The following is a 57,326-nucleotide window of genomic DNA, read 5'->3' as shown; positions in this document are numbered from 1 at the left end:
GCGTGTATTTTCGCAGCGCTTTGTTATGCAGAATTCGCATCTATTATTCCAGTAGAAGGATCTGCTTATGCATACGCTTATGGTACGGTCGGAGAAATATTTGCTTGGGGACTTGGCTGGTGTTTGATACTAGAATATGCGATGGCGAGTATGGCTGTAGCCGTGAGTTGGTCGGGATATTTTACTAAATTTCTCAAAATGTTTGGTATTCATTTACCAGATTATTTAACATCAGATCCTGTAAGTTATGCAGGCGAAGGTTTTTCAATGAATTTACCAGCATTTATTATTGTTTTATTGGTAACAGGTTTACTTGTAAAAGGTACGAAAGAGGCTGCTAAAGCAAATAATTTAATTGTATTGTTAAAAACAACAGCAGTAATATTTGTTGTAATTGTAGGTGCATTTTACATTGTACCAGACAATTGGATTCCTTTTATCCCAGAACAAAGATTAATAGAACAACCAGACGGAAGTATGGCTTCGGCTTATGGTTTTCAAGGAGTAATTTCGGGTGCAGCGGCAATATTTTTTGCTTACATTGGTTTTGATGCCGTTTCTACACAAGCTGGAGAAGCGATTAATCCTAAAAAGGACGTTCCATTTGCAATCATCACTTCACTGTTAATTTGTACAGCTCTTTATATCGCCGTTTCGTTAGTTTTAACAGGAATGATGCATTATACAGATTTTAATCCTTTGGGTAAATATCCAGAAGCGATAAAAGCTCCTGTTGCTTACGCATTTGAGATTGCAGGGCAACATTGGGCAAGTAACGTTGTTACAATTGCTGCAACAGTTGGTTTAATTTCAGTTGTAATGGTTATGATGATGGGACAATCTCGTATTTTTATCGGAATGTCTAAAGATGGTTTAATTCCAAAATTTTTCGGAGAATTACATCCAAAAACTAAAACACCTTATAAAGGAATCATTTTGTTAGGAATAGTTGTAGCAACAGTTTCTGCATTAACGCCAATCTCTACTTTGGCACACATGACAAGTTTTGGTACATTATTCGCCTTTACAATGGTTTGTATTGCAGTATGGATTATGCGTAAAAAACAACCAGATATTGATCGTCCATTTAAAGTACCAGCTTATAAAATTATTGTAATTTTAGGAGTAACAATTAATGTTTGTTTAATTGCAACTTTAGATAAATTAGCTTTATTACTTTCGGGTGTTTGGGTTGTTTTCGGTATTATAGTTTATTTCATTTACGGTAAAAAACACAGTAAATTAAATAATGGAGAAGAATAAAAAGATCTAATTATAAGTTATAAAAGAAATCCTTTTTCAAGTTTTTTGAGAAAGGATTTTTTGTTTTTAAAAATAGTTAAGTTACAAATATCATTTACTCTGATATATATTCTTAATTTTGCAAACTATTATCTTAGTCACAATGAAAACATTAATACAATATTTAAAACCACATAAATGGTTGCTGATTGCATCATTAATTTTAGCAACAATCAACCAAGTATTTTCTCTTTTTGCACCAGCAGTTACAGGTAATATTTTAGATCAATTGGTTACTCATCCCCATTTTTTTGATAAAGAAGAAAAGTTACCCCGTAATTTGGATCAATTTTTTTATGGAAGCGATGATTATCATGGCGCATTTTTCTTTTTAGGATTATTGATAGGGACTGCTATGGTCAGTAGAATAGCTAAGGCTTTTCAAGATTATGTAGTTAGTGTGATTACTCAAAAATTTGGAGCAAATATTTTTACAGATGGTTTACAACATTCTATGGCGTTGCCGTATCAAGATTTTGAAGATCAAAGAAGTGGAGAAACGCTTTCTATTTTAACCAAAGTAAGAGAAGATTCCGTGAAGTTTATTACCAATTTCATCAATATCTTTTTCGGAATTTTAGTTAGTATTATTTTCGTTTCAGTATATGCCATTCGTCTACATTGGACTATTATGCCAGTTTATGTTGTGGGAATTTTTCTTATCGCTTTTATAACGAATTTATTAAGTAAAAGAATTAAAAAAATTCAGAAAAATATTGTCACAGAAACCACTCAATTAGCGGGAAGTACAACCGAAAGTTTACGAAATATCGAAATTGTAAAAAGTTTAGGTTTAACGAAACAAGAAGTAAATCGACTTAATAATAATACCTATAAAATCTTAGGATTAGAACTTAAAAAAGTGAAAAATATTCGTTCTTTAAGCTTTATTCAAGGAACGATGGTTAATTTTCTGCAACAGTTAATCACGTTAACTTTATTATTTTTAATCTTCAAGGATATTGTTACGCCAGGTCAATATTTATCTTTAATGTTTTATGGATTTTTTATTTTCGGACCAATGCAAGAAATCGGAAATATTATTATTTCTTACCGAGAAGCACAAGCATCTTTGCAGAATTTTGATAATTTGATGAAAAAACCTGTCGAAGAAAAACCTAAAAACCCTAAACAGATTGGTGCTATAAATCAATTAGCTTTCGATAAAGTTTCTTTTAAACATCAATCTGCTAGTTATAAAGCTTTGAATGAAATTACATTTGAAGTAAAAAATGGAGAAACCATCGCATTTGTTGGACCAAGTGGTTCTGGTAAAAGTACATTGGTTAAATTATTAGTTGGATTATATCGTGCGCAAGAAGGAGAAATCTATTATAATAACATCAATGGAAATGAATTTGATTTTGACGAATTAAGAAATCAAATTGGTTTTGTAACCCAAGATACGCAGCTTTTTGCAGGAACAATAAAAGAGAATTTATTGTTTGTTAATCCTAATGCAACGGAAGAAGAATTGCAATTAGCGTTAAAAAAATCTAGTGCCACAACATTAATAAAACGAGCAGAAAACGGAATAAATACAATAATTGGTGAAGGTGGATTAAAATTAAGCGGTGGTGAAAAACAAAGAATTGCTATTGCGAGAGCCTTGTTGAGACAACCTAATTTATTGATTTTTGATGAAGCAACTTCAGCATTAGACAGTATTACAGAGGAAGAAATAACAACGACAATAAAAGAAATTTCGGCAGATAAAGAACAAATCACAGTTCTTATTGCGCACCGATTGAGTACGATAATGCACGCAGATAGAATTTATGTTTTAGAAAAAGGTCAAGTGATAGAGCAAGGTTCTCATGATAATTTACTTGAGGAAAAAGGACTTTATTATGCGATGTGGAGACAACAAATTGGTGAAAGAAAATGATAAGCTGATTTAGTAAGTAAGGTTGTGAGAAATATAAAAGGGGAGTGATTCTATTTGAATTACTCCCTTTTTTTATTATAATTAATTATTAATCCTAAAAATATAAACCTAATATTCGAGTACCGAAAACTTGTAGTTACTTCAAATATTATTATAAACTACGCTATTTTTGCGACAAATCTATACGATACTTGATTCGTCTGTTTCAATTTCTTTTACAATATTCAGCTTAAATGTTAGTGTTTAGTCCCGCTGCGTGTGTTTTACATAAATACCCCCTTATTTCATAATGATTATTTTTTTTGTGTATCATTATTTCAGGACGAGACAATAAAAAAAGTCGCTAATTAGCGACTTTTTATTATTATTAAAATTAGTTTTTAAGTAATTGTTTTCTGAAACGTAAAGCAACTAATCCTGCTCCAATTACCAATAAAGGTAAATAATCGTCGATTGGCGAAGCCGGATCTGGATCATCTGTTCCACCTCCTCCAGTTCCTGGACCAACAGCGTTTGTACTTTGATTATTTGTTTCAAAAAAGGTAATTTCTTTTTCCTCTGCAGATACATTTATCGTACATAATAAAGCCGCTGCAACTAATAAGATTTGTTTGATATTTTTCATAGTGTATATTTTAAAGAAAGTAAATTATTTGTTTACAATTTTTTGTGTTTTAACTTTTCCATCTTCAGTTAAAACTTTTATTACTAAAACTCCTTTTGCTGAAGATTGAATTTGGAAAGAATTAGAATTGATTTTGTTTTTCTCAACTACTCTTCTTCCTTGAATATCATATAATTCTACCGAAACAATTTTGCTTTGTTTAGAATCTACAACAATTGTATTATTTGTATTATAAACAACAATATTATTTTTTGTTAAATCATCTGTAGCTAAAGTTTTATCTGCATATACAAGCTCAAAACGATTATTAAATTCTCCTGCTTTAGAAGCAAATTTATAAGCAGATTCTGATAAATTATATACTTGATTTAATTCTTTATCTTTTAAATAAACAGTTTGATTTTCATTAAATAAACCATCTACTTGCTCAATATTAATTGTATAATTTCCTTGCTCTAAAGCCTCGAAACCTAATTTTACAACATCGTCAGTTTTGAAAGGTAAGCTACGACCTTGAATTGCGTATGCTTCATCATTAATCAATGTGTAAATGGCAGATGATCCTCTTTGCATAACTTTAGCATCAATTTGATTATCGATTCCGTTTGTTGCACCATCCATGTAAGCTAATAAAATTTGACTAACTGGTTTATCTTCTTTTGATAAACTTAACCAAATTCTATTTTTCTCTATAGTTGAGTTTTTATAGAATTTAGCATCTTGTGCCGTTCTCATTGCGTTATTAAAACTAACAGTTGGTGTTGCTTGAGAAAGTCCTACGATAAATCCTTGTCCTAAAGAAATATTTGTTAAACCAGGAATAACACTACCTGCAACACTAAATGCAGCATAATTATTTGCATACTCTGTAGAACCTACAGCAAATTGATGTGTCCAGAAATACAGTGAATTAACACTAGTATTCGCAGCTAAAAATTTCTCTACATTGATATTAGACGCATAAGGATTACCTACAAGATTATATCCACCTGCCGTAAATTGAACTGGAACAGTTATATCTCCATTAAAAGGAACTCCTGTAAATACTCCGTTATGAATTGCGTTCGCTCCTGTTGCTAATGTATTTTTAACACGGATTGAAACTCCTTTACCAGCTTCGAATAATTTTGAATCTGTATCTGAAGTTAAGATTTGACTAAACTCATTTGTTGCTTCATTATATGTCCAAAAACGATTGTATAACGTTTCAGGAGAAAAAGAACGAATTGTTTGTTGCCAAGCTTCTTGTTGAACTGGTGAAGACCAAAACGTCATGTCGTTACGAACCATAGATTGGCTATTACGATTTACAGTAATTGCACCTGAATTTACTACATTTTGATTTTGAATTAAGTTTCCTCCATTCTCAACAACTAATCCTGTTAAACCAGCTTGGTTATCAATTTTTCCATCAACTGTTAAACTACCTCCTGATTTTACAGAAACCGTTCCACCAGCATCAGAAACTGTTAATGTTTTTGCAGAAATAGCTGAATTTACCTCTAAATTTCCTTTTACAATTACATCTTTTGTTAAATCTGCTTCTCCATTTGACCAAGTACCATTTTGCCAAGTTGTAGATGTTCCCATCATACCAAATGATGAATTTCTTGGGTTTGGTGTTCCTGTTTCAAAATCATCAAAATTACTATTCGTATCTATTTTCCCGTTTTCTTTTCTAATTATTGATAATGTATTACTACCTGCAGGAGCTGCTTTTGTCCCTTCATGTGCATTTGCAGTACCGAAACCTACTAAATCTACAAATTGGGTTGAATTATTAGAAGTTGATATTCCATTTGATAGAGCAACTTTACCATTAGTTGCAGAAAGATTAATATCTACAGATAATAAATCTGATATAGGTAAATCTTTCCCATTTGATCCTCCAGCTAATTGAATCAAATAATATTGATTTGGTTGTATATTAAAATCTGGCAATGCTACAAAACCAGAATTGCCAAATGTTCCACTTGCTGAAGAATATTGCACATATAATCCTGATAAATTAACAGATGAAGAAGTTGGGTTATATAACTCTACAAAATCATTTTTGTATGTAGCTCCTGAATTCCCACCACCACCATACACTTGACTTATAACAAGGTGATTTCCATTTGAGTTATCTTCTGTAACAATAAGTTTTACATCTTTACTAAAAGAATTCCAATTACTATCTCCAATATTAGTCGCAGAAATTGTAGTTTCTCCAATTTTGTTTATTGTAATAGTAGATCCTGAAATCGTCGCAACATCTGTATTTGAGCTGACATAAGATAATGCTAAATTAGCATTTGTATTTGTAGGTAATTCAAATGTTTTTATAGTTATTGATTTAGTCATATCAACTAATTCGTTAACTATTTGGTTAGCTTTTGAAATATTAAAAGTAACGTCGGCAGGTGTAGAAATTCCGGTTGCGTTTGTAGCAGTAATTTGAGTTACGAAAGTACCTGTTTGTGTTGGAGTTCCTGAGAAAACACCTTTATCAAAAGAAATTCCAGTTGGTAAAACACCTGTTTGAGTCCAAGATGTAGGATTATTCGTAGCTGTTATTGTACCATCTGTTAATAAAACACCATAAGTTCCTGTAATTGTCTTTGAAGAAACAACAGGAGGAGTATTAGCTACAGTTTCATATGTTAAAGTCAATCCAGTTAATCTTATATGACCTGATGAACCTGTAATTGCATTTTGAAATTGTAACGATGTGATTGCATTTAAATTTTGGATCGTATAATTGTTATTTACCGCAGAGATGTTTGTAGAAGTGGTTCCGCCATCTACAAAATATTTTGCATTTCCAACATTACCGCTAACACCTTTAAAAATAACACTCGTAATTTTTACATTGTTCGTAGTATGTAGAGTTATAGAATTTCCATTAGTACTTCCTGTATATAACCTTAAAGCCCCACTAGTAAATGCTGGTATTGCTGTAGCATTATTTTTCTCAGTTGTGAAGCTTACATTTTCGTCTACATCTCCACTTGTATTTGCAAATGTATAATTTACAGTAGTCTGTCCGAAAACAGAAGAAGATACCAACCCAACTAAGAGTAGTATCCAATTAAAAAAATAAAATTTTTTCATAAATAAAATGTTTTTTTTAGTTTTTCAAAAATAATGTTAATTTTTATATATTACATTAATATAATATTAACAAATGTAATATTAATTCTTAATTTATCTGTTTTTAAACGAATATGTTACAAAAAAAAATCCGCTAACTAAAAAAAGCTAACGGATTAATTTTAAATAAAGGGAAAAAATACTATTTAATAGTATGTATATCTTCTTACACCTGCAATGTGTTTTGCTAAACGCATTACTTGGTGGCTATAACCATATTCATTATCATACCAAACGTACAATACTACATTTTTACCGTCTGCAGAAACAATTGTTGCATTACTATCAAAAATAGATGGAGCAGAAGTTCCTACAATATCAGAAGAAACTAATTCGTTGTTCAACGAATATTTAATTTGTTCTACTAATTCTCCATTTAATGCTGCATTTTTCATTATTTCATTCAGCATTTCTACTGATGTATTTTTATTTACTTCTAAATTCAATACAACCAAAGATCCATTCGGAACTGGAACACGAATTGCATTTGAAGTCAATTTACCTGCTAAATTTGGTAAAGCTTTTGCAACAGCACTACCAGCACCAGTTTCTGTAATTACCATGTTTAGTGCAGCAGCACGTCCACGACGGTATTTTTTGTGCATATTGTCAACCAAATTCTGATCGTTAGTATATGCATGTATTGTTTCTAAATGTCCTTTTACAACACCTAAATTATCTTCGATAACTTTTAGAATTGGTGTAATTGCATTTGTTGTACAAGATGCTGCAGAAAAAATATCAACCTCATTTGGGCTATATTCTTCGTGATTTACACCATAAACAATGTTCGGAACACCTTTTCCAGGCGCAGTTAATAATACTTTATCTGCTCCTTTCGCTGTTAAATGACGAGCTAAAGCTACATCATCTTTAAAAACTCCTGTATTATCAATAATCAATGCATTATTAATACCATAAGCTGTATAATCGATATCTTCTGGTTGAGCTGCAGAAATCATATTCACCGTAACACCATTAACTATTAAAGCGTTATTTTCATGATCTGCAATTACATTACCATCAAAATCTCCGTGAACAGAATCGTGACGTAATAAAGAAGCTCGTTTTTCTAATAAAACAGGATCATTTTTATCGCGTGTCACAACTGCACGTAATCTCATTTGTTGACCTTTCCCCATTTGAGATGCTAATTCGCGAGCTAACAAACGTCCAATACGTCCAAAACCATACAATACAACATCCTTAGGTTCTACATTTTTAGCCTCTCTACTTTCTCCTAATTTATCTTCTACAAATGCTGTTGCAGAATCATAATTACCTAAAGTAAATTCTTTTGCCAATTTACCTACGTCTAATCTAGATGCTGGTAAATTTGCTACAGAAATCGCCTTTGCAATTGCCAAGGTATCATCTATAGCTATTTTTTCACCTACAAATTCTTCAGCATATTGATGTAAATTAACGATGTCACTCACATTTCTATCGACTAACTGATTACGAAAAATTACTAATTCGATTGATTGGTCATACCATAAATCAGATACGATTTTAATGAATTCAACAACCTTTTTACTCATCTCATTAAAAGATGCAAGTTGCTGATCATACGAAGAGTTACTCATTTTAGAAATTGTTTTATTGTGTTTATAAATAATTATTGGCAAAAATAAACAATTATAACGATTTCGTATATTTTTTTTTCAAATACTAACCATTATCATTAATTTCATCAGATAAACATACAAAAATCAATTTATATTGTAATTATTTCTACTAAAGCAAATTTCATTAGAAATCTCAAAACTAAATTAAATTACTGAAATACAATTATTTAAATAAATATTATTTCTATAAAATATTTACTACAACGTTTTCGTTAAAAGTCATTCTAAAAAAAAGAATTTGTAGAAATGAAAAAAGATTCTATATTTGCACTCGCAATAACGCATTAAGTGTTGTTATTGGAGAGTTGGCAGAGTGGTCGAATGCGGCAGTCTTGAAAACTGTTGAGGGTCACACCTCCGGGGGTTCGAATCCCTCACTCTCCGCAAAATAGTCTTGAAACACTGACTGCATCAGTGTTTCAAGATTTTTATATAACTATTCGCACAAAACTGCACAAATTATCTTCGACTTGTTTAAGTATCATTAAAAATTTAATGATATGAGAAAAAATTCATGGACTTTACCAAAAATAAAATCATATCCGATTGAATCGGGCAAGGATTGGTATGTTTGGTTTAGATTTAATGGAGGTAATCCAAAACGATTTTCATCAGGAATAAACGATTCAGATTCATTTGATGAAAGAATGGAAAAAGTTCTTATTTTACAGGATACTATAAAAAAATCTTTAGAACAAGGCTGGAATCCCGACTTAGACAAAACCATTTCCAAAAAACCACAAAAAGTAAAATTTGAAGATGCAATTAATTTTGCATTGGAAAAATTAAAACTTCGCTTATCAGTAAAATCATTCAGGGACTATTCCGGAACATGTAGATTTATAATATCTGCTGCAGAAAAATTGAAATACAAAAACCTTTCTATTGATTCAATTGAGCGTTTCCACGTGAAAAATATTTTCGAAACAATAAAAGAGCAAAGGAAGTGGTCAAATCACGCCTACAATAAAAATTTAGGCTATTTCAAATCTATTTTATCCGAACTGGTTGAATATAATTTAATAAATAATAATCCAGCACACGGCATAAGAACTTTAAAATACGATACACCTCCGACAGATTTTCCAACCGATAAAGAGCAAACGATAATTATTAATCATTTACACGAACGCAATTTTTCATTTCTAAGATTTGTAAAAGCATTGTATCAAACTGGAATTAGACCAGCTGAATTACTGAGGTTGAAAGTTAGTGATGTGGACCTACAAAAGGATATTATTTTACTTCGTCCTGAAGATGGTAAAACAAATAAATATAGAATAGTTCCGATTAAATCTGATTTAAAGACTGATTTGGTTCAAATTTTATTCAGTGTTGATAATGCAGATTTATATTTATTTGGTACTCCACGTTTATGCGGAGGTCGACTTGAAAAATCAGATATGTTTTGTCCTAATTTGTATAAAATCAAACGCGATACTGTAACAAAATACTGGAAAAAGTATGTAAAGGATGAATTGGGTATTGACAAAAAAATGTATTCCTTGAAGCACAAGGCTGCAAATGATATGATGTACGATGGTGTTGATCTTGAAACTATTCAAACAATATTCGGGCATTCAAAATCTAAGACAACTGAAATTTACGCAAATCAAATTAATTTAGTTCGATTTGAGAAAGCAAAAAAAGCAGAAAGAAAGTTCGTTTAAATTATGTAACAAATTTGTTACTCATTTATTTGTAAGTAACAAATTTGTTACTATATTTGTAATGTTAATTAAGTTATTTGATTTATGAAAGTGTCCGAAATGGTGAAAATCCTAAAAAAGGACGGCTGGTACATTTTTAGAGAGGGTGGTAAACACACTCTTTATGTTCACCCTACAAAGGGTGGTACTGTAATTGTACCTCGACACCCGTCAGCTGAGTTGAAAAAGGGTACTGAACAATCAATTCTTAAGCAGGCAGGGTTAAAATAACCCTGCTTTATTTTATATGCTTCTGAAAATTAATAGCTTATTAATAAAAAAAATAAACAAACAACTAACTAAAGTAAGAATGAAAGTAACAATTGTATTAGAAAAAAGTACTACAGGATATAGTGCTTTTTCAAATGATTTACAAGGACTTGTTACTGTTGGGGATTCTATTGATGAGGTAAAAGAGAACTTCAAAGAAGTAATAGAATTACAAGCAGATTATTTAAACGAAATCGGGAACAAAGATGAAGCACAAGAATTATTGAATGCGGATCTATTCTACTATTTAGATTTAGAAACTTTTTTTGATTATTATTCAATGTTTAATAAAAGTAAATTAGCTGACTATCTAGGAATCAATCAAAGTTTATTAAGACGAATGTCTAAAGAAAAAAACGTAGAATTATCTGATAAAAAAGCTGAACAAATCGAAAATGGATTACATCGTTTAGCAGATGAATTAAAAGAAATTCATTTTGCGTAGTAATTACTCTACAAATCTTTTATATTTTTACAACAATAAAGGAATACTTTATAAAATCAAATAACAGAAAAAATTAACAAATTAATGCCTTACTAAATAGTAAGGCATTTTTCTTATTAAATATAAATCTGTCCTTTTTCATTTATTATTTTAATGAATTCAATTCCATTATCGTACATATTTTTTGCTTCTTCTTTTGTAAGATAAATACTATACAATGTTTTTCCTCCTACTACTGTTTTCAAATGGTATTTTCCAATTCTTTCTTCTATCTCTAATAATCTATCATTGATATAACTGTTTTCTTCATTTTCATACGTGATTATTTCGTAATTTACAGAACTTAGATTTTCAGCTATTCTAAGTGTATTTAATTGGTAATTATATAATATAACTGTTTTCTTATTATTATATATACACCAACCTAAAATTTCATATCCTAACTCTTTACCATCTGTAAGCGAAATTGAATAAGTCTGCTTTAATATTGTATTTGTAATTTTTGTCTTTTGAAGTTTTACTTCAGCTTTTTGTAATTCTATTTCCATATTAATTCTATTAAAAATTTATAAATTCTTTTTTTATCCATCCTGTTACAGGCTTGTTGTTTACATCTTTAGTCAGTATATAAATCCATTTATAATTACTTTTTATGATTGTAATTTCATTATCTCTAGTTAACAATTGCAATGTTTTTGAAGTGTTTTTAGGTTTAGATTTTAGATATATTGATTCAGGTTCAATATGAAAAACTAAATGTTTTTCATATTGAAGTTCATTTTTAGATTTGTCAGACTGATAATTAATAACAAGTCCAATAACACATTGTAATATTAATGAGTTGACTACAGTTTTAATATTTTGATCAGGATTTAAATGGATTGAAAAATAAAGAACATAAAACCAACTTAATATTTGAGGATTATGAATGAATTCGTTCAGTTTTACAGACACATTTTTTGATAAAATATCAATTTCATCATCATTGTACTCTAATTCTTCTGCATTAATCGTTTCTATAAATGTAATAGTAGCGAATCCCGAATCTATTCCAATATTTTTAAAATTATCCTGAATTAAATTAAATCTATTCTCATTCAAGTTTATCAAATAATCAATTTTAGAATCTTTAATTATTGAACTAACTTTACTCCATAATGAAGTTTCAAGGACAATATTATTGTTTTTTAAATTATTGATTACTTTTTCTAATTCAGGATTAAATAATCCTATTGATTGATATATTTTTTTATTATTTTTAAATAATTTTGCAAACGTATTTTCTTGATTAGGTATTGCAGTATTCAAGTTTTCCATTAATTTACGATAAGGAGAATACATATCTTTTAACCCATCTAGGTTTTGTAAATGTTCGTTTAATATTTTCTGTGCTGGTGAGATATAAGTCAAGCTTTCCGTCTTAAACTTATTCGATTCGAATAATTCTTTCATTTTTAATAGCGTTGAATGCAAGTATAGTGATTATTTAAGATATATTTTCTCAAGATAAGTTAAGAAAAATTGTTAACTTTAAGTAAATCAGCATTATGAAATACATCTACTTACTACCTATTTTATTGTTTTCTTGTAATAATCAAAAAGAAAAGGATAGACAGTTAATTAAACTAAATGAATATGTGCAAAATCAAAATACACTTCTAATAAAACAAAAAGAAATATCCGACTCTTTATAAATAGAACTTGATAATTGCAAATTAAATTACAAAGCATTAGATGACGCTACAAAATAAAAAAGTGATCAAATTTGACCACTTTTAAAAATAGAGGGTAAATACCCTTTTTATGTTATTTAACCTCTGTAAATAGGTTTAAAAGTAAAGGTAAATTTACCTTTTCCTTGTAAAGTATCGATAACCTAAATAAATTATAAAGAGTGCAGACGCAATCAAAACAATCATAACATTCCAAGTAGGTCCAGCTGATTCATTTTCTTTTGATTTATCAATTTTTGATTTTGATTGTTCTATTTTAGTTTTAACTTCTGAATTAGAATTCACATTAATTTGCTCGTTGATATTTTCAGTTTGATTTTTATTATTAATAGAATCCCCTTTATTCTTTTTTTGATTGAAATTAATATCGCCTATTCCAGATACTTCAATTGTATTGTCTGTAAATTTTAAAATCAATTTATCATTTAAAGATTTACCGGAATAACTGACATCAATATTTTGCATGTAATTACTCCAAGACATCGAATCAAAGCTTGATACTTTATTGTTTATAATAACATTTGAAATAGAATCAATTTTATTAATTTTCAATTCTTCCTTTTTGAAATCTTCTTTAGATTTTTGGACTGAATTTTTAGCTGTTCGACAATTAAATATAATTGCAAAAACAAATAGGATTGCCAAAAACAATCCTATTCTTAATTTATTATTTTTTCGCATCAGGAAGATTTAAAAGATTATAATAATGTTGTGTTCGTTCGTAACGCAAAAGTGCATGCATCATAGCTTTTCCGTTAATCGCTAACGTTACAGTATTACAAGATTGACGCGACACGTCTTTCATTTTTCCAAAAACATTTTTTGACTTCAAGTAAAAAATAAACGCTTCAAAATAATATTTATCCCAAACAACATCAGGATTAGTCATAATAGATTGATCCTTTAAATGATTTGCCAAATCTTGATGCTCTTCACGTCCTGTCGTTTGACCTGCAGCATTTCCACGAAACAACCAACCATCACCAATTTTAGTATTACCAAGTTTATAACCTGGTTTACGATTTTTATCATCGTAAACTTTGTTGAATATGATTTTTTGGCGTTGGATTGATAAAGACTTTTCATTAACTCCGCGTCCATCTGCATAAGCTTCTTGCGGTCTATCACGATAATAAGAGAATGTGGAACGCAATAATGCAACCGAATAGTTTCCACTTTCTCTTTTTAATTGAAAAAAGTCAGATTCAACAGAGCCTTGTCCTAAAAAGTGTGCAGCTTCAAAAATTGTCATTTTAAAAACTTCACGCATTTTCTTAGCGGTTTTTTCTCCTAATTTTCCATCAGGAAGTAAACCATTGTTTTTTTGAAAATCTACTAACATAATTACTCTTGTTTATTTTTTAGTTCCTCAATTAATTCTTTGTTTTTTAGAATAATATCCAATAGTTGTTTTGCAGATTTATCGACCATTCTCCTTTGTTTCTGATCTGCTTTTTCTCTTATAGATAATCCCTCTGTAAGTAATAATGCTAACATCATTAGAATTGTCATTATTGGAAGATTTAGAATTTCAATGTACACTCCAAATGGATTAAACATATCTGCAAACAGAAAAAGAAGCATTAAAGAATAATAGAATGTCATTTTTTCAAATGTTTTCCGAATACCATATGAATGAGTGTATTCACCTAATGATTTACTCTTTCTAATCCCAAAAAATAAATCTATACCAACTGAAATTCCTACCGCTACCCAGCACGAAAAAATAATCTGAAATTCAAGTATAATTTGATTAAAGTCTTTATTTATGTAATCTAATATCATGTGTTTTAAGTTTTAATTTATTGAGCGTCAACTTTGTTTAAAAAATAGGTAAATTAATGTAAACCCAATTATTACCCTCTGTGTTAAAAATTACATTCTCGGCATTGACAAATATCAAAGAAGCATTGGTTATATAACCTCGACCCGTTACAGGATTAATTGTATCTTGATAAAAAACGTCCCAATTATAGCCGTCTTTTGAAATTAATATTTTTCCTAAAATATTTTTAGAATTGGCTATATCTATGTCATGCCACCCTATAAGTGCATATACTACTCCATCTTTCCTAACAATTGAATTTCCTGCGTATAAACCAGCTTCTTCCATTTCATTGGATTCGTGATTTGTTACATCTATAACCCATTCTACTATAGGCTTACTATTTTTATCGCCTCTATTATATCTATAAATTCCCGCTCTTTCGGAATCGTGGTTAAATAATACATAGTCTTCGGTCACTAGTATGCCTGTAAATTGAGTGTGTATCGAATTTACGCCTTGCTCACTTTTGTAAGGTACTTGCGATTTATTCCATGAATTACCTAAGTCGTCAGAATATAGCAGATAAGTGTTAGTGTAGCCGTCACCCGTACTAACCCATATTCGATTGAAAATATAGTCGTAAGCAGAGCCGTGTATATGTCCATTATTTAACCAAGTGTTATAAGGAGGATTGTAAATATTTAATTTTTCATCGAAAGTTTTCCCAAAGTCTTCAGAAACCCAAAGCCTACCAGCCACGCCTTGCGTGCCATAATCGTTAATCACTACTATATTTTGATAGAAAGAAAACCCCCAGCCTAAAGAGAAAGTAACATAAGAATTAGCAGGCCCGTGGTTCATATTTAATACCTCTTCGACTTCCCAAATTCCGTTGTTTTTTTCGGCTCTATATAATACTTTTTCAGCATACGTATAAAATTCCTCTTTAATTTCGCCCTGGATATATAAAACCCCGTCAGCATTTACTATCATTTTAGGATCTATGTAACCTAACTTTTGATCGGTTATACTAAAAAGTTCTCTATATGTTAATCCGCCATCAGTACTTTCGAAAATTGTGTTAATATTCCCCGTTTTTTCATACCCGAAAATAACGCCGTTTTTTGGTGTATTTGTAATTTTCTCAATTCGCCCCTTGTTTTTCAAAACGCTATAATCTCTGTTAGAAATTAAATAGTTATGTATTAAATTGGCTTTATTATTGGCTTCTATTACTCTTTCCCAATCGTCTAATTCTTCTGACTGTTTTTTGAAAGAGACACCGTTTTTAAGCTTGAAATCTTCCCCATTTTTAAAACCTTGCCAAACGGTAGGATATGTGTTAGAATCATCCTTATCTATATAGAATATTTTAAAATAAAAATTATTGGCTACACTAGCTTGAATATACATAGTGTCCTCTGTCGTGATAAAATAATCAGCTATAATTACAGCTTCCGCACCAGTAGGTCTTATAACGGATTTAATGAATCTCTTATTAGCGTCATATAAAGCTACAGAATAAATTAAACTTAAATAGCCTACGTAACCTATAGTAGAATTAGGTTTAACTTTAATTAAGCCTGTTCTATTCCAGGAATCACTATTATGTAAACTTCCGTCAAAAGCTACACCCGAACCACTAATCAAGTTTACTTCAAGTTCCTCGTAATCAAAGATTTTAGGACGAGCTTTTTCGGTATTATTAATTAGTTTAAATTCAGATGAGTTAGCTATATTAACAACTAATCTTATAGTGGCAGCATTTTCTGCCAGGACTTCGAATTGATAGAACCCGTTAATGCCTCCGTGGTTAATTTTTTGAACTATCCGACCGTATTTATCGTAGATGTGGGCTAAATCAAAATACGAAGAATTAGCGGTATTAACCCCTACATAAGTTAACTGCATTTCTTTAACTACGGGTATAAAATCCGTTATGGAATATTCCGTATCAGATACTTGAGAATTATCAGTAGCTAATATTTTATTAGGAAAAACAATGTCGTGAAAATCGGCAATAATTTGATACTCTCCAATGTGATCAGGCTTAACCGCGTAATTAGTAATATCTAATATCGCATTTTCTTGGAATGGATAATTAACTATTTCTTGAAAAGTATCGGCTTCTGAAAAGTCTACAAATAAAATTCCTTCGCACAAGGCACTCGTTAAAGGAATTTCATTTACACCTATTGAAAGGGGATAATTAACTATGCTAAATATATTAGTATTGTCCTTGTCTCTTATAACTAAGCTTAATTTGGAATTAAATGAGGTGTAGGCTAAAGTTTGAAGCCAAAACCCCCTTCCTTTCCATAATCCTTTTAAAGACAAACTCTTAAAAGCATTTTTATTTTTTAAATTATCTGTAACTATTAAATTATAAGTACTATAATTATTTACATCAAAATGCAATTCATTAGAATTTTGCATCAATTCCTTAATGAAAGAAGTATTTTCATCAAGAAACTTGACAATTTTATTCAGTTCTGATGCTTGAAGATATTCATTTGGATCATCTCCTTGAGGAATTGGATTTCTATCGATATGTTCAGGAATTTCAGTCGGAATTCTTGAGTTTATTTCTTCGGTTGAAAACTCTTTCATTTGTTAAATAATTTTGTGATAAAAAATAAATTAAGTGTTGTTTGCAATGAAACTTGTACTAAATACCAAATGAAATAGATAAATATTGGAATGTGTAGATCAAACAATAAATCTACACAAACCAATAAAAACCAAAACGCAACAAAAGAAACAAAATGAGAAAAACACAGTTCACAATAACCTAATATTTTGCTTAAAAAAAGACCTTTTTTAGTTCCTGAAATATCCCATTTTCTAAGAGTTTTTTGCCAGTCGAATAATAAATCCAACCATTGCCCCTCTTGAATTGACATATAAAAGATGAAGCTAAATGAAGCTACGCCAAGTAAATAGAATATAATTAATATTGTTAATAGCATGTTTTATAAGTTTTAAAGGAATAAAATCCTTGTAGTTCATTATTTGGGTTAAATACTTGAATTAAGTATGTAAAATCTTCATTCAGTTTTTCGTTAATTATTAATTCCTCGTTAGCTTCATAATTTTTCTTCACAACTTTTACGATGTTCATAAAATTTATTTCAATTCGCCACTCTCCAGGAATATCTGCTTTTATACCAATTGGAATTGGTTCGCATGCACTAAAGCAACCTAGTTTTATTGCATTTTTTATACATTTCATAAGCAATCTTTGCACGGGTTACAATCAAAACAATCACGGTCATTTGGCTGAAAATTTTCAAACATTGTAAAACCTATTTTTATCAATGTTTTATTTCCTAATCGTGCTAAAATATTTTTTTGTGCATCTGATTTAAGGAATGAATATTCCGAAGTAATTACTTTCTCATTTGTAATAAATGCTCTGTTTATTTCAATTTCGTTGAAAGTTCCAAGCGCATTTAATAAACATTTCAATAATTCATTTGGATTAGCATCTGAAACTACAGCTACTAAAACAACTGGATTTTTAAGTTCTAAATTGGAAAGATGGGCCACAATTTCATTTGTTTTTGAAATCTGAATATTTCCATCATTTCGTAAATAGAAGTAATTCCCGAATCGATCATCAACACCATAAGCAATCGAAGTATCATTTTCGTACGAAACAATTCTTTCGGCAGTATAATCCAAGAATAAATCTGAAAATCCATTATCAAAGAATTTCAATTTATTTAAAATATTGTCTTTTATTTCAGATTGATTAATCAGCATAAAAAATGGATTTATGTATTTTCTTCAAAGCAGTAACAACACGTTGTTTCATTTTTAAAACTTCATTATCTGATAATTTAAAAATTGCTTTTCCGTATTTATCTTCTAATTTTTGAGCCTTATCGGCATTTTCTTTATCAGTAAAACCAATTACAAAACCATTTGCGTCAACATTTGATTGAATTGATTTTCGTAAATCTCCTGAATAAACCAAATTCACAGATTCATTTTTCAAACCTTGAACTTGTTTTAATTCTTTATAACCACTTTTTAACTTCATTGTTTTTCCGCTTTTGCTTGTTGAAGTAAAAGCAGCCTTTTTTACAAATTGCTCCTTTGTAGCGTTCATTGGTTTTTCTGAATATTCACCTATTTTTGATTCGTCAGAATCTAAACCTTTAGTGAAAATTCTATTTTTATATTCATTAGTTATTGATTCGGCTATTTCAGGATATACAGTTTCATTCAAACGTTTTGGTAAACTTTCTTTTAAGTATTGAATTTTTTTTATGTAATCCTGAATTTCCATTATACGTTAACTACGATTTTCACTTTTTGACAATCGATACAATCAGTATCGTTAATTAATAAATTTGGCACACTTTCAACAAAAGCATTCCAAGTTTCGCGGTATTCATTCTCCAGTTCAATAGATAGTTTTTCTGCTTCATCACGTCCGTAAATAATGAATGAATTGATTCTATCATTATGGATGCGTTCTTTCAAAATATTTGCACGTGTTTTAAGAAAAATAATTTTTCCAACATACGATTTAGAGTATCGACAAAGCAAACTTTCATAATCACATTCACACGTAAATACAGCGTTAATTCCGAATCCCTCGCGTTGAACTTCATTACCATTGTTATATCCTTTCACATATCCGCATTCGTTAGGAATAGTACCGCCACAACCAACTAAACACGTTAGATTTGATGCGTAAGTAGGAATGTTATCTAAATAGATATTTACTTTTGAATTTTCAATTCTGTGATTGATTGAAAACTTATTTATTTTTCCTCCGATTAATTGGATAGGAATTTGTTTTATTTCTGAACCATCTTGAATAAACAAATTTGTATTTGTATGATCTGAAATAGGATAAATCAAAACATCTTGTACAACAAGTTTTTTGATTGAATTTGGTCGATGATTTTTTAAATTTCTGTTGATAGAGATTCCTTGTTTATTATTCGCTGTATTTGTGTACGAATTATTGAATTCTCCAGTAACAATTGAAGTGCTGAAAATTTTAGTTATCAAATTATTAGTATTCAATAGCGCAATGAAATCATTAACAATATCCCTTGTCGCATTTGATAATTGCTTTTTCAAAAATTCATAACCATTTGGAGTGTCTGAATTTGCAATTTGAGCAACATTGGAAAGATTAATTTCAGGCGCATCAAGAATATCATAACCACTTGAACTAATAATTTTTTCATTATTACAAGGATTAGAAACTGAAACTATATTTGATAAGCAATTAGTCATAACTTTTTATTAAAAAACCCGCCCGTACTCATAGTAACTAAGATCAAGGCGGGTACAATCAACACTATTATATTTTTTACACTTGTTTTGTGAATGCAATTTGAATTATATCATTGATATTACCAGTAATTGGCGAATATCCTTGATAAGTGATTTTAGTACCACTAACCGCAAATTGATAAGTTCCAGCTGAATTTAAAGCAGCTGCTAAATCATTAATATCATTAATGTTTGCTTCAACTCCGAAATCTGTAGAACCTAATTTAATTGTGTCTACAAATTTTGGATAACAATCTGCTGGAGGTGTCCACTCAAATACAGATTTTTGAATTGGTGTAACTGGTGTTACATCAGGACAAACAGTAGGCGCAACTTGGCAACTATTGAAATGGAATACTCCATTTACAGAAGCGTCGTTACAAACACGATCAGGCATAAAGAAAACATCCCAAAATAACCCAAATTGAAAACGCCATTCACCAAATTTATTACCATCTGCACAAGGTTCGTGTACTACATCTAAATCCCACATTAAACCAGTAACTGGATCTATGATTGAACCAAAATAAATATTTTTACCATTACCTTGACTGAATAATCCCTCAATATCAGTAACAGACAAACCTTTTAAATCAGTTGACCATCTATCTGTATTTTCAGTATAGGATACAAATTTTAAAACTTGCGGGTCGAATGCAATTAAATGTTCTCCACCTCCAAATGCTTCATTTACTGCATTGTCATAGAAATAGTTATTGTAAGGCAACCCAGCGGTATTTATACCATCTTGATTTTGTCCTGAAATAGGAAGTAATGAACGAACAAATTGAACCTGAGAACCACCAATAACGATTGGTTGATTTAATTCTGCGTTTGAAAATGTATTTGCGATTACAACATTTCCGAAAGGGTCAATTACTTTCTTTTCTACATCAAATAATGATACAACTTTACTTTGTGAACCATCAGGAAAACGTCCCATATTTTTAATAAAGTACGCAATTAACTGAATGTTGAATGATTTTCGAGCAGCTGCTAAAGCATTCGAAAACATTTCCATAAAGTAGCTATTTGGCGTTATTCCATCTAAATCGTGTAATTCTTTTGCAGAAATTGCAAATACAGGTGATTTTGAACATTGTTTGATGTAATAATCTTTTGTACTTGGTTTTAATGTAGTACCAGTATCGCAAATAGTTTTAGAACAATCAAATTCTAATTCACAAATAGGAGGAAAATATTTTGCAGTAAATTTTCGTGCACCATTTTCATTTTTATAATCACTTTGTTGAATAGTCGTATTCATACGTGATGCAGCAATAACTGCTTCTGAAAATTCATGTCGAATTGCACTAGTCAAAGACCAATTGCGTATCCAACGTTGTACGTTGATATGAAATTTTTTCATTATGATAGATTTTTAAATACTTAAAATGTTTTGTGAAGTTTTTAGGCACTTCGAAAACCTACCAGTATGGTTTTAGGACTTTACATACAACGTCCACAATATTTTTGAACCTTAGCTAATTATAAATTAGCTAAGGCATCGTTTGTAGTTTTATCAATTCCAGTATTACTGAAAGATGATTGGTTTTGTTGATTACCGCCTTTGTCCGTTTCCGTTTCATCGTGACGATTATCTTTTTTTACAATACCTAAACCTGTTAGATATTCAGTTGCAAAATCAGATGGATTTAAGAACTTATTGTTATCAACAATTATTGGTTTTTCAATATTTTCTTTATCTCTAAATTCTAATTCATTTTTTTCATTCATCATTAAATGATATTTTTCTGACATTGCAGATTTCAATAAATTAGTTCTAATCGAAACATCTCCATCAACTAAAGGAATAGTAGGAAGTATTTTTGTTGTCAAATAATCAGAAATACGATAATCAACTAATTTATTATCTGATAAACTCAAAGCAGTCTGATGATCTGTTTTTAATTTATCAATTTCGACTGTATGCTCTTCAATCGCTTTTATCAATTGACCTCTTAATTCTTCCGAATCTTTACCTTTATTGGCGTCAAGAATTTCAACTAATTTTGAAATTTTATCTGCATCGGATAAATCTTGTAAATCAACTAAAGGGATTTGATTATTAGAAGCTTTACGAATATATCCGTTCAGCTTTCCTCCAAATTCTCCCGCAACTTCTTTGATTTTATTAGGAAGTACAGATTCATTGAATTTTGTTAAATAAATCGGTTCTTTGGTCGCAATAAAACTATTTAATGTTTCATCTGCATTAAAAGTCGAATCAGCTTCTTCAATTGAATTAACTATCTCCACAGCTTGTGCAATTCCCAGTCCTGAAAATACTGCCTGAATTTGTTCCTTTGTTAGTTTCATATAATGTTGTTGTTATTGATTTTTTTTTAAAACTTTGAATTTTGATTCATCGTTATAATATTTTTCAGCCGCGACTATTGAAGTCTTGAATTGTGTTCCTTTATCAGTTCCATCAAGAATTTCAATTAAACACTCGCCAAAACCTAAAGGAATATCACTTTGCTTAGTTTCAATAATCTCAGGTTTTAAAACTTCTTCTTCTTGTTTTCTTTTTCCCATGACTATTTGAAATTTGAAATTATTCTTGCTGTTTTTTCGCTTACAGAAATATTGTAATTCAATCCTTTTACCTCAACCGTACCATCAACTGCATTTTGACGCAATGGTTCAGTTTTTGGCTCAATAATCTCAGCTTTCAAAGGCTCAACAGTCGCATCGTTATTTTCCGTTGTAACTTCCGTTTGGTTATTTTCTAAAACAACTGGCTCTAAAACTTCGTTTGTAGTTTCAGTATTTTGAGTTTCTAAATTCTCAACAGTCGCATCGTTATTTTCCGTTGCAACTTCCGTTTGATTATCTTTTTTCTTAGCCATAGGGATATTATTTATACAAATATAAATATTATAAATATATTAATCAATAATATTAATTTCTTTTATTAACTCTTCAACTGATTTTGTTCGAATGTAATCCTTTGACTTGTCGATTATAATAGAATTAATTTTGTTTTTAATTCGAATAGATTCAGTAATGTTATCATCTGTAATCAATCCTAATTCTTTTGAAAGTTTAATTTCATCAAGCGTTAATCCAAAAGTCTTATCAAGATTGGCATAGATTTGATTTATTTTTAAATCAACATCATTTCCTTTATATCGTTTATTTACAAATTCGTTAATCAAATATTTTCTTACATGAATAGGAGTACCATTGGATTGAGCAGTAGATAATTCGTCCAACAATTCTTGTGCATTTTGCGTTTCGAATTTGTAAGGCTTTTGAAGTGTGTAACCTCCTTTAACCTTTTTAGAATCAGGACTTCTGTAACTAATGAAACATTTTAAACAAAAGTCTTTTAACTCAAATAATCTATCCGATACACTTGAAGTGAATTGATATAGATTATCGCGATCAATTGTTTTTGCAAGCCCGCTCTGCGCTTCATCAACTTTTAATAAATTCAACGCATCAAGAATGCTATTAAAAATATCCTTGTTTTTATTACGATGATATTGATTAATGCCAACATCAGGATTAATAATTTTAACCATTTGCTTGTCCATTTCTTCAACAGGAACTTCATAGCGTTCAGCTGGATTAATGGAAATTTGCTTTTTACCATGACAAGTTTTACATTCAACTTGTTTAACACCATTTGGATATAAATCGCATATTTCAACATCTGCCTGTGTAGATCCAATTCCGTTACACGTTGGACACTCTACCGTTGCCTGTTGTATGTAAGGATGTGAAGCTTCTTTATCAATTAACTGCTCAGAAGAATAAGAAGAAATAAATTCGTCAGCGATAGGGATTGCATCGTCTACAAATGATTTATAAAAACCATTGTTTGCAAATATTCCACCTAATCTTATTGCGGGAATATATCCGAAATCGTGATGAAAGTAACCATCTTCTTTTGTCCATTCTGATTTTTCATTTTTACGAAAACGAATTATATCCTTTTCATTAATCCAAAAAATATGTTTGTCATCGTTAGATTTAAAGATTAAATCTTTATCATCTTGATGTAGAATTTTCGTAATTGAAACATAATTAAATGAAACTTCTAAAGGATTAGTATTGTTTTGAAGTTCATTTTTATGTTTTGACGGAATTACCACTAAATATCCGTTCGGGTCCTCAAACAATGTTTGAAGAAAAATGTTTTTGAATAATGATAGAAAATTATTCTTTTCTAGGAAGTTGTTTCCCTCTAAATAATCTGAATTTTCTTTATCATCAATTTTCAATGTATGTTTCGTGTCCTGATAAATCAATCCTCGCACTACATTAATTAATCGTTGAAATGCTGATTTTGTAAGTGGTTTATATTGGCTGTAACGCCAATCTCTCGTAACTTCTTCCTCTCGCGGATGTCTTGAAAGTAGAAATTTTTCAAATAAGTTTTGATAATTATCATCAATGTAACCTGGAGGATATATTTTTCCGTTGTTACTTCTGTTTGATAAATCTTTGAACGCTGGACGAGCTCCTTTTGTGTGCAATGTTATTGCATAGTAAACGTCCCTAGCTTGTTGATACGAACTAGGAACGCTTTGATTTTTTATTATTTCCTGTACTTTAGAAATATTCATTACCATTTACCAGCTAATGCAGCAACTTCATTTAAGTTAATAATTGGCTTGTATTTCATAGCTAACGGATCACCTTGAAATGTTAATGTACCGGCTTTAATTTCAATCGCACCTCCTTTTGATAAATTCTCAAAATTTCTGTGCATTTGAAAAGTTGCTGGTAAACCAATTCCGTAATCATCAACTGGCGCAACTAGATCACCGTTATTCATTACGAAAGCGTAATTTAATTGTGATTTATGCTCTAATTTATCTTGCCAAAAATCGTAATCGACAAATAAATTTTTTGATGCGCCGTCAGGAATCTCAACCTTGATTCTATCTTCAAATGTAATTTGACGCTCTACAATTTCTTGTTCGGCTGGTCTGCTGTCTGATAATTTACGTTCTTCGTAAGTTGGGTCAGCCACTGTTACATTTACTAATTCATTTGAAAAAACAATAGCTCCAGCAGTCACTAATGCTTCTAAAGCAGTAGATGTTAATGGCTGAGGAAGTTTAACATCACATTTATAAAATGCTAAACAACGGATATTTACCTTTCTGTACTCAATTCTACAAGCAACAGCTTTAACGTCTACCAGTTGAAAGTCAGCACACGCGGTTGGACATATTGACATAAGTAACAATTTTAAAATTAAACAATTATACCTACAAATATAAATAATATTAATATATTAATTTGTATTATTAATTAAATATTACAATCCTGATAAGCATTGAATCTCAATTTTTGATTTGATAGAGTTATTCCATCTGAGTTATATAAAGTAAATTCTATTGTAGCTGTCGAATAAGCTTCATTAAGACAAGGACGTAAACACATTTTTGCATTACAACCAATTTTACCTTGTGAATTCAAAGTAAGTGTACCATCTTTTGTTGCTCCATTTTGAACAGTTCCCCAAGTAAAAGCAGATGCAACAGTATCTGTATTAATCACAAAATTAAAATTATGGCCTACAACTTCGATACACTTCATTTGAAATTTTACAATTTCGTTGGGTTTTCCGATAATATCAAAATTAATTTCTTCACCTTCGTTTCCACAAGTTGCAGGATAAACACCTTGAATATTTGTAATTTGTAAATCCCGTACAATTACCTCTTTGTATTTAACAGAAAGAATATTAGAAGTCGCAGTGTTATTTTTTGAATCAGTCACTTTAACTCTGTAATAATAACTTGTTGGCTTTGTTCCAACAACCTGAACAATTTGATTTGTAATAGCACTTTGTACACTCCAATTTACATTATTACTAGAAACTTCTAATTCAGTTAAAACAATGTCATTCTCTGCGTCAGTTGCATTAATAGCTATGTTTAAATTAAAATTATCAGTTGTATATTCTTTATCAGGACTAGAACTCATATCGGTCCAATGAATATTAACTAAAGGTGGTGTATCATCATCTCCGCCGCCACCTCCACCATAACATGGAGAATCAAGAAAACTAGGAGTTGAAAGAGTTCCATCAGCACAAACGGTTTTAATCTCTGCTGTGTATTCTTCTTCATCAAGATTTGTGATTGTAAAAATGTTTGTAGTTGGATTTGGTAGAAAATCTAACCAAGATCCGTTCGGTTTCTTTTTATAACGAACACGAAAACTCATTCCATCTATCAAGACTGGATTAGCTACTTTTATTTCCCAATTAAATGACATTTTTATTATAATTTAAGTTTAACGAAATTGATAAATAACCTTTTGAAAAATCAAGATTTTCAGAAGTATAAAAAATAGTTCCATCGTTCATAATAACAATATCATCGCTATTATTTTCGATGTTGATAGTTTGATTTGGTGTTACATTTGCACTCAAAACTCCTATAGATTCTGTTATAAAGTTTTCTTCTGAAGTAATTGTTTTATTTTCAATTGTAAAATTCAACGTAACATTTCCGAACTGATCTACTTTGATAACAAAACCATTATTTATAGTCCAGTTTTCAGCTAACGTAATTGAACCGTTTTGATTTTGAATTTCTATACATTGAGATGTAATTTGTGTAGGTTTAAAACAACTTTCAACTTCATAACAATAACCAGTAATACCATTTGGAACAACACACATACCCTCAATACCATCACAAAGATTATTTGGTTTAACACAGTCATCACGGCGAACATATATGCGATTTGGTGGTGTGAATTCCCAATAATGGATAAAACTAGGTACAGTACCGTATGTATCAATCTTGATAACCGAAATAGGAGTACATTCAATTTTGGTTACATCAAATTCTTCAACCGAAATTATATCAGATAAAGAATTAAAGTAATTCATCAAATCTTGAAATAGAAAACCAATTAATTTTCCGTTTTCATCGTAATAAGCTTGGTCTTTTGTGCCACCAAAAATGGCATAGTAATAACAAAGCATTGTACAATCTTCCTGACAACTAAAATCATTGACAATTACTTTTTTCTCTAAATTTGTATCAAGCAACCAACTACAAGTGTTTCGAATTGTATCTTTTTTGAAGATTGAGCCTTTTTTATGGATGTATTCGTTAGAATCTACATAAATTCTTTTTCCACTAAAAATAAATTCTATCTCATCAGATTTCCATTGTGGAAATTCGATAAGACCAGTAAATTTATAAACAGAAGTATAATCAACACGTTGTGTGCGTCCTAAAAATGAAACTTCCTTTTCAAATTCTACAGGTTGTTTAACGATTTCAGATTCTATCCATTGAGTATTTGAATATTTTAAATCAGGATCATTTCCTTGAAAATTTAATAATTCCTTAGGGTCGCCGTAATACAAACCTGTTACATTATCCAAACACTCGTATACACTTTCAAGACGAAGCATAGGAAGTTTGCAACCAGTTTCATCAACTGCATAAATTGCGTAAATAGGTAAAATCTTTGTTGCACCACCGCCAAGAACCCCAGCCAAAGGAAAAGCCAAAGCCATTGAACGCGCAATTTCAACACTAAAAATCTGATTACAATCAAAATATAACTGCCATTTCTTCGTGCCTTGTTGGTAAATAGATTCAAAATGATTTGGTAGTTCTGTTGGATTCCGAACATAATCCAAACCATTTAATTTGATAAAACTTTTTCCTAACGAAAATTCATTCCATTCTGACTCTTCGAATTCAACATAACATCTACGATTTGGATGTAATCTTCTGTAAGTTTCAGTAATTTTATTGAATACAGTTTGACCAGAATTTTTGATTTCAATTTGAAATGTAAAGCAATCAATAGGAAATTCATTTGCCCATTCGCGTAATTGCAAATTAAAATATCTGAAATTATAAATCGATTTGGCGAATTGAATTCGGAATTGATGTGTAATATCTTTAATAAAAACCTCGCCATTACAATTGTATAACTTAATTTCTATTGTGTAATCATTCCAAGTCTGCTCAGGTAATTGACCTTGCAAATTAATATCAGATGCTACAATAACAGGTTCTGAATATGGTTTTTCAAAACCGCACAAATTATTTAATTGTAATTGTGAAAGTGTGTCAACAAAAATCATATTATACCTTTTATTTTTATATGTCTGCCTTTACTATTTTTTGAATTAAAATTTAATTCAATTTCTTTGATGATTCCATCTTTGTAAAATTGTCCTGCATCAATTTTTACTTTTCGTTCAATATTGATATTTCCAGAATTATTGAAAATATTTAGGCGTTTAAGATTTTCGCAGCAAAGAGGAATTGATAATTCAAACTCTTTATTAAAATTTGGATTGATTCGCGGGTCCTCTGATTGATGAAAATCCCATAGATTACCTTTGTATTGCGCATCAAAATACATAGGGTAATTAATCAAATAAGTATTTTCTTTTAAGAAATCATCATATTGTTCCTCTCCTTTATCTGTTTTGTTATAAGGAATTCCAGCTGTATTATATTTTTCATTTGGACTTGGTAAAAGATGTCCGTATTGAAATTTTCTTACTGCTTTTGCTGCTTTCTTATTTTTTCCATCCCAAATAATTAAACGAGGTAACATCGTTGTGTTATTTTGCATTAATACAGAATAATTAAAACGTGTCATTCGCTTTTTAACTTCGTTTTTAGAAACTAAAAAAGTAGGTCCCGTAAAAATTACTGCTAATATATCCCCCCAAATTCCCAAAGGATTCAAAGTTTGACTTACATAATCTTTATCAATACCATCATTTCGGAAACGAGTAGGCGCAAAATCTATAAGTGTTTTATCTTCATTACCTGATAAAATAGGATTAATTGGTTTATTGAAGTCAATAATATCATTATAACGAACTCGACAATCTGATGTTAAATTGTCAAATGCGTCTGTCGAGTATCCAACACGCACATAAGCTGGTTTATTCACTGTATTCCATGAATAACAAATGTTATCAAGTACAATATTTTTATCTGAATCAATAAAATCAAAAACAAAATCGTGATTATCTAATTTATCTACATGGTCAAAAAACAAAACACCGCCTTTTACATACCACTTTGCATTGAAAACTTTTTTCAGTTTATCCAGCAACATATCAAGCGTTAGTAACGGATCATTATCTTGTTGCCAAAAATTATTACCATCTTTATCAACACCTTTTCGAACTTCAGCTGAAAACAACGTTAAATTGTAATAATCTGAATCAGGATTAAAAAAGAATGGAATTGAATCTTGAGTAATTGTAATACCGCATTTTGAACATACATTTTTTATATAATCACGAACAAGTGGTGCTGGATGTTCGCGTCCACAACCAAATAAATCAACAAATATTTCAAGAAATGTATTCTTTATATCTTTCATATCAGGTAATTTCTTGATTTCGTTTTTCAGTTTTTTTAATTTTCCAAACGATAGAAAATTTAAAATACTAACGATAACAAGTAAAATACCTTTAATAACAGTCAAGAATAAGCCTAAAACCATTGCTACAATTCCAACTACTCCTAAAATCTGAAATAACAAGGATAGTAAGAAAGTTGGACGAAACTCATTACAATATGAAAATCTAGGATGCTCATATTTTCCATCAAACATACCTAAATGATTATCTGTAATTAAAGTCGAGTAAATACAAGTATAGAAATCATCTTTCTGCTTTAGATTGACCTCGATATTACAATAATCGTCATTACAATAATTTAATCCATCACTTTTAATAACGAAATCAACAATATCACCACAATTCTCTATCTCAATTTTCACTTCGATACCATTTAACGGCGATGCAACATGATCCATCAACCAATCTTTTACAAACTTGAAAGCCTCCCCAAAAAACTGTAGTTCTCCTGATACTGATTTTTCAATATTTGAAATTGATTTAGAGTTATTCGTTGAACGAACTTTCCAATTTGTAGAAAATTCATCTAAATTATCAATGTAATTTGTAAAATCTTTAAACTCATTATTTGGCAATTCTCCTTGTACAACACTTAACGAATTAGGATTTAAACCTGTATACCAAACTGGTTGTTGATATTCATCATAAAGCTGGAGTTTACGCATATATAATTTCAGCTTCATAATAAATCTCTTTTACGTTTTTTCGCATTAACTGCATTTGTCATTGCAACAACTCCGTCCTGATCTATAGAAAATGAACTCGGTTTTTGATTTTCTACAGCATCTACAACTTTTTGAACAGTATTAGAAACGTTATCCAATTTTGATTCTAATGCCTTAAAGTCATTCTTCTTGTCAGCTGGAGAAATTACACCAATATTTGGATTTTTCATTGTAAGATTCGGAACAGAAAAAGCCATACCGTCATTCATCATTCGTAAAATTTCGGCATTATCCCCCGCCTTTGTTCCTTTTGCTGTGATAACACTCTCTCCACGACTCAAACGCGCTGGAATACTATCAGATGTTTCATTACCTGGTCCATTTAAGCCAATTACTCCATCTTTAAATCCTGATATATTATCTTGCGTCAAAGATTTAACCATTGCGAACCCTGAAACTAAAGCTCCAACTGTAGCAATGACTAATGGAATAGATAGCCAACCTCCACCCGATGCTGCTGCATTTGCAATTGCAAGCAAGGAAGCGGAAATTTGTTGAGCCGAATTAATTGCAATTTGAGCGCGTGCATGTTTTTCTTGTTGCGCTTGCGCTCTTTGAAGTCTATTTTCTTCTAATTGTAAAAGTTCAGCATTTCCACGTTCAGCAATTTGTTTTAAACGATCTACACGCTTTTCTCGGATTGATATTTCTGTATCAACAGCTTGTTGAAGTGCAGAAATAATTGTATTTGACGCGTTAGTTGCTCCATCTGCAATTTCAACAATATCTTTTGCAAGTGCTTGAAAAGGATTATCTCCATTTTCATTTATTTCGTTGTCTCTTTTTTTCTTTTTATTATAATCATTAATTTTAAGACTAATATTATTTTGAATACCTCCTAAAGATGATTCAGTAGTTTTTATTTGCTTATCTCTACCTTTTTTTTCTTCTTCAGTTAGTAAATCATAACCTTTTTTGTATTCTTTAATTAGATTTTCAAAGTATGTTTTTGTAATATATAGACTTGCTAAATCTTTTCTATATGCTAATTCTTCAGAATCTTTATTGAATTGCTTTTCTGCTTTTAAACGCTTACGTTTTGATAAACTTTCAGTGTCCTCCGATTTTGAAAGTTTATCACGAAGATTTCTTAATTCACGGTCATTATTATCTAATTCGGTTTGATACAATCGAAAGAATCGCTTTTGTTCAGAATCGGTGTAGGTATCAATTTTCTTATCCGCTAAATCCTTTAAATCCTCTAATTGTTGTAAGTCGTATTTTAGATTTATTTCACGTTCTTTCACGCGTCCATCCTCAATAATTTTAGCACGTAATTCTTGAAGTTTTTTAATATTAGCATTTACTGCTACTTGTTGATTTGTTGCAGATTTTACGACATCAGGATTAGAACTATTTAAATCATATGTTAAATTATCATTCTTTGTATAAAGGGATGATAATTGTGAATTAATCGAATCAATTCTATTGCTTGAATCACGTTTGGAGCTTTTCAATTCCTTAGCGCGAGAATCAGCAGTTAATTTAAAAATCTCATCATCGATATTTTTTTGGTCATCGATTAATTGCTTGATTAAATCCTCTGAACGCTTACGAATAGTGTCAGCATATTCTTTGAAACTATTATTTAGTTCATTAATACGAGTTTTGTTCGCTTCCTTTTCTGCTTGTTTCAAATATTTAGGGCGCATATTTGCGTACTTTAATTCAATTTCAAGTAGTTTTTGGCTGTTACTTTCTACAACTTCTGTAAGACGTTGATTGTATGTATCACGATCGATTAATTCCGATTCAAGATTAGAAAGTAATTGCGATTTCTTTTGTTCAAATCGTTGTTTTTCCTGTTCTTGTTCAATCTTCATTTGCTTGTCGATATTGTCAAGTGCAATTTCGTTCGGATCTTTTGGTTTTTTGGTAGATTTTTTTTTCTTTTTTGGGTCAGTTGGTTTAGAAACTTTAGGTTTAGGAGGATTAATCATGTCCTTAATTCCTTGAATTAACTTTTCTTGCGCTAAAATTTCCTTTTGATTAGCACCACTTTTTTTAAGCTCTTGTAATTCTTTTTGCTCTAAGGCTAGTGATTCCTTTAAACCAGCTATATAACTATCTTGTTCAGCATTAGCCAACTCAATATTATGTACTCTATCTTTATTTAATTGTCCGTTAAGTTTATTAAAATTTGCGAAATCATTTTTTAATTTATCTAAATCAGATGTCTTTTGAAATTGACTAGATACCATACCTCCACCTGGCATCATTGTATTACTTTCAAGCCCTTTAGATTCCTTACGAGATTTTTTGGTTAAATCAGCAAGAATTTCATTTCCTACTTTCTGTTGTTCTGCTGGACTTAAACGAGAAAAGCTAACTTCTGAATATCCGTATTTCTTTAATTCAGGTAAAAGCGTTTTTATTGCATCACGTTGTTTACGGATTAAATCGGTTTGTTTTTCAGTAATTCTACTTTGTTGTTCATCAATTAAAGCAAGGCGTATTTTATTCTCGTATTGTTGATTTAATACGGATAAAGCAGATGCTAATTGTTCTGTATTTGATTTTTCAGCATCAATTAAATTTAAGAATTCAGGATATTTCGCGGTGATTTCACTCATAATTACACTACGAACTTCCTCCTGATCGTTTGCTAAAATTAATTGACCAACCAAATTATTTAATTCAGCTTGTTGTTCTCTAAAACTATCTGCTGGACTTGTTTCAATCATTTTAGTAAACCAATCAACAGATTCTTTTACAACTCCTAATAAATCATTAAATGGTGTAATACCTTTATCTCCAATAGCAGAAAATAGAGCATCAAATGAATCACCAAGATTTGAAATTGTACCGCCTAAAGTTTTTGCTTGTGCATTCATTCCACCAGCAACTCCTTGAAGCTTACCAAATGATATAACAGCATTTCTTAAAGCTCCTTCATCAGTTTTCTTGACTTGCTTCTCAATTCCTTTGAACGAAAGAGTTACCATATCGCCTGAGGTTCTAGCTTTAATACCAAATTCTTTTAAACGTTCAAATTCTCCAGTTTGCGCATCCAATATCGCTTCAGTTAATTGATCAAATGATTTTCCTTGTGAAGCTGCCAAATCTCCAATATTTGTTAATTCATCTTTGGTTGGAACAAAACCACGATTTACAAGTTTTATAAATGAACCCGTAAGTTCATCAACTCCAAATGGTGTTACTTCTGCAAATTTTTTAATCTTTTCAAATTCTTCATTCGCTTTAATTGAGGATTGAAATGTATTTCTTAATGTCGTTCTATAACTTTCAAACTTTTGTGTTACTTCTTTGATTTGGTTTCCAAGTTGAGAAATACCAATCGTTCCACCAATCATTGGAAGTAAACGAGAAACGACACCACCTCCAGCACCTAATCCTAAACTACTCAATAAACCTCTGTTTTGGTTTACATTTTGAGCGGGATTAGTAGCGTTTAAACGATTACGAGTATTCGCAATCAAACCATTGTATCGGTCAATTTCTGTTTGTGAAGTAGCACGTCTACGTGCTTGTGCTAGAATTTGTAAACGACGCTCTAAATTTCCAATTATTCCTAATTCTTGATTAAGTGCACTGTTTAAACTTCGATTGGAAACAAGATTATCCTCTAAACTACGGCGATGATGATTTAATGCGACCGTATTTTGATTAATCATTCGATTAATTCGTTGACGAGTTTGTACATCTTGAACACCAGTACGATTAAATTGCTCAGCTAAACGAATTTGTCGTCTAGTTAAATTTTCTATACCCGCAATATTACCATTAACGGTTCTTACTGCTTGTTCAAGTTCTCTATCCTGAACGTCGTAAGTTATTCTGTGTATGATGTCCACAATTTCATCTGCCATAATACACAAAATTAATAATATTAATGCAGATATTAATATTATTTATAAAATAAAAACCAATCAATTACGATTGGTTTTTCATTTCCTTATTGTGCCATTCAATAAATTTATTTCTGTTTGAAATTCTGTAGTAATATTCGAATACAGAGCAATTTAAAAAGTAATCAGCTTTTTGCTGGTCGCCATCGGATATTTTGAGCGCACCTAAAGTAAACGATTCGTATAAATCATTAACTTTTATTGGTGGGGCGGTGGTGTCAATTGCTGAATTGTCATTCTTCTTTGCTCCAAAGAGTTCGTCGAAACTTCCGTTAAGAATTCCTGATAAACTGGAGTGAATTGCAAACCTATTGGCAAAAAAAAACTATAAGCTTCAGGATCTTGTTTGACTAATTTCAATTTTTCTTCTGTCCAATGATTCTCACAACTATCAGGATTCTCGCCATCAATAAAATGATAAATCATAGCCATACGAATTGCTGCATCTTCATCAACAGGATAAGACATACGAGCCTTGATATTATTAATCCAAACAGCAACCTCGTCTAATTTATTTTTATTGACCGCATTGGTCAATCCATTACAAATCTCCGAAAGCATATTTTTTGTAAGTCCTGATTCGGAATAAATATTTTGTGCATTAGCTGCAATATTTCTACTTAAATGATAATCTGTAATTTCTTTTAAAGCATAGAATTTTAAAGGTTGGCCATTATTTCCTTTAAGCACTTTTGATTCAAATGCTACTATATATTTTGCTGTGTTGAATTGTGTCATAGCTTTTTCAATTTATTCACTTCTCGTGTTAATCTTGATTTTTCTTTTTTTAAGAATGTAATTTGAGTTTCCAAATCGCTAACTTCTTGCGACAAATGCCAATGTTTATTTTGTGTATTATAAAACTCCATTCTAAACGCTTGATTATTTCCTTTTTCTTGTGTCCACCATTGCATAAACTCTCTCTCAGAATATTTTTTATTACACGAATCACATTCTATAGTTCCGAAATCTTCGTCATATGTAAGACTTTTATTATGCTCACAAAGTTCAATTTTTAGATTTTTATCAAATCTTTCTTTGTTTTCAAATTTATTCGGATTAAAATTTATAATCTTACCACTCATAATTACGCTGATTTTTTAATATTGAAATAATTTGTTCGTGCAAATTCGTGGAAATATTTTTGGAAAAAGTATCGTCCACCATCGAAATAATCCATTTTGTAAATCTCACGGTCTTTTTTAAGTGTGTGCGGCTTATGGCTTTTTTCATCAATTGTTGCAATTGTGCAGTCATTGATAAAATTCGGACATCCCTCTTTTGAAATTGCAATGTTTGGATATTGCGCAAACATTTGATTCATTAATAATCTACTATTTTCAAAATGTAGATTAGATGTATTTGGCTGTACTTGTTTTGGTTGTAATTTCAGATATGAACGGATAAGAGAATATGCAGAATCGTGTATAGATTCGTAACCAACAACTCCCTCCGTATTCCCTGAACTATCGCCAGTAACATACAGAATTGAATTCGGAAATGTCATTTTAATTTCAGCGCATAAATCTGCTAATACTTGTTTACCTCCGAACTCCTTGTATACATTAATAAAACTACGACCATCACCTTTATTTGGCGACATTTGGTAAGCAGTACATGTTAACGGGTCTTTGTTAAAATCAAATGATAAATACACTTCATAAGTTGGAAGAAATGGAATTGTTTCTTTTACGTGTTTATCATAATTGAAAGCATAAAGCCACATATTATCGTTTTGCTCAATACCCCATTCACCAAGAACATATATTCGATAATCAGGGTGCGATGGAGGAATATCCATCATAATTTCTTTGTATTCCTGGTCTATAAATTTATTATCGTTAAATGTTGTAATCAGATTAAACATTTTCTTTGGATTGTAACGACCTCCATCATTATCGGGTGAATCCCAAAAACGTTTTTTTATCCAATGCTTCTCGTGAATTGGGTTAAATGATAAAATAATTTGGTAAAAATTATCTACGTGACCACGTACACGACGATCTAATTCGTTAAAATCAGCTTCCGAAAATTCTGTTGCTTCCTCCATCCAAATTTTTGTAATTCCTGAAATAGATTTCATTTTTTCAGAATCGTCTAGGCCAGCAAGAATTATTTCATTTCCGTTTTTAGCGTGAAATGACATTGTAGTAGATTTGAATTGCACATCAAGTCCGTACAATTCAATTTGTGCTTTCAGTAACGCGAAAATCGAATTTCGTAAAGTCGTTGCAACTTTTCTTAATGCTAAAATCTTTTCTTTATGTCCGTACGGATTAAGTAACCAAGACAATACTTTTTGTCCTACTGTCCAACTCTTTGATGAACCGGAACCACCACGCAAATTAACATACCTATGCGTTGATTGAAAAAACGGATAGTATGCTTCATTAATATTATCTTCATGGAGTAGGGCACGCATTGTTTTGCTATGATTTTATTAAATTCATTGCTGAATTAGTCAATAAAACTTCTGTACTCATGACATCAGCTAATAATGCTAAATCTTCAATTGTTGAAAAAGCAAGCCATTCGCCGTGTGAATCCATAAAAACATCCTCAGTCTTGTTGTAAGAAAATTCGATGTCTTTATATTCAAAATCGTAAATTACATCACCATTTTCAGTATCAGCAATTGTAACTTTCCATCCATCGAACAATACATTCTCTTTGGATTTGTTATATTGATTCAGTTCAGATTTATCATAAACTTTCAAACTATAATCTTTAGGATCGTTTTGCTTTATTGGATATGGATGATTTAAAATATTTCCCTCGTCATCACAAGGAGCAAACATACCAGGACTTAAACCTTGTTTAATAAACAAAGAATATCCTACGACATCATCGTATTTATCTCGTCTATGTTTTTGGTCATTTGTTGAAGCTAAAACAAAAGCTAACAACGGAATTAATACATTTTTCATAGTGTCGATTTTAAACATTGATTTTATACTGATGCTATTTCAACTAATCCATTAATCTCATCATCTAAATCTGAAATTAATTGACCAATTGTAGATAAACTTTCATTAGTTGATTCATCAATGAATTGTTCATTTTTTGACAAAAGTTCTAAAGCATTTTTTGCACCTGAAAGCATATCCAGTTTGATTGAATTAAATACTACTTCTTGATTTGCTTCATCAACTTCAACTGTTGATTCTATTTCTTTTTCGAAATTTTCTAATAATTGTTTTATCATTTTGATTTTAAATATTGAGTTGTGATTTTTACAAATTCTTCAAAGGAATAACAGACTGCTGTAGCAAATCTTTCCTTTTTTGCTTTTTCCAAGAAATTATTTTGCGCTTCGGTTGTGGTATTTTTTCCGTATTTCATTTCTATAAATAGACCATGAAATCCTCTCGATGCTTTCATAATGAATAAATCGGATACACCTGCCAAAACTCCCTCTGCTTTAATTTTTGAAACTTCCTTTTGATGTCTTGAACCACCATTCGGAATTGAAAAGATAATTACATCACGGAATTGCAGACGAAACCATTTTACGCAAGCTTGTTGGAGTTTACTCTCGTGATTCGCTGGCTTCTTGCGTGGTTGGTTTTGGACGCAAAGCTTCTGGAAGTTCAATGACAGTGATTGACTGACTATTAACCTTTTCCCCTTTCGTTGTGACATCTATTTCTTCTTTTATTCCTACTGATCCTTTGTATTGGTTCATTAACAAATTTGCATGTTGCAATCTTGTTCTTACATCAACCTCTTCGTAAATTGTTTCGGAAGTAGGTTTTCCATTTTCATCTAAAGCACTTTTTTGGATGAAACCAGTTTTAACCGCGAACGTTGTTAAGCTTTCTAAATCCTCGTGAAGCTTTGACCTTGCGCTTTCTCTGATTTCTTCAAGTTCAGGATGCTTCTTCATAAAACGATAAAGCGTGGAGTAATCAACCTTTAAAAGTCTTGACGCTTGTACAGGCATTCCTCCAGCTTTTTCTAAAGCATTCTTAACTTTTGTTTTAGTCAGTGTTGCCATATTGCGTTATATTGTTGTATTTAGGTTATTTACGACTTAATGGAATAACCTTTTTATTTTCTTGTTTTTGCAATTTATTTTGTTCAACTAATTGTTGATTTTGAAATTCATCAGCTTTCTTTTGATACTTTTTCTGAATTTCTTCTTTGATTGGCGCCGAATGTTTTCCGTGTACTACACCCAATACATAAGCATCACGAATTAAATTTGAATATTCAATCGGAGTAATACCTAATTCATTTGGTGCGAAGTCTTGCAGACCATTTAAAAGGAAAGGCATTGAAAATAAATTGTAATTTTCATTCGCTAAATCTTCAAAAACATCTACATCAATTTTCAATCGATTTAATGAAACATTTTGAAGCATTACTTTTCCAATTTTCAAAACATTTGCTTCTACTAATGGATCTGCAATTTCATCAAATGGAAAAGATGTTGCAGATAATTTCTCTCTGATTTCTCCTTTCAATTTTTTATCTAATTCCTGAAAAAATTGTTGCTGGTCTACTGCTGTGTTTAATTCGTTTTTGTTCATAATGTTGTTATTTGTTTAATAAACTCTTTCTATTTTTTCCGAAAACTCTTCACCTTTTACGATGTTATCATTTTCGTTTATTTCAAATCTTTGACAAAAAGCTGCTTTTGATTGATGATTATCGAATGAAAGCATTACATAAGAAGTTAAATCCTTTGCTTTTTCGATTGCCTTTTCTTTAATTTCTTCCTTTGCTTGTTTTACAGCTTCTTTACGAACTTCTGCATCAAAAGCTTTTTGTTCTGCAACTGGTTCGTAAAGTGATTCTATTTCGTTAGCGATTGAATCGTTTTCTAATTCAGGAACTGGGACACCGTAATAATTCAAATCAAATTCATCAAGTCCCGCATTCTTGTAATCGATGTCGTGGAGTAATTGACGCATTAATTCGTCGTCAAGTTCTGTACGGCTTCGAGTTTGGAAAACGTTTTGCTCTTTTTCAGTTTTTACATCTAATTCAATCTTTTCAACTTTAACCTCGTAATCTTCCGAACCATCATATTTGTTAATTACATCCAAAGCCATCAATCTCTTATGTCCATCAATCAAATTACCTGTAGTTGCATTCCAAACAATACCACCTAAAAAAGCTACATTCTTAAAATTGCGTTTGATTTCGTCAATTGCTTGTTTTGAATGATTCTTAGGATTGTATGGAGCAAATTTGATTTGCGAACGATTGACAATTATTGTTTCAGATTGTCTAACTTTCATATCAGGATTTTTAAGAATTCTGTCTGTCATAATCGAATAGTAATTTTTCTGAAAGAGGATAAACTTTTAAGATTTTTTCTAAATCACTTGGATAATGTTCTCTCAACCAAACAAAAACATCTGTATCGAAAAATACCCCAACTGATCTATTTTTTTTCTTACCGTAATTGATTGGTTTTGGTAATTTGTTTCGCTGAATGTAATTCAAGACGTCGCCGTCACGCCAGTTTGAAAGAGGGTAGACGTTGTTTGTTGTGCTAATTGCTTCTAATTCGTATTGTCGTAGCTTGATTCTTCGATTCATATTATCAGCTTTTTTTTCACCGATAAATGCGTATTGAATACCTGTTTGAATTTTAACAGCTTCAATAACATCTTTTAATTTTATTAATCTGATTTTTTGAGGTACGCAAAACATACCTGAACGATGAATTTGTGATAATATCCAATGAGGGACCTCAAGGAATTTTACATTTGAATATTTGGCCTTACTGAATCGAATGTATTTATCAATGTGTTCTAAGTCTTTCACGAAGTACATAAACACGCAAACCACTTCATCAAATTCTTTCGCCATCAAATCAAGTAGAGCAATCGAATCTTTACCACCTGAATAAAAAAGTATTGCTCGATTTGACTTTTGCCTAATCGAGCTAATTACTTTTTTACTATGTTCTAACGGCGATAACATAATTAACCACCAGCCATACCGAATGCTCTACGCATATCGTAAGTACGCTGTCTACGTGTTACAAATCGTCCACCTCTACCAACTGTACCACCACTTGATTGTGATGCAGCTCTACGTCCACCTCTATAGTTTGACGTAGCGAATGTTGTTACTCTTCTTCTAACTCGGCAATATATTTAAAAATTAAACATTACTTTTTTGAACTGGCGCTTCGATAATCTCGCCTAATTTGAATTCGATAACCGCAGCAAAATAATCTTCGCCTTTGTCATCTTTCAAAATAATAAGCTCGTGAGTTTCTTCATCTTCTAACAATAAAACTTGTGAAGATTTTACTTTAACAACCATTTTAGGGCGTTTACCTACATAAGCACCTGTAAGAAATGTAATTGTATCGTATTTCAAAGTCACAATACCGTTATCATCTTCAATAACAAAACCCTCTTCATCTACTTCACAATATTTACTTGTGTTATTCGGGCGTATTTCGCGCGATTCGATTGTTTTTGTACCGGCAAGAATTTTATCAAAAAACTCTTGTTTAATACTTAGTGTTAGATTTTTACTCATTTTTCAATAATGTTGATTTGTAGCGAGAGCTGGACTCGAACCAGCGACCTTCGGCAAGTTAAACCGATAAGCTAACCAACTGCTCTACCTCGCGATAATATTACTTACAAATATAAGTAATATAAATGTATTTATTAATATTATAAATATTTAATTGTAATTTTTTTTAGATATAAAATTGACCTAATTCATTCTGTTTTTTTATCGCTTTTTCAATATCTTTTTTCATTGATAGAGCTTTATTTTTGTCAGCACCAAAAAATAATTCTCTATGATAAAAATTCTTAGGCAATAAAACAGTTAAGTTATAATGCTTTTCATGTGGTTTATCTTCGGTTGTTCTTTCAAAAGAACTTTTTAAAATAACTTCTTTAAGTTCAACACACTTATAAATCAAATGTTTTGTTTCATCATAGAATACAAAATGTTTAGTTTTCAAATAAATGCACCATCCTAAACATTTAAGAGTATCTATTTTCTCTATATCAACAAGAGTAGCTTGTTTTAAAAGAGAGTTTGTAATTTTATATTTTTTTAAGATAATTTGCATTAATTTTATTTTTTAGTTGAACACCCAATTATATACCCTAATTCAAACATAGTCTTAGCGTTATATTCTTTTTTCAATTTATTGATTTCTTTTTCAATCGAACTTAAACTATTTGATTTAAAATTCTCTTTTTTCAAAGCTTCTGCAATCTCTAATTGATTTAAGCCTTTTGATAAATATTTGATTAATTTACTTCTCATTTTCGTTGTGTTATGTTTTAAATAAAATTAACATCTACTTCTTTTTCTTCATAAATATAATTCACGTGTATGTCAGGTAAATTTGATTTCAAATTTGAATTACCACCTGTAACATAATTATCGTAATTATTACGTCTTATATAATCAAAGTATTTACTTTTATTTGCATCAAGTATAGCCTGTGCTTTATTTATTTCTTTTCGAGTATTATAATAAGATTTGTCTAAAATAATATCTTTAAGAACTTCTACAATTCTATAATTTGGTTTATTAGAGATACCCCATTCTACGTTATTTATTTGAGTACCATTATTAATACCATTTTCTATTTCAACAAATAAAGGGGTGTCTTTATTATTAAAGGTTATCTCATAATAATAAGTATATTGTAATTGATTATGTTTTTCTATATCTACACTTATTTCACAATCAAACTCTTTTTGTAATTCTGAAAAATCATTTAATTGTGGTTCTTCATACACTAACTTATCTAATAGTGATTCTACTTGTTCTTCTGTTAATAAATTTTTCATAACTACGCCCATAATTTTACTGCTAAATCAAATTTCTTTTGAAGTTCGTTAACTTCTTTTTTCGCATAAGTCAAAGAAAAAGAATGACTTTTTTCGATTTTACCCGTTTTCATATCTGTATGATATTGTTTCGCTTCTTCTAATTTGAATTCATAAAAATCTAAACTTTCAGGCATTGACAAATTAATGTCATTTGCTTTTTTCGCCCAGTATTCAGCTTTATTTTCATGCTCTGATGCTTTTTCTGAGTATTCAACAGATTTACCTATACGAGACCAATTGCGATCAATTAAAGCACGATGTCTTTTTTCTGAATGATGTCCTATTTTTATAGGCTCTGCAAGTGCTAAAAAATCTTTACCCTCTTGACTAGCTTTGTAATACTGATTACTTTTATTTTCAGCAGAATTTGCCCAGTTTTCGTATTTTTCAGCTTTTTGCTTCGCTCGCTCTTGAATGTTAAAACCATCTGCACGAATGATAGAGTAGTAGAAAAAACCATCTTTTTCATAGATCAAGTTAAATACTATGCTTTCATTGATTTTACCATATTTAGTCGTTAATTCGATAACATCACCTTTTTCGTATTGTTCTTCACATTTTGCGATAAATACATTAGGACAAAATTTTGAATATGTGTTCATAGTGTTTTGATTTAATTGTTTTACATTTTTGATACAACAAATATATAATGTTTTATGATTGATAAATTTTTCATCCGTGTTAATTATTTGTTAAATGTTTTACGTATTTAAAATTAATTATCCGATTAGCATTAGTTTTGTTTTATAAATATTAAACTATGAGATTCAAAATAAAAGAAATGATGGATGCGAAAGGATTTAATAATTCTAAAATTGCAGATGCTTTAGGTGTGACTAGAGGAACAGTTACTAACAATCTAAGAAATCCATCTTTAGAAACATTAGAGAAAATCGCTGCAACAATCGGAGTTAAAGTAAGGGATTTATTGGATGAAGGAGAAGATGAAAAATTGCAACCAGTTTACACAAAAGGTGAAAACGGAAAGGAGGTTTTAATCGGATATTTACTTCCAAAAAAGTAAGGGAAAATCTCCCTTACTTTCCCAACTTCTTATTATGTCTTTCAGTCAATTCTTCTTTCGATAAAATTTCCGCATGTGCATCATCGTGGCAACTTCTACATAAAGCGATGAGGTTTTCAATTCTATCTTGATCGCCCTTTGTTTTCTTTCCGAACTTTGATCGTGGCTCAATGTGATGAATGTCTACTGCTGTATTCCCGCATACTTCGCAATTGTAATGCCCCGTATGACTTGGGAAATGGTTTATGTATATTTTAGTGTGTTTTTGCATTGAAGTGTATTTGTTTGAATGTTTGGGATTCGATTAAAATATAATCATCATCTGCTGATTCGGTGTACTGATTAGTATCTTCGTTAAAAACTAAATAAGGAAAATGAATATCAAATTCTCCATTTATCAAGTTTTCACGACTTTCGTGATAGATTTTCTCATTAACACCTTCAATTAATGATAAAATACTTTTTATTTCTCCTGCACTCAGCTTACTTAAATCTAGTGCTGTGTTGTATTTGTTTAAATCTGTCATTGTAAATCTGATTAGCTTTTATCATTTGATTTATTTTTGATTAGTTCCTTAGGTTTAGCTACTCCAAATAATTTATTTTCTTGCACTGGTATTGCTTCTGGAAAATATCTTCTATCGACAATATTTCCATTTGAGAGAACTCCTGCGAATCCTGATGCATTTAATAGTTCAAACCATAATGCTTGATACACTTTAGGGTTTTCTTTCTGTAAATCCCATAATTTTTTGTAATCTTCTATTTTCATCTCTATTTTTTTTTATTATGTAAATTCTAAGTATTCATTTTCTCTAATAATTGTTGTTTTAAATGGAAAGCCATTTTCTGGTACTTGTAAAATCATTTCTTGTAAAATTTTTGACCCTGTAAAAATGATATTATTAGTTCCGTTTAATTCAATTTGAAGTGTTAGGAATTTTGTTCCTTGTTTTGCTTTAGAGTCTTCAATTTTAAACTTTTGTACAATAATTTCTCTATTGATGATTCTATCTATTTTTATTTTGTCTCCTACAAAATTTGTTAAATTTGGCTTTATTTTGAAGTTCTTGAAATTGTTCATTTGGCAATAATTTTTGAAGTAGATTTCGAGAGTTGCAATGATTAGTCCAACCTAAATAAGAAGCAACCGTTTCGATTGATGGATTCTTTTTTAGTTTTCGAGCAAAATTCTTTTTAATGCCTTTTCTTAGAAGGGTGTGATTTTGAAAATGTACATATCCAACAAAGTCAATTCCTATTGAAATAGGGAAAATTCGATGATTATTTTTGATAGTAAGTTTTAGATTTTGGTCTAAATACTCTTTGATTATTTTTAGATAATAATGCAATTCATCTTTGTTTTTTGATAGAATTACCAAATCGTCTGCATATCTGAAATAATGTTTTACTTTAATTTCTTCTTTCAACCAATGATCAAAATAAGTAAGATAGAAATTCGCAAAATATTGACTTAGATAATTTCCAATCGGAACGCCATCTGCACTATCAATAATTTCATCAAGTAACCAGAGTAAATCTTTATCTTTAAACTTCCGTCTTAGTAGAGATTTCAAAACATTGTGATTGATATTTGGATAAAATTTTTTAATATCCATTTTCAAACAATATTGATATTCTGAATCTTTCAAAGCTTTTCTAAGTTCAAATGAACATTTATGTATTCCTCTGCCTTTGATACAGCTAAATGTATCTTTTGTGAACGTTGACACAAAAATTGGTTCGAGAACATTCATAATTGCGTGATGCGTTATTCTGTCTGGGAAATATGGTAAGCGATAAACTTCACGTTCTTTTGGTTCATAAACTTTAAAAATATCGTATAATGAAGTTTGATATGTTTTTTCCTTCAACATGTGATATAATTTCAAGATATTTTCTTCTTTTTTAGAATTGTGAATTTTCACACCATATTGATTTGATTTTCCTTTTTGAGCAATCTCATCAGCTTTTTTCAAATTCTCAATACAAATGATTCTTTGATAAATATTTCCTATTCTTTTCATCGCTTTGCTTGTTATTGGTAGCTTTCAGAAAATCTTACTAACAACCAGGATAAAAGTTTTTATTTTTTGTCAAGGGACAAGGTTTGAAGTGTTGTATTTTTTCTCGCATAGGTGCGAGCTGACATTCGTATTCGTATTCCAGTTATCGTAATCGTTATAGACGAAACTGCCTGCAGAAGAATAACAGCTCTAACACTTCACAACCTATTTTTTTATTTAATTACATAATGTTCTTCGTAAATATCTTTGAATTGTTTTCCTGCATACTCTGCTAATTCTCTACTTTTAAAGCAAAGGCGCGAGCCGACAAGCGCATTCGCATTCCAGTAAACGTAATCGTTACAGACGAAACCGCCCGCAGAAGAACTTTCCATATCGAAGTAAGGAAAATACTTATATTGACTACTATCGCTCCAATCTGGAACCCAGACTTCGTTAAGTGCTTTTGCGATAATGATTGATTGTAGTTGAGAAATTATGTGTTTTGGAATAGATAAATTCTCTATTACTCGTAATGCTTTTACGTCTTCATCATCTTCTCCAACTTTATTGATTGCATCTTGAAAAGTTTTGATTTGCTCTTTGATGTCTTTAGGTATCTGTTTCAGATTGATTGCGGTTTTATTTTCATTTAGAGAATCGATTATAAATCCTTCTGGAATGATGTCTGTTAAATTGATAGTTTTTGTTTTCATGTTTATAAATACTTGTTATGAATTTCAATAAATTGTTTTCCTGCATACTCTGCTAATTCTCTACTTTTAAAGCAAAGGCGCGAGCCGACAGCCGTAAGCGTAGTCCAGCCATCGTAAGCGCCAAAGACGAAACCGCCCGCAGAAGAAACTTCATAATATGGAGTATATTTCCTTTGGTCAGAATCTGAAAAATCAGCTACCCAATCTTCTTGTAAAGCTTTAGCTATAACTACAGCTTCTTGTCGTCCATAGACATGAGTTTCTTTTCCGATTGGTTCTAATAATCTTAAAAATTTAACTTCTTCGTCTTGTTCTCCTAATTCATCTATAGCGTCTTGTAAAGTTTTAATTCTTTCAAAAATACTTTTTGGAATAGGAGCGAATTTGATTTGTCCTGTAGTTGTGTCAAAAGTGTCTATTTTAAATCCTTCTGGGATTTCAATTTGTAATGTTTTCATTGTTATTTATTTAAAGTTATTTTAGTAATCCCCAAATTACAATAGCTGTTAAAATCGCTGTTGTAGTTAAAATTTGTATCGCACGGAAACATCCGCCTTTCTCGTATTTTTCCATAGTTATAGGTTTTTCCTAAAGCTTTCGCCTGATAATTCGAAATAATTAAATTGTTCATAAATACGATCATAAACTCGTTCACCGTATTGTTTTCTAATCTCATCTATTTTTAGATTTGTAGTAATTAGAGTTCTATTTTTAAGATTTAAATACCTGTTTTGTAATACCTCTTCAAGCAGATTAGTCTTTCCATATCGTGAAGCCATTCTTTCTGTTCCGAAGTCATCAAAATACCATTCTCCATTTGCTAACAATTGGTGAAACTTCTCTACGTCAGTTTCAGGATTTTCGTACATGTAAACCATTTCATTTGTTGAAATTTGACGAAAACACATAAACATATCAACTCTTTCTTTGTATATCCATTTTCCAATTTCAATGAAAGTTAAAATTGTAGAAGTCTTACCAACTCCACAATCTCCTGAAAGAATTAAACCTTTTTTATTATCAAATGGTCCAGCTTGTTTTCCAAAATACTTACAAAGCGCAAAAATTAATTTCTTGTTCTCTTGATTCAGGATCAATTCTTTTTTTTGAGTTGTAAACCAAAATTCTTTGAACTTTTCAAAAATAAAATCAGAATCTAGCGTCTCAATTTTTTTTAGTTTTTGTTTTTCTACGATTGGAACTGGTATAAATTCAGATTTTTTTACACTTTCGATTTCTTCATAAAGTTTTATTTGTTCCAATTCTTCAGATTTCAATCCGTTAGCTGAAAAACTTTTCAGGTATTCATATTTTCGTTTCGAGATAATTCCAAATCCTTCAAGACTTTCACCGATTTTATCTCCAATTTTTACAATTCCATTCATAATTCAATTGATTTTATGGTTTCAGATTTATTTTGCTCAAATGCTTTTTTTTCAGTTTCCCCTTTTGATTTTTCTTTTTTCAGTTTATCAATCCAGTTTTCAGTTTCCCATTCGGAAAGGTAATTTTGCCACCTGTGAACTACCTCTTTTGTTTTTTGCTTGTACTCGATGTAAGCGATTGTTTGTTTTTCGAACTGTTCTAGCTTTCCGTTGTTCTCAATTCTTTTGAAATCTCCAAACATTCGCATTTGTAAAACTTCGGTTGTTTGTGAAAAGAATTCTGATGTTTTTTGAAAAATTTCTGAATCTCTAATTTCGCACGCATCTTGTTTGTGGTTTATTGTTTCTTGGTTTATTGTTATTGGTTTATTTATACTATCATTGCTTTGTTGTGTGCTTTCACTATTGCTTTCACTCAGCTTTGTGTCTTGCTTTATTATCGCTTTATCTAGTGCTTTGTATATTGGTTCATCAAATTTTGATAGGGCAATTATGTTTGCGGTGAACTGGTTTTTCGATTTTTCAATCAACTCTATGAATCCATAATCAATTAAATCATTAAGTACTTTTATGTACGAATTGTAAGATCTTATACTAGTTGCTTCCATAACCATTGAAGATGGTAAACTAAATTTTCTTTTCCATCCCAAACGATTACATTGCTCAATAGCAAAGAAATAAACTGCAATGTGATTAGGTTTTATTTTATCAGGATTTTCAAATGAAAAATCCCAAAAATTTCTTGACAAGTTGTAACCATTCATTTATCTATTCTCACTCGCTTTCTTGTTCTTGAATCAATCCAAACCCATTTATATTGGATATTTGAATCGTTATATCAACGTTTCTTGCGATGATATTGAAAATGTATTGACGTTTTTCAGGAAGTTCATTCACTATACTTGCAAATGCTTCGTTTCTGTGTTGTTCTGACCTCATTTTATAATGTTGTTGTTTTTTAATTCGATATAGATTTCATCTAAAAAATCCTTTTCATCAGGACTTGGAAGATAAATACCAGCTTCACGACTTGCGTAATCTCTGAAATTGTCGATTGCGATTGTCATTTCTTTCGTGTCTAAAGTTGCTGTACTTCGCCACCTTTGAATAGGAACTAAATTCCCAAATTCTCCCTCGTAAAAAATAACTGGGTTTACTATTTTCTTAAAAATATCTTGCTTAACCTCTTCAAGCGTGTAGCCGAATTCAAAACCAAACCACCCTAAAATCATATGCAAATAACTATTTTGTTTTATTGTTCGTTTTGGCTTTTTTTCGGTTAATTCAATTGTTGCTTTTTTATTTATTAAGAATTTAAAGCGTTCAATTGCTCTTTGTTGGTGGTGAATGTTGTGAGTTTTGTAAATCATATTTTTTCATTTTTATACTGCTGAAAAAACTGATTCATAAATTCACGTTCCCATTCTGAACAATCGTGTAGTTGCTTATTATTTACAAGCCATCTACCATCGATTAACTGAATTGTGATTTGTTGTTTGTTCATAATAATGTTGTTTTTGCTCCCTTGTCAGGATTCGAACCTGAATTTGTAATAATCTTGGTATCTATTTCATTACATTTTTAGACTGCGTCTACCATTTCGCCACAAGGGATAACCAACTAAATCTCAATTATGGGTATGTTATTCATCAATTCCATTTTCGAAGTACTCTTTTGAAAATTTGAAATCAATTAAGTTTTCACAGCTAACTGTTTTAGCTGATAATAGTGCCGTTTCCAAAGGCTCATCTTTTCTATCTTCAGGAAGATTTAAAATGATGTATTTCTCTATAGTATTTTTCGCATCTTCTGCGTTTTTTGCTCTTAAAATAAAGGATTGAGTGTTGATGAATTCGTCTTGTTTAGTTTCAATTTCTATGAAATAGAAATCTTTAGTTTCTTCATTTTCATTTGAATGACTTTCGGCATCTTCAATTTCTTCTTTATCAGAAATTAAAGTGCTGTAATTAATTTCTTTGATTGATTTAAAAACAAATGATCCGATCATTTTTTGCTCTAAAAAATCTGTGCAAATCTCAATAGCATTCTGTATTGAATTGGCATATAAATAGAAATTGAATTTCTTTTTAAAGGCTGCAACTGTAACAGAATATAAAGCTGTAGAATTGATTGATAAAGTACCTAAGCGCTGAATGTCACCAACTTTTACACTTTTAACATCGCCACTTGTCAAATAAAAATTCAATTCTGAAAGTGTTGTTTTATCTAAAAAAGTACCTTTATCAAATAATACTTCGTGTCTTTCAATTGAAACAACTTCGCCTGTGTCTTCATCTGCAAAATCTTCTGACCAACTTCTTAAAAGTCTTTCAGATAGGTATTTACCTTCCATTTCTTCAAGTAATGAAGTTTCTATAATAGTTTCGTTGTGCTTTGTTTTCATATTATGAGGTATAAAAAAATGCAGTCAGCCAAAACCGACTGCATTTGTTATTATTTAAAATCTTTGATTAATTGCAATTTCAAATCAATTGCTAGTTGTAGACGTGTTTCTAAAAACTCAATATCTGCTTCGTTGCGCTCAATTACAACATAATGCAGTCGGTGTTTTTCTTTAGAAAATCTCGGGTCAAATGAAACGAAGTACCATTTTGAAACTTTTCTACACAACATTGAAAATTGAATTTGCCAATAGTATTCAGATTTTATTTTTTTCAAATCTTCGCCATTTTTAATTGAGCGATATTGAAAATGCGTTGTACTATTTGGGCATTTAGATTCTACACCATACCCCGAACCTAAACCATCAGGTGTGCAACCAGCGTGTTTACCATAAGAAATAAATTTTTGATTATCGCCTATATTTTGAATTTTCAATCGTGTCTTTTTTGAAAACAATTCAATCGCTTTAGCTTCATAATCGTTACCCCATTGCATTGAAGATGATTTAAAAGATTCAGGCAAACCATCGATTAATGATTCAGTAGCTTTTTCCACAACATAAGAAATAGCTCCTTTAGGTAATTCATTAGGTTTACTTTCGTAAGTCATAAGTCGATGAATTTCACTTGCTGTGAATTTACCTTTGCGTTTCAAAAGCCATTCTTCGTGACTTTTATCTGCTTGAAGATTACTCAAAGCCCCTAAATCAAGGCTTTGAATAACATTCATTTCTACTGGTTGTAATTGAAGTGCTGAGTTCATTTTAAGCTAATTTTGTTACATCAAAAATCATTGTTGCACCTTTCGAGCTTTTATTATTTTTCTTATCACGATAAATAATTTCTACTGGCGTTTGAATAGGTAAATTTTTAACCGCTTCAATTAATGTCATTTGACCGCTTAAGAAACATTCAGCTGTCGATACGAATAATGCACAATTAACCATTTCGCCATCTTCATTTGGTATTTCTTTCATACCCATGTAATAGGCTCTAACTGGTGTATCTTGTAATTTCGCCCATTCATCAGCTGTTTTGTATTTTAGCGTTAATGAAAATTCAGGCTTCATTTCGTTTAATTGACCTAAACTTTCTGTGTCAGGTATAAAAAAAGCTACTTCTGTACCTGCTGCTTTTTCTACTTCTGTGTTTTGGTTTTTCTTTGCCATAATAATGTGATTTAATTGATTTATATTGATTTTAATTTTTGACCTCTACAATGTTTTTTTTGAAACTTTTCAAGGCATTCAGCTAATTTTTTTTGTCTATCTTCGACTTGTTCAAGTATCATATTTTGAAACTTATTTTGCTCAACACTATTCATCTGCATTTTCATAGTGTTAAATAATTGAATGCCTTGTTTTGCTGTCATATTTATGCTGTTAGTTGTAGATATTCGTTTTGAATTTTTTGAACTATCAATTGTTCTATTTGATTTTCTAATTTTTTATTTAAATTGAAAGTTGTACTACCATTATCACTTAATAGAATAGCTTTCATATTCACATCTATTGATTCAATATTCACGTCGTTGAAATCAATATCGATTTTAACATTCTCATTAAATTTTACTTCTAATTCGCAAGTAGCGTATTCAATGATTAAAGTGCTTTCAATAGATTGATTAATATTTAATCGACTATCTATTATATTAGTGTTAATGTTTAGCATTGTTATAATATTTATGTAGCAAATATAATAATTATTATAATAAAACAAAATTATTTTTGATTTTTATTATATAATAATTATAATTAATATTATAAACTCATTGTAGTAACGACTTCAACGAACTTTTTACCATACTTACTTTTTAAGTGTGTAAACTTTGCTCGTACAGATTCTGCGCTAGAATAATTATATTTTTTTGCAAGTTCACCAAACACAAGCATTTGATTCGCATCAGGCGTATTTACATACATATCAACATAATCAGAAACTAAATTTCTCTCCTTAATAAGAATTTCCCTTTTATATGGGCTAACTAATTTATTTTCAATCATAATCTTTATTATATTTTTTATTATATTTGTAGTCTGAAAAGAATTATTATGTACAAATATAATAATTATTATATCAATATAATAACTCGTATAATAAAAATTTTAACAAAATGAATGCAGATATATATAGCTTAGATTTTTTTAAGAACTATTTGCACTTTTTAAAAAGCAAAAAGAAGTATAAAAATTTGACAGAATTAGGCAATATGATTGATTCAAGTCAAAGTTATATTTCACAAATTACCACTGGTAAAATTGCTTTGACAAAAGAGTTTGCAGATAAATTATATAATGTATTTCCTATTGATGCGAATTATCAATCTGAAACTTTCAAATTAAATGGAAGTGAAAAAAAACTCAATAACGATCTACCTAAAGAATCGAAACAAATTGAAAATGTTTCTAAAGAAGATATTTATACTAATAATTTTGGAGTAAAATTTATTCCTATACCCAACGGAAAATTTCAAATGATCGTTCCAGTTTTAAACGCAGCTGCTCAAGCTAGTTATATTGATAATTATCAAGATGTAGGCTATGTAGAATATATTTCTAAATTCCATGAAACGGAATCGTTTTTAGTTGACAGGCCATTACAGGGTAATTATGTTTGTTTTAAGGTAATTAATGATAGTATGGCAAATGACAATCCTAGAACTGCTATTTTACCTGAAGATGAAGCATTAACAAGAGAATTACAAAGAGAGCATTGGAAATCTAAATTAAAAATTAATGATTTTCCTGAATGGGTAATTTTTACAACTAAAAATCCTTATCCCTTAATTAAAAACATCACTAACCACGATGTTGAAAATGGAATTATTACTTGTCATTCGTACAATGAATTTGTTCCTGATTTTGATTTAAGTTTAAATGATGTTCAGGCTTTATTTTATGTTATTGATATTAGACGAAAACGTAATAATAAATTTCATTATTAATCTTGGATACAAAAGAAATAATTCAAAACAACGAAAAGATTTCAGTTTTAAAAGAAACTGCTGAAATTTATGAATACTGTAAAACTTTTTCAGACGTTTTTATTCCGATAAAATACGACACTGAAGTGTTTATTGAAATATTTAATTGTATTTACTTAAAAGATATTTCTGATTTATATGTAGAAAATATTATAAAGCGTTCAAATTGGACCCATCATACAGCAAATACTTTTTTTCGCACCAATCAATTATTAAATTTCAAATGTGAATTTGAATCTGTAAATAGACACGATGGAGTTGTAAGAGATGAAGATGGTACTGTTTTTTTATGTGCAGAATGGGAAATTGACGAACAATCAATTTTTTCAGAAAAAGGAGAAATAAACAAACTTTTAAATACTTGTATTAATTTAAAAACTTGTGATGCCTTTTTGTTTACATATAACACAAAAATGGACATTAAAGAATATGTAAATAAAGTTTACACACAATGGAACAACGGTTTGCTTGATGATGATTTTAGATTAACATTGATTACTGCGGTTTTTGATAATAGTAAAAAGTCTAGTGTAAAAATTTTACGAGGATTAAGAACTTTTATCATAGGAAAAGGAGTAATAGATATTTGGGAAACTATATCATAACTACATAAACTATATTATTATGAAAAAAATACTTTTATTTTTATTTATCTCATCTTTTATGTTTGCTCAAGAAATTGAAAAAAAATATAAAGATGAATTTACAGGGAGTCAAATTATAAAAACTGATTGGGAATTTTTGAATAATGCATCAAAAGGATTTTCAGCAAAATTTCGCATTTCTAAGATTAATGAAAATTATTATTTAGATTTAAAAATGATGATCGGTTCTTCAAATCCAAAAGTATTCTCAATACACGAAGGAGATAAACTTATGTTTAAATTATCAAATGATGAAATATTAGAGTTATTAAGCGAGAGCTCAGAAGTTACTTGTACAGGTTGTGGTTCGACTGGTTTAGTTGGAAGTGCGGCACAAGGAATAAATATATCATATTCAATAACTGAAGAACAATTTCAGCAGCTAAAATCAACACCAGTTGCAAAATTAAGAATTTACACAACTGATGGATATGTAGAGAATGATGTCAAAGATAAACATGCAAAAACTATTCAAAAGACATTTCAATTATTTTAACTAATGAGCACAATTCAACGAAGATTATTATTCGAACGTAAAAAACGTAATCTAACACAAAAAGAGTTTGCGCAAGTCATTGATATGGATCAAAGTCAATATTCAATGGTTGAGAATGGAAAGCTTAATCTTACAGTTGAGAAAATGGCAATTCTTCATAAAAAATTAGGAATAGATCTTAATTTTTTAATTACTGGAGAATATACAAAACTTGATTTCGGAATTGAAAAAATGGATGTGAAGCAATTGAAAAAACTTAACTCTGACATTTTCAACGAATTAGAGCAAAGAATTGAAAAGAATTTAAAATAGAACTGCACAAAAACTGCACAAATTAGAATAAAAAACAATTAACAAAAGATACTTAACAAATTGATTTACAATTGTTATATAATATATGTGAGAATCCCTCACTCTCCGCAACGACAAATGGCACCTTTGGAAGACAAAGAGTGCCATTTTTATTTCTCCTTTTAAAATTTTAAACTGATAAATATTAAGTTATAATAATTACTCTAAAAAATTTTAAACTTTAGAGGATTTCAGCTTTTTCTTTGAGAGTTAATTTTAAGTTACCTTTTCCTAGAAAACTATTGGATCCATATTCTTTTGATAATCTTTGCGCCATTTATATAATAATGAATCTTTTATACCAAGTTACCTAGCTAATTCTGAAATACTACTTCTTTCGTAACTCAATTCTACAGCTTGTAATTTAAATGAACTATCATAATGATTTTTTATTCCTTTCATCATAGTAAGATAAGTCTTATACCTTTTCTTACACTGGAATTTTAATTAGGACATCCATAAATTACTTTGGAATATAAAATAGTATTCTATTACTATTATTTTTTTAATTCGCTCTGTATTGTTCATTAAACTGTACATTTCGACGAGAATTTTTAATTAATCCAAAATTGTAATTTATTCCAATTGTAAAAAATCTATTATCATAATAATTATTGTATGATTGCGAAAAGTCTTGATAGTACATTTTACCTCTAGTTTTAGAACCTTTTAACATATCATTGACTCTTGCAGTTAATGTTAATTTATTTTCCATAAGACTAATTCGTGATCCGAGTGATAAAAAATAATAACTATTACTTTGTATGTTAGACTCTTTTCCTGGTAAAATATGATTAAAATCTAGAGAAGCTATCCAATTGTTCTTTTTTAGCAATGTAAATGCATTATTAATTGTATAGCTCGTTGACCAACCGTTTAAAGTTTCTATTTCAGAATATTTACTTTCAGATTCAGAATAAAATGTAGAAGCATTAATAGATAAATTCCAGAATTTGAATAAATCTTTTTCAAAAGAAAGGTTTACACCAATATTATTTGTCTTGAATACATTATCATATTTCGTTTCTTTAATTCCTTCGGTAATATTAATTAGCGCACTAAAGGCATCTTCTTGTCTTGAGCCAAAAAGACTTGCCATAAAAATACCTTTATACAAATAATTAAATTCTATATTATGACTAATTGATGGCTGTAAATAAGGATTTCCAACATTATACGTAAAAGGGTTAGAATACCATCTAAATGGATTTAATTGACTTAATCTTGGTCGATTAATGCGTTTATTATAATTAATTGTATAAGTATTATTATCTATTTTATACATCAAATTAAAGTTCGGAAACAATTTTCCATACTTTATTTTAAAATTATCTTGAGTTTCTAAATCAGTATATTCATATCTCAAACCAGCCTTAAATGTCCACTTATCTATTTTCTTATTCATAGATAAATAAGCCGCATAATTATCTTCGATAACTCCAAAATTATTACTTTGATTAGGATTCAGAAGGTAGTCATTATTGATAAAATCATAATATTTGATATCAGAATTATTATCAAATCTTGTGTATTTAATTCCTGTTTCAAATGTTGCCCATTTCATCGGTTTAAATAAATCTATTTGTCCAGAATAGACCTTATGTCTTATGAAACTTGTATTGATTATCTTCATCAAATTTGTATTTTGTTGATTATCTGTCACAAAATCTAATGTTGTACTAGGCTTATTATCAAAATAATTCGCAACAAAACTTAATTTAGTTCCAATTGTATCTAATAATAAATCATCGTATAAATTGATTGTATGAATTTCTGATGGATTATTATAAGTAGAATTAGTTGTCAATAAAGAATCTAAAACATTTACTGTATAATAAGATGTCTTATTCACATTTACATATTGGCTCTTATTATTTGCGTAATCATAGATTATTCCAAGCGTATTTCTAGAAGAAGTTTTATAGGATAAATCTGCATTTATTCCGTAATTTTTTGAGTGATCTTCTCTATTTGCATTATTATTCAATTGATCGCCATTGGCGTACAACAAATTTTGATTTTCATATACTTTTGCTTTTCTATCACTGTGTCTGAAACGAATTGAGCTTTGAAATTTATTTTTATTAAAATTTAATCCTAAATTATTGCCAAAAGACTCTTTCGAATTTTTAGTAAAGCTGGTAGAATAATTTCCGCTAAAAAGATCATTATTTTTCTTTTTTGTTATAATATTTATTAAACCACTGTTCCCTTCTGCTTCGTACTTTGCTGATGGTGAAGTAATCACTTCAATTTTCTTAACATCTTCTGAAGGGAGAGTTTTTAGATAATTAACTAATTCTTGACCAGATAATTGAACAATTTTATCATTTAGCATAACACGAACAGCCCCTTTACCTATGATACCAATACTTTGTTCATTTGCTTTAACCAATGGAGTTTTTGATAAAACTTCTAAAACAGTTGCACCAGAACTATTTACCGTATTCTCTACATTATATATAATTCGATCAACTTCTCTCTCTATTGTTTTTTTCTTAGAAGTAACAATGGTTTCATTCAAATTAATAGAACTCTCTGTCTTAATAATGCCTAAATCTAAATCACGATCAACAATAATACTCTTTGTAAAAATTGGAATATTATAATTTACCATTTCCAAATCAAATTCTCCATTTATATTTTTAAAGAAAAATTCACCTTGATTATTTGTTAATCCTGAATAGTAAACAGAATCATTTTTCAAAAAGTTAATTTCAACAAAATCTAACGGTTTTTTATTCGAATCTAATACTTTCCCTGTGACGGTATAGCTTTGTGCAAAAGCAATATTTGTTAAAGTAATGGATACTATTATTCCAAAAATTAATCTGATCATTTTTTATTGTTAAGTTTGAATAGTGGCATTAGATTTTTCTATTTGTCAGCAAGATTTCTCTTGATTTTAAAGATTTTGGTTGTACTTTTTGAAGTAGTATTTTTTTTCAATCCTTTATTTTTTTTTTAAAAATCATCCATTTCAAAATGATATAAAAAAGAAATCGACAGAAACAAAGTTCCCATCGACAGAAATCAGGAAATCACCCGTGAAGCTATTTTGATATATTGAGTTTTATGAATAATTCGTCTTTTTTATTTGGCACTATAGGAATTTCACTTTTATTTTTCATCTCAATTATGTTTCCTGAAAAAGAATGAATAGCATCTATATTAATGATAAATGAGCGATGGGTTTTAAAAAATTGATTAGGATTCAATTTTTTTTCAATTCCTTTTATAGTCATAAGCATCATATATTGTTGATTTTTAGTCACAATTTTTAAATAATCCTTGATCACTTCAATATAGATAATATCTTCTACTGCTACTTTGATCAGCTTAGACGTTCCTTTTGATTTAATAAAAATAACATCTGATATTTTTGTTTCAGTTATAGTATTTTTTTTAAGATAATGTCTCGTCCTGAAATAGTGATACAGAAAAAAGCATCATTATGAAAGAAGAAAGAGTTTATACAAAGCGTACTCAACGGGATTACACTTTAACATTCAAGTTGAATGTAGTGAAAGAAATTGAAACAGGCGAATCAAGTACCGTAGAAGTTTGTCTCAAATATGGAATACAAGCCAGAAGTACGGTTTCAACTTGGCTCAAAAAATATGGTACCTTTGATTGGGAAAATCAAACACCTTCAACTATGTCAAAGTCACCAGAACAACGTATTTTAGAATTAGAAGCTCAAGTAA

Annotated in this window: 69 protein-coding genes and 2 tRNA genes (1 of these 71 running past the window's edge); 12 read left to right on the top strand and 59 right to left on the bottom strand. The window is 30.0% G+C overall.

Annotated features, from left to right (window positions below; translation table 11 throughout):
• On the top strand, window positions 1-1,263 hold the 3' portion of the coding sequence (locus RSC72_RS06220) for an amino acid permease (RefSeq protein ID WP_332543883.1). It extends 207 nt beyond the left edge of the window; 1,263 of the gene's 1,470 nt are visible here — the last part of the coding sequence; its start codon lies beyond the left edge, outside the window; the stop codon is at window positions 1,261-1,263.
• Window positions 1,264-1,405: 142 nt separating this feature from the next.
• Complete coding sequence (locus RSC72_RS06215; protein ID WP_332543882.1) at window positions 1,406-3,190, top strand: ABC transporter ATP-binding protein; 1,785 nt, start codon at window positions 1,406-1,408, stop codon at window positions 3,188-3,190.
• Window positions 3,191-3,563: 373 nt separating this feature from the next.
• Here RSC72_RS06215 and RSC72_RS06210 read toward each other — a convergent pair whose 3' ends face one another.
• The 3 genes from RSC72_RS06210 to RSC72_RS06200 form a co-directional block, all read right to left on the bottom strand.
• Complete coding sequence (locus RSC72_RS06210; RefSeq protein WP_332543881.1) at window positions 3,564-3,815, bottom strand: hypothetical protein; 252 nt, start codon at window positions 3,813-3,815, stop codon at window positions 3,564-3,566.
• Between the two features lie 24 nt (window positions 3,816-3,839).
• Window positions 3,840-6,908, bottom strand: coding sequence for a lamin tail domain-containing protein (locus RSC72_RS06205; protein WP_332578446.1), 3,069 nt, complete (start codon window positions 6,906-6,908; stop codon window positions 3,840-3,842).
• A 185-nt stretch (window positions 6,909-7,093) separates the two neighbouring features.
• Complete coding sequence (locus RSC72_RS06200) at window positions 7,094-8,533, bottom strand: glyceraldehyde-3-phosphate dehydrogenase (protein WP_332543879.1); 1,440 nt, start codon at window positions 8,531-8,533, stop codon at window positions 7,094-7,096.
• Between the two features lie 341 nt (window positions 8,534-8,874).
• On the opposite strand from RSC72_RS06200, the gene RSC72_RS06195 reads away from it, so the two are divergent.
• From RSC72_RS06195 to RSC72_RS06180, 4 genes are all read left to right on the top strand, one after another.
• Window positions 8,875-8,959 (top strand) — tRNA-Ser (locus RSC72_RS06195).
• Window positions 8,960-9,075: 116 nt separating this feature from the next.
• The gene (locus RSC72_RS06190; RefSeq protein WP_332543878.1) at window positions 9,076-10,245 is read left to right on the top strand and encodes a tyrosine-type recombinase/integrase; all 1,170 of its coding nucleotides are present in this window, start codon (window positions 9,076-9,078) and stop codon (window positions 10,243-10,245) included.
• Window positions 10,246-10,329: 84 nt separating this feature from the next.
• Window positions 10,330-10,515 carry a type II toxin-antitoxin system HicA family toxin gene (locus tag RSC72_RS06185; protein WP_332543877.1) on the top strand — a complete coding sequence of 62 codons (186 nt, stop codon included), beginning with the start codon at window positions 10,330-10,332 and terminating at the stop codon, window positions 10,513-10,515.
• Between the two features lie 79 nt (window positions 10,516-10,594).
• A complete protein-coding gene (locus RSC72_RS06180) occupies window positions 10,595-10,999 on the top strand; it encodes a type II toxin-antitoxin system HicB family antitoxin (RefSeq protein WP_332543876.1) in 405 nt (134 codons plus the stop codon).
• Window positions 11,000-11,115: 116 nt separating this feature from the next.
• Here the strand turns inward: RSC72_RS06180 and RSC72_RS06175 are convergent, their stop codons facing one another.
• From RSC72_RS06175 to RSC72_RS06000, 36 genes are all read right to left on the bottom strand, one after another.
• The gene (locus RSC72_RS06175) at window positions 11,116-11,547 is read right to left on the bottom strand and encodes a hypothetical protein (protein ID WP_332543875.1); all 432 of its coding nucleotides are present in this window, start codon (window positions 11,545-11,547) and stop codon (window positions 11,116-11,118) included.
• Window positions 11,548-11,557: 10 nt separating this feature from the next.
• Entirely contained in the window at window positions 11,558-12,451 is an 894-nt protein-coding gene (locus RSC72_RS06170; protein ID WP_332543874.1) for a hypothetical protein, read from the bottom strand.
• A gap of 395 nt (window positions 12,452-12,846) precedes the next feature.
• Complete coding sequence (locus RSC72_RS06165) at window positions 12,847-13,413, bottom strand: hypothetical protein (RefSeq protein ID WP_332543873.1); 567 nt, start codon at window positions 13,411-13,413, stop codon at window positions 12,847-12,849.
• Window positions 13,400-14,074: a hypothetical protein gene (locus tag RSC72_RS06160; RefSeq protein WP_332543872.1), complete on the bottom strand. Its 675-nt coding sequence runs from the start codon at window positions 14,072-14,074 to the stop codon at window positions 13,400-13,402. Before RSC72_RS06160 ends, RSC72_RS06165 begins: the two co-directional genes overlap by 14 nt.
• Window positions 14,075-14,076: 2 nt before the next feature.
• Window positions 14,077-14,517: a hypothetical protein gene (locus RSC72_RS06155; RefSeq protein ID WP_332543871.1), complete on the bottom strand. Its 441-nt coding sequence runs from the start codon at window positions 14,515-14,517 to the stop codon at window positions 14,077-14,079.
• 37 nt (window positions 14,518-14,554) lie between these two features.
• On the bottom strand, window positions 14,555-17,110 hold the full coding sequence (locus tag RSC72_RS06150) for a hypothetical protein (RefSeq protein ID WP_332543870.1): 2,556 nt from the start codon (window positions 17,108-17,110) through the stop codon (window positions 14,555-14,557).
• 349 nt (window positions 17,111-17,459) lie between these two features.
• The gene (locus RSC72_RS06145) at window positions 17,460-17,732 is read right to left on the bottom strand and encodes a hypothetical protein (protein ID WP_332543869.1); all 273 of its coding nucleotides are present in this window, start codon (window positions 17,730-17,732) and stop codon (window positions 17,460-17,462) included.
• Window positions 17,729-18,265 (bottom strand): hypothetical protein, encoded by a 537-nt coding sequence (locus tag RSC72_RS06140; RefSeq protein WP_332543868.1) that lies wholly within the window; start codon window positions 18,263-18,265, stop codon window positions 17,729-17,731. The genes RSC72_RS06145 and RSC72_RS06140 overlap by 4 nt, the downstream gene beginning before the upstream one ends.
• Entirely contained in the window at window positions 18,255-18,794 is a 540-nt protein-coding gene (locus RSC72_RS06135) for a hypothetical protein (protein WP_332543867.1), read from the bottom strand. Before RSC72_RS06135 ends, RSC72_RS06140 begins: the two co-directional genes overlap by 11 nt.
• Complete coding sequence (locus tag RSC72_RS06130; RefSeq protein ID WP_332543866.1) at window positions 18,794-19,759, bottom strand: hypothetical protein; 966 nt, start codon at window positions 19,757-19,759, stop codon at window positions 18,794-18,796. The genes RSC72_RS06135 and RSC72_RS06130 overlap by 1 nt, the downstream gene beginning before the upstream one ends.
• 76 nt (window positions 19,760-19,835) lie before the next feature.
• Entirely contained in the window at window positions 19,836-21,167 is a 1,332-nt protein-coding gene (locus RSC72_RS06125) for a hypothetical protein (protein ID WP_332543865.1), read from the bottom strand.
• A gap of 119 nt (window positions 21,168-21,286) precedes the next feature.
• Window positions 21,287-22,117 carry a hypothetical protein gene (locus RSC72_RS06120; RefSeq protein WP_332543864.1) on the bottom strand — a complete coding sequence of 277 codons (831 nt, stop codon included), beginning with the start codon at window positions 22,115-22,117 and terminating at the stop codon, window positions 21,287-21,289.
• Window positions 22,118-22,129: 12 nt separating this feature from the next.
• Complete coding sequence (locus tag RSC72_RS06115) at window positions 22,130-22,336, bottom strand: hypothetical protein (RefSeq protein ID WP_332543863.1); 207 nt, start codon at window positions 22,334-22,336, stop codon at window positions 22,130-22,132.
• Window positions 22,337-22,338: 2 nt separating this feature from the next.
• A complete protein-coding gene (locus tag RSC72_RS06110; protein ID WP_332543862.1) occupies window positions 22,339-22,650 on the bottom strand; it encodes a hypothetical protein in 312 nt (103 codons plus the stop codon).
• Window positions 22,651-22,689: 39 nt separating this feature from the next.
• Complete coding sequence (locus tag RSC72_RS06105; RefSeq protein ID WP_332543861.1) at window positions 22,690-24,375, bottom strand: hypothetical protein; 1,686 nt, start codon at window positions 24,373-24,375, stop codon at window positions 22,690-22,692.
• Window positions 24,375-24,995: a hypothetical protein gene (locus RSC72_RS06100; RefSeq protein WP_332543860.1), complete on the bottom strand. Its 621-nt coding sequence runs from the start codon at window positions 24,993-24,995 to the stop codon at window positions 24,375-24,377. Before RSC72_RS06100 ends, RSC72_RS06105 begins: the two co-directional genes overlap by 1 nt.
• 74 nt (window positions 24,996-25,069) lie before the next feature.
• Entirely contained in the window at window positions 25,070-26,041 is a 972-nt protein-coding gene (locus RSC72_RS06095; RefSeq protein ID WP_332543859.1) for a hypothetical protein, read from the bottom strand.
• Window positions 26,031-27,881: a hypothetical protein gene (locus tag RSC72_RS06090; protein ID WP_332543858.1), complete on the bottom strand. Its 1,851-nt coding sequence runs from the start codon at window positions 27,879-27,881 to the stop codon at window positions 26,031-26,033. Before RSC72_RS06090 ends, RSC72_RS06095 begins: the two co-directional genes overlap by 11 nt.
• On the bottom strand, window positions 27,878-29,869 hold the full coding sequence (locus RSC72_RS06085; protein WP_332543857.1) for a hypothetical protein: 1,992 nt from the start codon (window positions 29,867-29,869) through the stop codon (window positions 27,878-27,880). The genes RSC72_RS06090 and RSC72_RS06085 overlap by 4 nt, the downstream gene beginning before the upstream one ends.
• Window positions 29,866-33,741, bottom strand: a complete 3,876-nt coding sequence (locus RSC72_RS06080; protein WP_332565903.1) for a hypothetical protein — start codon at window positions 33,739-33,741, stop codon at window positions 29,866-29,868. The genes RSC72_RS06085 and RSC72_RS06080 overlap by 4 nt, the downstream gene beginning before the upstream one ends.
• 237 nt (window positions 33,742-33,978) lie before the next feature.
• Complete coding sequence (locus RSC72_RS06075; protein ID WP_332545075.1) at window positions 33,979-34,518, bottom strand: hypothetical protein; 540 nt, start codon at window positions 34,516-34,518, stop codon at window positions 33,979-33,981.
• Window positions 34,515-34,865 carry a hypothetical protein gene (locus RSC72_RS06070; protein WP_332545074.1) on the bottom strand — a complete coding sequence of 117 codons (351 nt, stop codon included), beginning with the start codon at window positions 34,863-34,865 and terminating at the stop codon, window positions 34,515-34,517. Before RSC72_RS06070 ends, RSC72_RS06075 begins: the two co-directional genes overlap by 4 nt.
• Window positions 34,866-34,867: 2 nt before the next feature.
• Window positions 34,868-36,202, bottom strand: a complete 1,335-nt coding sequence (locus RSC72_RS06065) for a PBSX family phage terminase large subunit (protein ID WP_332545073.1) — start codon at window positions 36,200-36,202, stop codon at window positions 34,868-34,870.
• A 7-nt stretch (window positions 36,203-36,209) separates the two neighbouring features.
• Window positions 36,210-36,707 (bottom strand): hypothetical protein, encoded by a 498-nt coding sequence (locus RSC72_RS06060; RefSeq protein ID WP_332545072.1) that lies wholly within the window; start codon window positions 36,705-36,707, stop codon window positions 36,210-36,212.
• Between the two features lie 23 nt (window positions 36,708-36,730).
• Window positions 36,731-36,985, bottom strand: coding sequence for a hypothetical protein (locus RSC72_RS06055; RefSeq protein ID WP_332545071.1), 255 nt, complete (start codon window positions 36,983-36,985; stop codon window positions 36,731-36,733).
• Entirely contained in the window at window positions 36,982-37,422 is a 441-nt protein-coding gene (locus tag RSC72_RS06050; protein WP_332545070.1) for a VRR-NUC domain-containing protein, read from the bottom strand. Before RSC72_RS06050 ends, RSC72_RS06055 begins: the two co-directional genes overlap by 4 nt.
• Window positions 37,310-37,777, bottom strand: coding sequence for a hypothetical protein (locus RSC72_RS06045; RefSeq protein WP_332545069.1), 468 nt, complete (start codon window positions 37,775-37,777; stop codon window positions 37,310-37,312). The genes RSC72_RS06050 and RSC72_RS06045 overlap by 113 nt, the downstream gene beginning before the upstream one ends.
• Before the next feature lie 25 nt (window positions 37,778-37,802).
• Window positions 37,803-38,312, bottom strand: coding sequence for a hypothetical protein (locus RSC72_RS06040; protein WP_332545068.1), 510 nt, complete (start codon window positions 38,310-38,312; stop codon window positions 37,803-37,805).
• A gap of 15 nt (window positions 38,313-38,327) precedes the next feature.
• Window positions 38,328-39,026, bottom strand: coding sequence for a ParB N-terminal domain-containing protein (locus tag RSC72_RS06035; protein WP_332545067.1), 699 nt, complete (start codon window positions 39,024-39,026; stop codon window positions 38,328-38,330).
• Window positions 39,027-39,036: 10 nt separating this feature from the next.
• Window positions 39,037-39,717 carry a phosphoadenosine phosphosulfate reductase domain-containing protein gene (locus RSC72_RS06030; protein WP_332545066.1) on the bottom strand — a complete coding sequence of 227 codons (681 nt, stop codon included), beginning with the start codon at window positions 39,715-39,717 and terminating at the stop codon, window positions 39,037-39,039.
• A 183-nt stretch (window positions 39,718-39,900) separates the two neighbouring features.
• The gene (locus RSC72_RS06025) at window positions 39,901-40,287 is read right to left on the bottom strand and encodes an ASCH domain-containing protein (RefSeq protein WP_332545065.1); all 387 of its coding nucleotides are present in this window, start codon (window positions 40,285-40,287) and stop codon (window positions 39,901-39,903) included.
• Between the two features lie 20 nt (window positions 40,288-40,307).
• Window positions 40,308-40,381, bottom strand: a tRNA-Val gene (locus RSC72_RS06020).
• A gap of 72 nt (window positions 40,382-40,453) precedes the next feature.
• On the bottom strand, window positions 40,454-40,837 hold the full coding sequence (locus RSC72_RS06015) for a hypothetical protein (protein ID WP_332545064.1): 384 nt from the start codon (window positions 40,835-40,837) through the stop codon (window positions 40,454-40,456).
• A gap of 5 nt (window positions 40,838-40,842) precedes the next feature.
• Window positions 40,843-41,037: a hypothetical protein gene (locus tag RSC72_RS06010; RefSeq protein ID WP_332545063.1), complete on the bottom strand. Its 195-nt coding sequence runs from the start codon at window positions 41,035-41,037 to the stop codon at window positions 40,843-40,845.
• A 17-nt stretch (window positions 41,038-41,054) separates the two neighbouring features.
• Complete coding sequence (locus RSC72_RS06005) at window positions 41,055-41,582, bottom strand: hypothetical protein (protein ID WP_332545062.1); 528 nt, start codon at window positions 41,580-41,582, stop codon at window positions 41,055-41,057.
• Window positions 41,573-42,214, bottom strand: coding sequence for a DUF3560 domain-containing protein (locus RSC72_RS06000; RefSeq protein ID WP_332545061.1), 642 nt, complete (start codon window positions 42,212-42,214; stop codon window positions 41,573-41,575). The genes RSC72_RS06005 and RSC72_RS06000 overlap by 10 nt, the downstream gene beginning before the upstream one ends.
• Before the next feature lie 158 nt (window positions 42,215-42,372).
• Between RSC72_RS06000 and RSC72_RS05995 the strand changes: the two genes are divergently transcribed.
• Window positions 42,373-42,636: a helix-turn-helix domain-containing protein gene (locus RSC72_RS05995; RefSeq protein WP_332545060.1), complete on the top strand. Its 264-nt coding sequence runs from the start codon at window positions 42,373-42,375 to the stop codon at window positions 42,634-42,636.
• Window positions 42,637-42,649: 13 nt separating this feature from the next.
• Here the strand turns inward: RSC72_RS05995 and RSC72_RS05990 are convergent, their stop codons facing one another.
• The 18 genes from RSC72_RS05990 to RSC72_RS05905 form a co-directional block, all read right to left on the bottom strand.
• Complete coding sequence (locus RSC72_RS05990; protein WP_332545059.1) at window positions 42,650-42,907, bottom strand: HNH endonuclease; 258 nt, start codon at window positions 42,905-42,907, stop codon at window positions 42,650-42,652.
• Window positions 42,891-43,163 carry a hypothetical protein gene (locus RSC72_RS05985; RefSeq protein ID WP_332545057.1) on the bottom strand — a complete coding sequence of 91 codons (273 nt, stop codon included), beginning with the start codon at window positions 43,161-43,163 and terminating at the stop codon, window positions 42,891-42,893. Before RSC72_RS05985 ends, RSC72_RS05990 begins: the two co-directional genes overlap by 17 nt.
• 11 nt (window positions 43,164-43,174) lie before the next feature.
• Complete coding sequence (locus RSC72_RS05980; RefSeq protein ID WP_332545056.1) at window positions 43,175-43,408, bottom strand: hypothetical protein; 234 nt, start codon at window positions 43,406-43,408, stop codon at window positions 43,175-43,177.
• 15 nt (window positions 43,409-43,423) lie between these two features.
• On the bottom strand, window positions 43,424-43,720 hold the full coding sequence (locus RSC72_RS05975; protein ID WP_332545054.1) for a hypothetical protein: 297 nt from the start codon (window positions 43,718-43,720) through the stop codon (window positions 43,424-43,426).
• Window positions 43,647-44,663 carry an RNA-directed DNA polymerase gene (locus tag RSC72_RS05970; RefSeq protein ID WP_332545052.1) on the bottom strand — a complete coding sequence of 339 codons (1,017 nt, stop codon included), beginning with the start codon at window positions 44,661-44,663 and terminating at the stop codon, window positions 43,647-43,649. The genes RSC72_RS05975 and RSC72_RS05970 overlap by 74 nt, the downstream gene beginning before the upstream one ends.
• Before the next feature lie 212 nt (window positions 44,664-44,875).
• Window positions 44,876-45,358, bottom strand: coding sequence for a hypothetical protein (locus tag RSC72_RS05965; RefSeq protein WP_332545049.1), 483 nt, complete (start codon window positions 45,356-45,358; stop codon window positions 44,876-44,878).
• A gap of 2 nt (window positions 45,359-45,360) precedes the next feature.
• The gene (locus RSC72_RS05960; RefSeq protein ID WP_332545048.1) at window positions 45,361-45,816 is read right to left on the bottom strand and encodes a hypothetical protein; all 456 of its coding nucleotides are present in this window, start codon (window positions 45,814-45,816) and stop codon (window positions 45,361-45,363) included.
• A 117-nt stretch (window positions 45,817-45,933) separates the two neighbouring features.
• Complete coding sequence (locus RSC72_RS05955; protein ID WP_332545046.1) at window positions 45,934-46,743, bottom strand: hypothetical protein; 810 nt, start codon at window positions 46,741-46,743, stop codon at window positions 45,934-45,936.
• Window positions 46,740-47,492, bottom strand: coding sequence for a hypothetical protein (locus RSC72_RS05950; RefSeq protein ID WP_332578445.1), 753 nt, complete (start codon window positions 47,490-47,492; stop codon window positions 46,740-46,742). The genes RSC72_RS05955 and RSC72_RS05950 overlap by 4 nt, the downstream gene beginning before the upstream one ends.
• Before the next feature lie 25 nt (window positions 47,493-47,517).
• Window positions 47,518-47,682: a hypothetical protein gene (locus RSC72_RS05945; RefSeq protein ID WP_332545042.1), complete on the bottom strand. Its 165-nt coding sequence runs from the start codon at window positions 47,680-47,682 to the stop codon at window positions 47,518-47,520.
• A complete protein-coding gene (locus RSC72_RS05940) occupies window positions 47,679-48,113 on the bottom strand; it encodes a hypothetical protein (protein ID WP_332545040.1) in 435 nt (144 codons plus the stop codon). The genes RSC72_RS05945 and RSC72_RS05940 overlap by 4 nt, the downstream gene beginning before the upstream one ends.
• On the bottom strand, window positions 48,110-48,247 hold the full coding sequence (locus RSC72_RS05935) for a hypothetical protein (RefSeq protein ID WP_332545038.1): 138 nt from the start codon (window positions 48,245-48,247) through the stop codon (window positions 48,110-48,112). The genes RSC72_RS05940 and RSC72_RS05935 overlap by 4 nt, the downstream gene beginning before the upstream one ends.
• A gap of 138 nt (window positions 48,248-48,385) precedes the next feature.
• Window positions 48,386-49,147 (bottom strand): hypothetical protein, encoded by a 762-nt coding sequence (locus tag RSC72_RS05930; protein WP_332545036.1) that lies wholly within the window; start codon window positions 49,145-49,147, stop codon window positions 48,386-48,388.
• A 50-nt stretch (window positions 49,148-49,197) separates the two neighbouring features.
• Entirely contained in the window at window positions 49,198-49,908 is a 711-nt protein-coding gene (locus tag RSC72_RS05925) for a lambda exonuclease family protein (protein ID WP_332545034.1), read from the bottom strand.
• A gap of 1 nt (window position 49,909) precedes the next feature.
• Window positions 49,910-50,314 carry a hypothetical protein gene (locus RSC72_RS05920; RefSeq protein ID WP_332545032.1) on the bottom strand — a complete coding sequence of 135 codons (405 nt, stop codon included), beginning with the start codon at window positions 50,312-50,314 and terminating at the stop codon, window positions 49,910-49,912.
• A 20-nt stretch (window positions 50,315-50,334) separates the two neighbouring features.
• A complete protein-coding gene (locus RSC72_RS05915; RefSeq protein ID WP_332545030.1) occupies window positions 50,335-50,517 on the bottom strand; it encodes a hypothetical protein in 183 nt (60 codons plus the stop codon).
• A gap of 2 nt (window positions 50,518-50,519) precedes the next feature.
• Window positions 50,520-50,816 carry a hypothetical protein gene (locus RSC72_RS05910; RefSeq protein WP_332545029.1) on the bottom strand — a complete coding sequence of 99 codons (297 nt, stop codon included), beginning with the start codon at window positions 50,814-50,816 and terminating at the stop codon, window positions 50,520-50,522.
• A gap of 89 nt (window positions 50,817-50,905) precedes the next feature.
• Window positions 50,906-51,148: a hypothetical protein gene (locus tag RSC72_RS05905; protein WP_332545028.1), complete on the bottom strand. Its 243-nt coding sequence runs from the start codon at window positions 51,146-51,148 to the stop codon at window positions 50,906-50,908.
• 110 nt (window positions 51,149-51,258) lie between these two features.
• On the opposite strand from RSC72_RS05905, the gene RSC72_RS05900 reads away from it, so the two are divergent.
• The 4 genes from RSC72_RS05900 to RSC72_RS05885 are packed head-to-tail and all read left to right on the top strand — an operon-like array spanning window position 51,259 to window position 53,580.
• A complete protein-coding gene (locus RSC72_RS05900; RefSeq protein WP_332545027.1) occupies window positions 51,259-52,089 on the top strand; it encodes a helix-turn-helix domain-containing protein in 831 nt (276 codons plus the stop codon).
• Window positions 52,090-52,091: 2 nt separating this feature from the next.
• On the top strand, window positions 52,092-52,733 hold the full coding sequence (locus tag RSC72_RS05895; RefSeq protein WP_332545025.1) for a hypothetical protein: 642 nt from the start codon (window positions 52,092-52,094) through the stop codon (window positions 52,731-52,733).
• Between the two features lie 19 nt (window positions 52,734-52,752).
• Complete coding sequence (locus RSC72_RS05890; RefSeq protein WP_332545023.1) at window positions 52,753-53,268, top strand: hypothetical protein; 516 nt, start codon at window positions 52,753-52,755, stop codon at window positions 53,266-53,268.
• 3 nt (window positions 53,269-53,271) lie between these two features.
• Complete coding sequence (locus RSC72_RS05885) at window positions 53,272-53,580, top strand: helix-turn-helix domain-containing protein (RefSeq protein ID WP_332545022.1); 309 nt, start codon at window positions 53,272-53,274, stop codon at window positions 53,578-53,580.
• A gap of 544 nt (window positions 53,581-54,124) precedes the next feature.
• On the opposite strand, the gene RSC72_RS05880 is transcribed toward RSC72_RS05885, so the two are convergent.
• Together RSC72_RS05880 and RSC72_RS05875 are read right to left on the bottom strand one after the other, a co-directional pair.
• Complete coding sequence (locus tag RSC72_RS05880; protein ID WP_332578444.1) at window positions 54,125-56,458, bottom strand: outer membrane beta-barrel family protein; 2,334 nt, start codon at window positions 56,456-56,458, stop codon at window positions 54,125-54,127.
• A gap of 214 nt (window positions 56,459-56,672) precedes the next feature.
• Window positions 56,673-56,954: a LytR/AlgR family response regulator transcription factor gene (locus tag RSC72_RS05875; protein WP_332578448.1), complete on the bottom strand. Its 282-nt coding sequence runs from the start codon at window positions 56,952-56,954 to the stop codon at window positions 56,673-56,675.
• Between the two features lie 119 nt (window positions 56,955-57,073).
• Between RSC72_RS05875 and RSC72_RS05870 the strand changes: the two genes are divergently transcribed.
• The coding region (locus tag RSC72_RS05870) for a helix-turn-helix domain-containing protein (protein WP_332578443.1) at window positions 57,074-57,326 on the top strand (253 nt) is incomplete at its 3' end.

The sequence above is a fragment of the Algoriella sp. genome (genome assembly GCF_036647415.1).
Lineage (GTDB): Bacteria > Bacteroidota > Bacteroidia > Flavobacteriales > Weeksellaceae > Empedobacter.
Note: the sequence above shows the minus strand (reverse complement) of the source record. Positions and strands in the feature narration are given on the sequence as shown.

Bases quoted from the DNA above. Each gene is read 5' to 3' on its own strand.
- RSC72_RS06215 (WP_332543882.1), top strand. From the start codon at position 1,406: ATGAAAACATTAATACAATATTTAAAACCACATAAATGGTTGCTGATT.
- RSC72_RS06210 (WP_332543881.1), bottom strand. From the start codon at position 3,815: ATGAAAAATATCAAACAAATCTTATTAGTTGCAGCGGCTTTATTATGT.
- RSC72_RS06205 (WP_332578446.1), bottom strand. From the start codon at position 6,908: ATGAAAAAATTTTATTTTTTTAATTGGATACTACTCTTAGTTGGGTTG.
- RSC72_RS06200 (WP_332543879.1), bottom strand. From the start codon at position 8,533: ATGAGTAACTCTTCGTATGATCAGCAACTTGCATCTTTTAATGAGATG.
- RSC72_RS06190 (WP_332543878.1), top strand. From the start codon at position 9,076: ATGAGAAAAAATTCATGGACTTTACCAAAAATAAAATCATATCCGATT.
- RSC72_RS06185 (WP_332543877.1), top strand. From the start codon at position 10,330: ATGAAAGTGTCCGAAATGGTGAAAATCCTAAAAAAGGACGGCTGGTAC.
- RSC72_RS06180 (WP_332543876.1), top strand. From the start codon at position 10,595: ATGAAAGTAACAATTGTATTAGAAAAAAGTACTACAGGATATAGTGCT.
- RSC72_RS06175 (WP_332543875.1), bottom strand. From the start codon at position 11,547: ATGGAAATAGAATTACAAAAAGCTGAAGTAAAACTTCAAAAGACAAAA.
- RSC72_RS06170 (WP_332543874.1), bottom strand. From the start codon at position 12,451: ATGAAAGAATTATTCGAATCGAATAAGTTTAAGACGGAAAGCTTGACT.
- RSC72_RS06165 (WP_332543873.1), bottom strand. From the start codon at position 13,413: ATGCGAAAAAATAATAAATTAAGAATAGGATTGTTTTTGGCAATCCTA.
- RSC72_RS06160 (WP_332543872.1), bottom strand. From the start codon at position 14,074: ATGTTAGTAGATTTTCAAAAAAACAATGGTTTACTTCCTGATGGAAAA.
- RSC72_RS06155 (WP_332543871.1), bottom strand. From the start codon at position 14,517: ATGATATTAGATTACATAAATAAAGACTTTAATCAAATTATACTTGAA.
- RSC72_RS06150 (WP_332543870.1), bottom strand. From the start codon at position 17,110: ATGAAAGAGTTTTCAACCGAAGAAATAAACTCAAGAATTCCGACTGAA.
- RSC72_RS06145 (WP_332543869.1), bottom strand. From the start codon at position 17,732: ATGAAATGTATAAAAAATGCAATAAAACTAGGTTGCTTTAGTGCATGC.
- RSC72_RS06140 (WP_332543868.1), bottom strand. From the start codon at position 18,265: ATGCTGATTAATCAATCTGAAATAAAAGACAATATTTTAAATAAATTG.
- RSC72_RS06135 (WP_332543867.1), bottom strand. From the start codon at position 18,794: ATGGAAATTCAGGATTACATAAAAAAAATTCAATACTTAAAAGAAAGT.
- RSC72_RS06130 (WP_332543866.1), bottom strand. From the start codon at position 19,759: ATGACTAATTGCTTATCAAATATAGTTTCAGTTTCTAATCCTTGTAAT.
- RSC72_RS06125 (WP_332543865.1), bottom strand. From the start codon at position 21,167: ATGAAAAAATTTCATATCAACGTACAACGTTGGATACGCAATTGGTCT.
- RSC72_RS06120 (WP_332543864.1), bottom strand. From the start codon at position 22,117: ATGAAACTAACAAAGGAACAAATTCAGGCAGTATTTTCAGGACTGGGA.
- RSC72_RS06115 (WP_332543863.1), bottom strand. From the start codon at position 22,336: ATGGGAAAAAGAAAACAAGAAGAAGAAGTTTTAAAACCTGAGATTATT.
- RSC72_RS06110 (WP_332543862.1), bottom strand. From the start codon at position 22,650: ATGGCTAAGAAAAAAGATAATCAAACGGAAGTTGCAACGGAAAATAAC.
- RSC72_RS06105 (WP_332543861.1), bottom strand. From the start codon at position 24,375: ATGAATATTTCTAAAGTACAGGAAATAATAAAAAATCAAAGCGTTCCT.
- RSC72_RS06100 (WP_332543860.1), bottom strand. From the start codon at position 24,995: ATGTCAATATGTCCAACCGCGTGTGCTGACTTTCAACTGGTAGACGTT.
- RSC72_RS06095 (WP_332543859.1), bottom strand. From the start codon at position 26,041: ATGTCATTTAATTGGGAAATAAAAGTAGCTAATCCAGTCTTGATAGAT.
- RSC72_RS06090 (WP_332543858.1), bottom strand. From the start codon at position 27,881: ATGATTTTTGTTGACACACTTTCACAATTACAATTAAATAATTTGTGC.
- RSC72_RS06085 (WP_332543857.1), bottom strand. From the start codon at position 29,869: ATGAAGCTGAAATTATATATGCGTAAACTCCAGCTTTATGATGAATAT.
- RSC72_RS06080 (WP_332565903.1), bottom strand. From the start codon at position 33,741: ATGGCAGATGAAATTGTGGACATCATACACAGAATAACTTACGACGTT.
- RSC72_RS06075 (WP_332545075.1), bottom strand. From the start codon at position 34,518: ATGACACAATTCAACACAGCAAAATATATAGTAGCATTTGAATCAAAA.
- RSC72_RS06070 (WP_332545074.1), bottom strand. From the start codon at position 34,865: ATGAGTGGTAAGATTATAAATTTTAATCCGAATAAATTTGAAAACAAA.
- RSC72_RS06065 (WP_332545073.1), bottom strand. From the start codon at position 36,202: ATGCGTGCCCTACTCCATGAAGATAATATTAATGAAGCATACTATCCG.
- RSC72_RS06060 (WP_332545072.1), bottom strand. From the start codon at position 36,707: ATGAAAAATGTATTAATTCCGTTGTTAGCTTTTGTTTTAGCTTCAACA.
- RSC72_RS06055 (WP_332545071.1), bottom strand. From the start codon at position 36,985: ATGATAAAACAATTATTAGAAAATTTCGAAAAAGAAATAGAATCAACA.
- RSC72_RS06050 (WP_332545070.1), bottom strand. From the start codon at position 37,422: ATGTCACAACGAAAGGGGAAAAGGTTAATAGTCAGTCAATCACTGTCA.
- RSC72_RS06045 (WP_332545069.1), bottom strand. From the start codon at position 37,777: ATGGCAACACTGACTAAAACAAAAGTTAAGAATGCTTTAGAAAAAGCT.
- RSC72_RS06040 (WP_332545068.1), bottom strand. From the start codon at position 38,312: ATGAACAAAAACGAATTAAACACAGCAGTAGACCAGCAACAATTTTTT.
- RSC72_RS06035 (WP_332545067.1), bottom strand. From the start codon at position 39,026: ATGAAAGTTAGACAATCTGAAACAATAATTGTCAATCGTTCGCAAATC.
- RSC72_RS06030 (WP_332545066.1), bottom strand. From the start codon at position 39,717: ATGTTATCGCCGTTAGAACATAGTAAAAAAGTAATTAGCTCGATTAGG.
- RSC72_RS06025 (WP_332545065.1), bottom strand. From the start codon at position 40,287: ATGAGTAAAAATCTAACACTAAGTATTAAACAAGAGTTTTTTGATAAA.
- RSC72_RS06015 (WP_332545064.1), bottom strand. From the start codon at position 40,837: ATGCAAATTATCTTAAAAAAATATAAAATTACAAACTCTCTTTTAAAA.
- RSC72_RS06010 (WP_332545063.1), bottom strand. From the start codon at position 41,037: ATGAGAAGTAAATTAATCAAATATTTATCAAAAGGCTTAAATCAATTA.
- RSC72_RS06005 (WP_332545062.1), bottom strand. From the start codon at position 41,582: ATGGGCGTAGTTATGAAAAATTTATTAACAGAAGAACAAGTAGAATCA.
- RSC72_RS06000 (WP_332545061.1), bottom strand. From the start codon at position 42,214: ATGAACACATATTCAAAATTTTGTCCTAATGTATTTATCGCAAAATGT.
- RSC72_RS05995 (WP_332545060.1), top strand. From the start codon at position 42,373: ATGAGATTCAAAATAAAAGAAATGATGGATGCGAAAGGATTTAATAAT.
- RSC72_RS05990 (WP_332545059.1), bottom strand. From the start codon at position 42,907: ATGCAAAAACACACTAAAATATACATAAACCATTTCCCAAGTCATACG.
- RSC72_RS05985 (WP_332545057.1), bottom strand. From the start codon at position 43,163: ATGACAGATTTAAACAAATACAACACAGCACTAGATTTAAGTAAGCTG.
- RSC72_RS05980 (WP_332545056.1), bottom strand. From the start codon at position 43,408: ATGAAAATAGAAGATTACAAAAAATTATGGGATTTACAGAAAGAAAAC.
- RSC72_RS05975 (WP_332545054.1), bottom strand. From the start codon at position 43,720: ATGAACAATTTCAAGAACTTCAAAATAAAGCCAAATTTAACAAATTTT.
- RSC72_RS05970 (WP_332545052.1), bottom strand. From the start codon at position 44,663: ATGAAAAGAATAGGAAATATTTATCAAAGAATCATTTGTATTGAGAAT.
- RSC72_RS05965 (WP_332545049.1), bottom strand. From the start codon at position 45,358: ATGAAAACAAAAACTATCAATTTAACAGACATCATTCCAGAAGGATTT.
- RSC72_RS05960 (WP_332545048.1), bottom strand. From the start codon at position 45,816: ATGAAAACATTACAAATTGAAATCCCAGAAGGATTTAAAATAGACACT.
- RSC72_RS05955 (WP_332545046.1), bottom strand. From the start codon at position 46,743: ATGAATGGAATTGTAAAAATTGGAGATAAAATCGGTGAAAGTCTTGAA.
- RSC72_RS05945 (WP_332545042.1), bottom strand. From the start codon at position 47,682: ATGAGGTCAGAACAACACAGAAACGAAGCATTTGCAAGTATAGTGAAT.
- RSC72_RS05940 (WP_332545040.1), bottom strand. From the start codon at position 48,113: ATGATTTACAAAACTCACAACATTCACCACCAACAAAGAGCAATTGAA.
- RSC72_RS05935 (WP_332545038.1), bottom strand. From the start codon at position 48,247: ATGAACAAACAACAAATCACAATTCAGTTAATCGATGGTAGATGGCTT.
- RSC72_RS05930 (WP_332545036.1), bottom strand. From the start codon at position 49,147: ATGAAAACAAAGCACAACGAAACTATTATAGAAACTTCATTACTTGAA.
- RSC72_RS05925 (WP_332545034.1), bottom strand. From the start codon at position 49,908: ATGAACTCAGCACTTCAATTACAACCAGTAGAAATGAATGTTATTCAA.
- RSC72_RS05920 (WP_332545032.1), bottom strand. From the start codon at position 50,314: ATGGCAAAGAAAAACCAAAACACAGAAGTAGAAAAAGCAGCAGGTACA.
- RSC72_RS05915 (WP_332545030.1), bottom strand. From the start codon at position 50,517: ATGACAGCAAAACAAGGCATTCAATTATTTAACACTATGAAAATGCAG.
- RSC72_RS05910 (WP_332545029.1), bottom strand. From the start codon at position 50,816: ATGCTAAACATTAACACTAATATAATAGATAGTCGATTAAATATTAAT.
- RSC72_RS05905 (WP_332545028.1), bottom strand. From the start codon at position 51,148: ATGATTGAAAATAAATTAGTTAGCCCATATAAAAGGGAAATTCTTATT.
- RSC72_RS05900 (WP_332545027.1), top strand. From the start codon at position 51,259: ATGAATGCAGATATATATAGCTTAGATTTTTTTAAGAACTATTTGCAC.
- RSC72_RS05890 (WP_332545023.1), top strand. From the start codon at position 52,753: ATGAAAAAAATACTTTTATTTTTATTTATCTCATCTTTTATGTTTGCT.
- RSC72_RS05885 (WP_332545022.1), top strand. From the start codon at position 53,272: ATGAGCACAATTCAACGAAGATTATTATTCGAACGTAAAAAACGTAAT.
- RSC72_RS05880 (WP_332578444.1), bottom strand. From the start codon at position 56,458: ATGATCAGATTAATTTTTGGAATAATAGTATCCATTACTTTAACAAAT.